We start from the raw sequence: 57,671 nt of genomic DNA, 5'->3' as shown, positions 1-57,671 counted from the left end.
CGCCGCCCGGCACCTCCACGACCTCACCCGCCACCTCGACCTGTCCGCCTTCGTCCTCTTCTCCTCCGTCGCCGGCGTCTTCGGCGCCGCCGGCCAGGCCAACTACGCCGCCGCCAACGCCTACCTGGACGCCCTCGCCCAGCACCGCCGCCGCGCCGGCCTGCCCGCCACCTCCGTGGCCTGGGGCCTGTGGGCCGAGTCCAGCGGCATGACCGGCACCCTCGCCGAGATCGACCGCGGACGCATGACCCGCTCCGGCGTCACCGGCATGTCCACCGCCGAGGGCCTCGGCCTCCTCGACACCGCCGTCGGCCTCGCCCGCCCCGCCCTCGTCTCCATGCACCTGGACATCGCCGGGCTCCGCGCCGACGCCGAAGGCGTCCCCGCCCTCCTGCGCGGCCTCGTCCAGGGCCCCGGCCGCCGCGTCGTCCAGCCCGGCGCCGGATCCGCCGAGGGCCTCGCCCAGCGCCTCGCCGGACTCACCCCCGACGAACAGGCACAGACCCTCCTCGACCTGGTCCGCACCCACGTCGCGGCCGTCCTCGGCCACACCGGCGCCCAGTCCGTCGACGGCGACCGCGCCTTCAAGGAACTCGGCTTCGACTCGCTGACCGCCGTCGAACTCCGCAACCGCCTCAACGGCGCCACGGGCCTGCGCCTCCACGCGACCCTCGTCTTCGACTACCCCAACCCCGCCGCCCTCGTCGCCCACCTCCGCGACGAACTCCTCGGCGCCCAGCCGCAGTTCACGGCCGCCGCACCGGCCAGGGCCACCGCGGCGCCCGCCGACGAGCCCATCGCCATCGTCGGCATGGCCTGCCGCTTCCCCGGCGGCATCACCACCCCCGAAGAGCTCTGGCGCCTCCTCGCCGAAGGCGGCGACGCCATCTCCGGCTTCCCCACCGACCGCGGCTGGGACCTCGACGCCCTCTACGACCCCGACCCCGACCGCCCCGGCACCAGCTACACCAAGGAAGGCGGCTTCCTCCACGACGTCGCCGGCTTCGACCCCGCCTTCTTCGGCATCTCCCCGCGCGAGGCCCTCGCCACCGACCCCCAGCAGCGTCTCCTGCTCGAAGCCGCCTGGGAGGTCTTCGAACGCGCCGGCATCGACCCCGGCACCCTGCGCGGCAGCAAGGCCGGCGTCTTCGCCGGCGTCAGCTACCACGACTACGGCTCCAACACCGCCGCCATGCCCGGAGAAGTCGAGGGCTACCTCGTCACCGGCAACTCCAACAGCATCGCCTCCGGCCGCATCGCCTACACCTTCGGCCTGGAGGGCCCGGCCGTGACGGTGGACACGGCCTGCTCGTCGTCCCTCGTCGCCCTCCACCTCGCCATGCAGGCCCTGCGCAGCGGCGAATGCACCATGGCACTGGCCGGCGGCGTCACCGTCATGGCCAAACCGGACACCTTCGTCGACTTCGCCCGCCAGCGCGGCCTCGCCCCCGACGGCCGCTGCAAGGCCTTCGCCGGCGCCGCCGACGGCACCGCCTGGGCCGAGGGCGTCAGCCTCCTCCTCGTCGAACGGCTCTCCGACGCACGGCGCAACGGCCACCAGGTGCTGGCCGTGGTACGGGGTTCCGCGATCAACCAGGACGGCGCCAGCAACGGCCTGACCGCCCCCAACGGCCCCTCCCAGCAGCGCGTCATCCGCGCCGCACTGGACAGCGCCGGACTCACCCCCGCCGACATCGACGCCGTCGAGGCCCACGGCACCGGCACCCGCCTCGGCGACCCCATCGAGGCCCAGGCGCTCCTGGCCACGTACGGCCAGAACCGTCCCGACGACCGGCCGTTGTGGCTCGGCTCCCTCAAGTCCAACATCGGCCACACCCAGGCCGCCTCCGGCGTCGCCGGCATCATCAAGATGGTCCTCGCCCTGCGCGAAGGACTCCTGCCGCGCACCCTGCACGTGGACGAGCCGACACCGCACGTCGACTGGTCGGCCGGCGCCGTCGAACTCCTCACCGACGCGGTCGAATGGCCCGACGACGAGGACAGGCCGCGCCGCGCCGCCGTGTCGTCCTTCGGCTTCAGCGGCACGAACGCCCACGTGATCATCGAGCAGGCACCGGCCGCCCCCGAGAAGGAGCCGACGCCGAGCACCCCCGACGGCGGCATCGTGCCGTGGCTCATCTCCGCGAAGACGGCGGCGGCTCTGACCCAACAGGGAGAGCGGCTCCGGGAGTTCGTCGCCGAGCACCCCGAGCTGTCGCCGGTGGACGTGGCCTTCACGCTGGCGACCTCGCGCGTGGCGATGGAGCACCGCGCCGTCGTCGTCGGCGGCACCCGCGAGGAGCTGCTGACCGGGCTCACGTCGTCCCTGGTGGGGGACGAGGCCGTGGGCGGGAAGCTGGCGGTGCTGTTCACGGGGCAGGGTGCGCAGCGGGTCGGGATGGGGCGTGAACTGCGTGCTGCCTTCCCGGTGTTCGCCGATGCCTTCGCGGAGGTCTGTGTCGAGTTGGACGGGCACGTGGGGCGTTCGCTGGTCGGGGTGATCGATGAGGACGGGGAGGCGCTGGACCGTACGGAGTTCACGCAGGCTGCCCTGTTCGCGGTCGAGGTGGCGCTCTACCGGTTGGTGGAGTCGTGGGGCGTCCGTCCGGACTTCCTCGCCGGGCATTCCGTGGGTGAGATCGCTGCTGCGCATGTGGCGGGGGTGTTGTCCCTCGCCGATGCCGCTCGTCTGGTGGCGGCGCGGGGGCGTCTGATGCAGGCGTTGCCTGCGGGCGGTGCGATGGTCTCCGTCCAGGCGTCGGAGGAGACGGTCCTTCCGCTCCTGGCCGGGCGGGAGGACGAGGTCGGTATCGCGGCGGTCAACGGCCCGGCGTCCGTGGTGGTTTCGGGTGTCGAGTCGGCCGTCGTGGAGATCGCCGAGGCCCTGGCGGCCGAGGGCGTGAAGACGAAGCGTCTGCGCGTGTCGCACGCGTTCCACTCGCCGTTGATGGACCCGATGCTGGAGGACTTCCGGCACGTCGTCTCCCGGCTCACCTTCTCCTCCCCGGCGATCCCGGTCGTCGTCAACGGCGACGTGACATCCCCCGACTATTGGGTGGACCACGTCCGCGACGCCGTCCGCTTCGCGGACTGCGTCGGCGAGCTGGAGGGCCGTGGCGTCCGTACGTTCCTCGAACTCGGCCCGGACGCCGTCCTGTCGGCGATGGGTCCGGAGTGTGTCACCGACGCCGCGTTCGTCCCGGCCCTGCGCAAGGGGCGCGACGAGCAGCACACGGTCGTGGACGCGCTCGGCCGGCTGCACACGCGCGGGGTGACGGTCGACTGGCCGGCGTTCTTCGCGCCGTACCAGGCCCGCCGCGTCGATCTGCCGACCTACGCCTTCCAGCGCGAGCGCTACTGGCTGCAGCCGAGCGGGTCCCGTCCGGGGGACATGGCGTCGGCGGGCCTGGGGGCGACGGATCACCCGCTGCTGGGTGCTGCCGTGGCGCTGCCCGGCTCGGACGGGTTCCTGTTCTCCGGCCGGCTGTCGCTGAGCACGCACCCGTGGCTCGCGGACCACGCCGTCGGGGGCGCGGTGCTGCTGCCGGGCACGGCCTTCGTCGAACTGGCCCTGCACGCCGGTGACCAGGTGGATTCCGGGCTCCTGGAGGAACTGGCGCTCGAAGTGCCGCTGATCCTCCCCGAGCGCGGCGGTGTGCAGCTGCGCGTCTCCGTGGACGAGGCCGACGCGTCGGGCCGCCGTGCGCTGCACGTGTTCTCGCGCTCCGAGGACGCCCCGTCCGACGAGCCGTGGACCCGCCACGCCTCCGGCCTGCTCGCCCCCGGCCAGGGGCGGGAGCCCGCCGTCGATCTCTCGGTATGGCCGCCGGCCGGTGCCGAGCCGGTCGGGACCGAGGACCTGTACGAAGGACTCGCGGCCGGCGGACTGCACTACGGGCCGGTCTTCCGGGGGCTGCGCAGCGCCTGGCGCCTGGGCGCGGACTTCTACGCCGAGGTCGCCCTGCCCGAGGGGGCCGACGCGACGTCGTTCGGCCTGCACCCGGCGCTGTTCGACGCAGCGTTGCACCTCATCGGTTTGAGCAGGGGAGAGGCCGCCGAGTCCGGCCCGGAGCTGCCGTTCGCGTTCAATGACGTCGTGCTCCACGCCGTGGGCGCCTCCGGCCTGCGGGTGCGGATGACGACCACGGAGTCCGGCGCGGCGTCCCTGGAGTTCGCCGACGCGGCGGGTGAGCCGGTCGCCTCCGTGGGCTCGCTGGCGGCACGGCCGGTGTCCGCCGACGCACTCAAGGCGTCGAGGGGCATGGAGTCGCTGTACCGGGTCGAGTGGCCGGCGGTGCCCGTCGCCGCCGTGGACGGTACCCGGGTGGCGGTCGGGGCGGTGCCCGCCGCCCTGGCGGACCGTCTCGCCGTCCACGCGGACGTGGCGTCCGTGGAGTCGGCGGACGTGGTGTTCGCCTTCCCGTCGGCCGGTTCCGGCGTCCGGGAGGCAGCACACGAAGCGCTCGCTCTCGTGCAGTCGTGGCTGGCGGAGGAGCGGTTCGCGGCCTCGCGCCTGGTCGTCGTGACGCGCGGCGCTGTTGCCGTGGGAGACGGCGACGTGGTCGCCGATCCGGCTCTGGCCGCCGTGTGGGGTCTGGTGCGGTCGGCGCAGTCGGAGAATCCGGGCCGGTTCGTCCTGGTGGACGTCGACGGGACGGATGCCTCGTACGAGCTCCTGACCTCGGAAAGCGCCGTGGACGAGCCGGAGTTCGCGCTTCGCGAGGGCGTCGCGCATGCGCCGCGTCTGACCCGGGCGGCGGCTTCCGGTGACGGGGCCGCCGTGTGGGGCGAGGGTCCGGTGCTGGTCACGGGTGCGACGGGCAGTCTGGGTGGCCTGGTGGCGCGTCACTTGGTGGCTGAGCATGGTGTGCGTCGTCTGGTGCTGACGAGCCGGCGTGGCCTGGACGCTCCGGGTGCTGCTGAACTGCGGGCAGAGCTGGTGGCGTTGGGTGCGGAGGTGGCCGTCGCCGCGTGTGACGTGTCCGACCGTGGGGCGTTGGCGGCGCTGCTGGCCGAGCATCCGGTGACGGGTGTCGTGCACGCGGCCGGTGTGCTGGACGACGGTGTGGTCGAAGCGCTGACTACGGAGCGTCTGGACGCTGTTCTGCGGCCCAAGGCGGTGGCGGCCTGGAACCTGCACGAGCTGACCAAGGACCTGGACCTCACGGCCTTCGTCCTGTTCTCCTCCGCCGCGGGCGTCATCGGTAACGCGGGCCAGGCCAACTACGCCGCAGCCAACGCCTACCTGGACGCCCTCGCCCACCACCGCCGGGCCGCCGGCCTCCCCGCCACGTCCCTCGCCTGGGGCCTGTGGGCCGACGGCGCGGGCATGGCCGGCGCGCTGGGCACGGTGGAGCAGAACCGCCTGGAGCGGGCCGGATCGCGCGGACTGGCGGCCGACGAGGGCCTGCGGCTCTTCGACGCGGCCACCGCCCGCCCGGACGAGGCCCTGTTCGTCCCCGTCCACCTCGACCTCCCCGCAAGCGGCGAGGTGCCCCCGCTGCTGCGCCGCCTCGTACGAGGACCGAAGCGCCGTGCCGTCGCCGCCGCTGCCGACGCGGCCACGGGCTCCTGGAAGGGCCGGTTCGCCGGCCTCGCCGAGGGGGAGCGCGAGCGCGCCCTTGTGGAGCTGGTACGGGAGCAGGTGGCCGGCGCGCTGGGGTACGCGTCGTCTGCGTCGGTCGAACTGGGCAAGGTCTTCGGCGAGTTGGGCTTCGACTCGCTGACCGCGCTGGAACTGCGCAACCGCCTCAGCGGCGAGACGGGCGTACGCCTGCCCGCCACGTTGATCTTCGACTACCCGACCCCCGCCGCACTGCTGGACTTCCTGCGCGGCGAACTCTCGGGCGTCCGGACCGCGCCTAGCACTCCTGCCGAGCGGACCGCCGGTGCGGTGGACGACGAACCGATCGCCATCGTGGGCATGGCCTGCCGCTACCCCGGCGGCATCTCGTCCCCCGAGGACCTGTGGCGCCTCGTCACCGAAGGCGGCGACGCCATTTCCGAGTTCCCCACCGACCGAGGCTGGGACCTGGACGCCCTCTACCACCCGGACCCCGATCACCACGGCACGTCGTACACCCGCCACGGCGGCTTCCTGCACCAGGCGGCCGACTTCGACCCCGAGTTCTTCGGGGTGTCGCCGCGCGAGGCCGTCGCCATGGACCCGCAGCAGCGCCTGCTGCTGGAGACCACCTGGGAGGCGTTCGAACGCGCGGGAATCGACCCGGCCTCGGCTCGCGGCAGCCGAACCGGTGTCTTCGCCGGCGTCATGTACTACGACTACGCCCTGCGTCTGAAGGCCGTCCCCGACGAGCTGGAGGGCTACGTCGGCATGGGCAGCGCGGGCAGCGTCGTCTCCGGCCGGCTGGCGTACTCGTTCGGCCTGGAGGGTCCGACGGTGACCGTCGACACGGCCTGCTCGTCGTCGCTGGTCGCCCTGCACCTCGCCGTCCAGGCGCTGCGCAACGGTGAGTGCGACATGGCTCTCGCCGGTGGCGTCACCATCATGTCGGCCCCCAGCACGTTCGTCGAGTTCAGCCGGCAGCGGGGGCTGTCGGCCGACGGCCGCTGCAAGCCGTTCGCGGCTGCTGCGGACGGGACGGGCTGGTCGGAGGGCGTCGGCATGCTGGTGGTCGAGCGGCTGTCGGACGCGCGGCGCAAGGGGCACCAGGTGCTGGCGGTCGTCCGTGGCAGCGCCGTCAACCAGGACGGTGCGAGCAACGGTCTGACCGCGCCCAATGGTCCGTCCCAGCAGCGTGTCATTCGGGCTGCGCTGGAGAGTGCGGGTCTGGTGGCGGCGGATGTGGACGCGGTGGAGGCGCATGGTACGGGGACGACGCTGGGTGACCCGATCGAGGCGCAGGCGTTGCTGGCCACCTACGGTCAGGACCGGCCGGAGGGGCGGCCGTTGTGGCTCGGTTCGCTCAAGTCGAACATCGGGCATGCGCAGGCTGCTGCTGGTGTCGGTGGTGTCATCAAGATGGTGATGGCGATGCGGGAGGGGTTGCTTCCGCGGACGCTGCACGTGGATGAGCCGACGCCGCATGTGGATTGGTCGGCGGGTGCTGTGGAGCTGCTGACCGAGGCCATGCCGTGGCCGGGGGTGGATGCGCCGCGTCGGGCCGGTGTCTCTTCGTTCGGTTTCAGTGGCACCAATGCGCATGTGATCCTTGAGCAGGCGCCGGTGGCGGTGGAGGGCGAGCCGGAGGGGCGTGAGGCTCCGGGTGTGGTGCCGTGGGTGCTGTCGGCGAAGTCGGTGGGCGCGCTGGAGCAGCAGGCGGTGCGGCTGCGGGAGTTCGTCGCTGGGCGGCCTGAACTGGAGCCGGTGGATGTGGCGTTCTCGTTGGCGTCGTCGCGTGCCGCGCTGGAGCATCGGGCGGTCGTGTCGGGCGCGAGCCGTGAGGAGCTGCTGGCGGGCCTGGGGGCGGTCACCGGGACGGTGGTGGTCGAGGGTCGCTTTGCGGTGCTGTTCACGGGGCAGGGTGTGCAGCGGGTCGGGATGGGGCGTGAACTGCGCGCTGCCTTCCCGGTGTTCGCCGATGCTTTCGCGGAGGTCTGTGCCGAGCTGGACGTCCATCTGGGGCGTTCGCTGGTCGGGGTGATCGATGAGGACGGGGAGGCGCTGGACCGTACCGAGTTCACGCAGGCTGCCCTGTTCGCCGTGGAGGTGGCCCTTTACCGACTGGTCGAGTCCTGGGGTGTCCGTCCCGACTTCCTCGCCGGGCACTCGGTCGGCGAGATAGCCGCAGCGCATGTCGCGGGTGTCCTGTCGCTGGCGGATGCCGCTCGTCTGGTTGCGGCGCGGGGGCGTCTGATGCAGGCGTTGCCTGCGGGCGGTGCGATGGTCTCCGTCCAGGCGTCGGAGGAGACGGTTCTTCCGCTCCTGGCCGGGCGGGAGGACGAGGTCGGTATCGCGGCGGTCAACGGCCCGGCGTCCGTGGTGGTTTCGGGTGTCGAGTCGGCCGTCGTGGAGATCGCCGAGGCCCTGGCGGCCGAGGGCGTGAAGACGAAGCGTCTGCGCGTCTCGCACGCGTTCCACTCGCCGCTGATGGACCCGATGCTGGAGGACTTCCGGCACGTCGTCTCCGGCCTCACCTTCTCCGCCCCGGCGATCCCGGTCGTCGTCCACGGCGACGTCACGTCCCCCGACTACTGGGTGGACCACGTCCGCGACGCCGTCCGCTTCGCCGACACCGTCCGCACGCTGGAGGCCGACGGCGTCCGCACGTTCCTCGAACTCGGCCCCGACGCCGTCCTGTCGGCCATGGGCCCCGACGCCGCGCCCGACTGCGCCTTCGTCCCGGCCCTGCGCAAGAACCGCGACGAACAGCGCACCATCGTTGAAGCCCTCGGCCGACTCCACACCCACGGCGTCACGGTCGACTGGCCGGCGTTCTTCGCGCCGCACCACCCCCGCCGCGTCGACCTGCCCACCTACGCCTTCCAGCACCGGCGCTACTGGCTGGACGAGGCCACCCCGGCGATAGGGGATGTGGTCTCGGCCGGGCTAGGGGCTGCGGACCACCCCCTACTCGGGGCCGCCGTGCCGCTGGCCGACTCGGACGGCCATCTCTTCACGGGCCGCCTCTCGCTCGCCACGCACCCCTGGCTGGTGGATCACGCGGTGTCCGGTACGGTCCTCGTGCCGGGAACGGCGTTCGTCGAGCTGGCGGCCGTGGCCGCCGACCGGGTCGGCTGCGGGCTGCTGGAGGAACTGACGCTGGAGGCGCCGCTGGTCCTGTCCTCGCAGGGCGGCGTCCAGCTCCAGGTCTCGGTAGGGGCCCCCGACGAGGGGGGCCGGCGCACCCTGAGCGTCCACGCCCGGGCCCACGACGCGGGCCCGGACACCCCCTGGGTGCGGCACGCCACCGGTCTGCTGGCCGCGGCCGCTCCGTCCGCGGGCTTCGATCTCGCGGCGTGGCCGCCGGCCGGTGCCGAACGGCTCGACACGGACGGCCTGTACGAGGGTCTCGCCGTCGGTGGGCTGGAGTACGGTCCCGTCTTCCAGGGGCTCACGGGCGCCTGGCGGCTGGGCGAGGACGTCTACGCCGAGGTGTCCCTTCCCGAGGACGTCGCGGCCGAGGGCTTCGGGCTGCACCCGGCTCTCCTGGACGCGGCCCTCCACACCATCGGTCTCGGCGGGTTCGTCGCGGAGACGGGACGTCCGCATCTGCCCTTCGCGTGGTCGGACGTGGCCCTGTACGCGGTGGGCGCCTCGACACTGCGCGTGAAGGTCTCGCCGGCGGGCGGGGCGGCGGTGTCGCTGTGGCTCGCCGACGCGGCGGGTTCCGCGGTGGCGTCGGTCGGTTCGCTGGCGGTCCGTCCGGTGTCGGCCGAGCAACTGGCCCGCGCGGGACAGGCGCAGCACGTCGAGTCGATGTTCGTCGTCGACTGGCGTGTGGTCGCGACGGATCCGGGGTCCTTCGAGGACGGGGCCCGGGCCGTGCTCGACACCGACGGCGGTGTTCTGCACGCGGCCGTGGAGCGTACGGGCGCCAGGGTCCCCGTCGCCCTGGAGATCGCCGCCCTGCTGTCGGAGGACGAGGTGCCGGCGACGGTGTTCGCCGCCGTCCCCTCGGCAGCGGAGCACGGTGCGGACGCGGTCCGTGACGTGGCGCTGCGGGCCCTGGGCCTCGTGCAGTCGTGGCTGGCGGAGGAGCGGTTCGCCGCGTCGACGCTGGTTCTGGTGACGCGGGGTGCCGTTGCGGCAGGAGACGGTGACGTGGTCGCCGATCCGGCTCTGGCTGCCGTGTGGGGTCTGGTGCGGTCGGCGCAGTCGGAGAATCCGGGCCGTTTCGTCCTGGTGGACGTCGACGGGACCGACGCGTCGTACGAGGCGCTGGCCTCCGTCACCGCGCTGGACGAGCCTCAGCTCGCCCTCCGCGAGGGCGTGGCCCACGCACCGCGCCTGGCGAAGGCGGGTCTTGCCACCGACACCGCTCCCGCCTGGGGCGAGGGCCCGGTGCTCGTTACGGGTGCGACGGGCAGTCTGGGTGGCCTGGTGGCGCGTCACTTGGTGGCTGAGCATGGTGTGCGTCGTCTGGTGCTGACGAGCCGGCGTGGCCTGGACGCTCCGGGTGCTGCTGAACTGCGGGCAGAGCTGGTGGCGTTGGGTGCGGAGGTGGCCGTCGCCGCGTGTGACGTGTCCGACCGTGGGGCGTTGGCGGCGCTGCTGGCCGAGCATCCGGTGACGGGTGTCGTGCACGCGGCCGGTGTGCTGGACGACGGTGTGGTGGAAGCGCTGACTGCGGAGCGTCTGGACGCTGTTCTGCGGCCCAAGGCGGTGGCGGCCTGGAACCTGCACGAGCTGACCAAGGACCTGGACCTCACGGCCTTCGTCCTCTTCTCCTCCGCCGCCGGCGTCTTCGGCAACGCGGGCCAGGCCAACTACGCCGCAGCCAACGCCTACGTGGACGCCCTCGCGGAACACCGCCGAGCGGCCGGCCTCCCCGCCACGTCCCTCGCCTGGGGCCTGTGGGCCGACAGCGCCGACGGGACCGGCATGGCCGGTGAGCTGGGCGACCACGACCGGGCCCGCATGTCCCGGTCGGGGGTGGCACCCCTGTCCGCGAAGGAAGGTCTGGGGTTGTTCGACCTGGCGGAGGGCATCGGGCGCGCGGTTATGATGCCGATGCATCTCGACCTCCCGGCACTCGGCGCCGGGGGCGGACAGGTGCCCGCGCTGTTGCGAGGTCTGTTCCGCACACCGGCCCGACGGGCCGTCGTGACGGAGACGGACCCTTCCACCACCCTGCGGCAGCGGTTGTCCGGGCTGTCCCGGGTCGAGCAGGACTCCGTCCTGCTGGACCTGGTGCGGGCCCAGGCTGCGTCCGTGCTGTCCTACTCGGGGCCCGAAGCCATCGGTCCCGACCGGGCGTTCTCCGAGTTCGGATTCGACTCGCTCACCGCGGTCGAGCTCCGCAACCGGCTCAACACGGCGACCGGCCTGCGCCTCCCGGCCACGCTCATGTTCGACTACCCGACCTCGCGCGCTCTCGCCGACCACCTGCGGTCGGAGCTGGCACCTGCGGACGAGCCGGACGGCGACTCCGAAGGCGACCGCATCCGCGGAATCCTCATGTCGATTCCGCTGGCGCGGCTGCGTGATGCCGGACTGATGGAAACCCTGCTGGAACTCGCCGACTTCCGCGGCGAATCCCCCGCGCCGGACGAGACCGAGGAGAAGGACTCGATCGACGCGATGGACGCGGACAGCTTGATCCAGATGGCGCTCGGCGGCGCCGGCTTTGACGACGATGTGACGCGAGAAGGATGAGGCTGAGGCTCTGATGGCTGCTTCCCAGGAGAAGGTCCTTGAAGCCCTCCGTGCTTCGCTCAAGGAGCAGGAACGTCTCCGCGAGCAGAACCGTGCGCTGACCGCCGCGTCGCGCGAACCGATCGCGATCGTCGGCATGGCGTGCCGCTACCCGGGCGGCGTACGGTCTCCGGAGGACCTCTGGCAGCTCGTCGCCGAAGGCAGGGACGCGGTCTCGGAGTTCCCGGCCGACCGCGGCTGGGACATCGAGCGCCTCTACGACCCCGAGGCCCGGACCCCCGGCACGTCGTACACGAAGGAGGGCGGCTTCCTCCACGAGGCCGCCACCGAGTTCGACCCCGCCTTCTTCGGGATCTCGCCGCGGGAGGCCGTGGCGATGGACCCGCAGCAGCGGCTGCTGCTGGAAGCCTCCTGGGAAGCCTTCGAGCGGGCGGGCGTCGACCCGGCCTCCCTGCGCGGGAGCCGGACCGGCGTCTTCGCCGGCGTCATGTACCACGACTACGCGGAGCTGGTCGGCCAGGACGCCGACAACGAGGGCTTCGTGGGCACCGGAACGTCCGGAAGCGTCGCTTCCGGACGGGTCGCCTACACCCTCGGCCTCGAAGGCCCGGCGGTGACCGTCGACACCGCCTGCTCCTCGTCGCTCGTGGCCCTGCACCTCGCGGCACAGGCCCTGCGCAACCGCGAATGCACCCTCGCGCTCGCCGGCGGCGTCACCGTCATGGCGACGCCCGGCACGTTCATCGAGTTCAGCCGCCAGCAGGGCCTCTCGAAGGACGGCCGCTGCAAGGCGTTCTCCGTGGACGCCGACGGCACCGGCTGGTCCGAGGGCGTCGGCATGCTGCTCCTGGAGCGGCTCTCCGACGCCCGCGAGAACGGCCACCGCGTCCTCGCCGTCATCCGTGGCTCGGCCATCAACCAGGACGGCGCGAGCAACGGCCTGACCGCCCCCAACGGCCCCTCCCAGCAGCGCGTCATCCGCCAGGCCCTCGCGAGCGCCCGGCTCTCCGCCGAGCACGTCGACGCGGTCGAGGCGCACGGCACGGGGACACGCCTGGGCGACCCCATCGAGGCCCAGGCCCTGATCGCCGCCTACGGCCAGGACCGGCCGGAGGAACAGCCCCTGTGGCTGGGCTCGTTGAAGTCCAACATCGGCCACACGCAGGCCGCCGCCGGTGTCGGCGGCGTCATCAAGATGGTCATGGCGATCCGCGAGGGCGTCCTGCCGCGCACCCTGCACGTGGACGAGCCGACCCCGCACGTCGACTGGACCGCCGGTGCCGTCCGGCTGCTCGACTCCCCGCTGGAGTGGCCGCAAACCGGCAGGCCGCGCCGCGCGGGCGTCTCCTCCTTCGGCTTCAGCGGCACCAACGCCCACGTCATCGTCGAGCAGGCCCCCGAACCGGCGCTGCCCGACGCCCCCGCCACCGACCCCACCGGACCCGTCCCGTGGGTGCTCTCCGGCCGCGGCGCACGCGCCCTGGCCGCCCAGGCGCGGCAGTTGCTCGACCACCTCGGCCACCACCCGGAGCTCGCCACCGCCGACATCGGCCGCTCCCTGGCCCTCGGCCGCGCCCGCTTCGAACACCGGGCCGTCCTCCTCGCCACCGACCGGACCCGCCACGAGGAACTCCTCACCGCCCTCGCCGAGGAGCGCCCGGCACCCGGGCTCGTCACGGGCGTCACCACCAACCCCGTCGAGAAGACGGTGTTCGTGTTCCCGGGGCAGGGGTCGCAGTGGGCCGGCATGGCCGTGGGGCTGCTGGACGAAAGCCCGGTGTTTGCGCAGCGGTTGGGGGAGTGTGAGGAGGCGCTGTCGCCCTTTGTCGACTGGTCGCTCACCGGTGTCCTTCGTGGTGTGGAGGGTGCGCCGGGGCTGGAGCGGGTGGATGTGGTGCAGCCGGTGTTGTGGGCTGTGATGGTGTCGTTGGCGGAGGTGTGGCGTTCGTACGGGGTGCGGCCGTCGGCGGTGGTCGGGCACTCGCAGGGTGAGATCGCGGCTGCGGTGGTGTCGGGTGCGTTGTCGCTTGAAGACGGTGCGCGGGTGGTGGCGTTGCGGTCGCGGGCGATCGGGGCGCTGGCGGGCAAGGGTGGGATGGTGTCCGTCCCGCTGCCGGTGGCGGAGGTGCGTGAGCTGATCGGCCGGTGGGACGGTCGGGTCTCGGTGGCCGCGGTCAACGGCCCGACGTCGGTCGTGGTCTCCGGTGAAGTGGGCGCTCTGGACGAGCTGATGGCCCACTGTGAAGCGCAGGGGATCCGCGCCCGTCGTATTCCGGTGGATTACGCGTCGCACTCGGCCGCCGTGGAGGAGATCCGCGAGGCCATCCTGGACGTTCTGGCCCCGGTGACGCCTCTTGCTCCTGAGGTGCCGTTCTTCTCGACGGTGACGGGGGAGTGGCTCACCGGCCCGGTCACGGACGCCGATTACTGGTACCGCAACCTCCGCCAGACTGTCGAACTCGCCGACGCCGTAACCGCGTTGTCGTCCCAGGGCTTCGGTGCCTTCGTCGAGGTGAGCGCTCACCCCGTGCTGACCGTCCCGGTGCAGGAGACGCTGGAGGGGACGGACGCGGTGGTGCTGGGCACGCTGCGGCGCGACGAGGGCGGTGTCGAGCGCTTCCTGACCTCCCTCGCCGAGGCCCACGTCCGCGGCGTCGACCTCGACTGGACCGCGCTCGTTCCCTCCTCGCAGGCACCCCAAGTCGACCTGCCCACCTACGTGTTCCAGCGGGAGCGCTACTGGCCCAAGCCGATCGTGGCCACCGGTGACGTCGCCTCGGCGGGCCTCGGTGCCGTGGGTCACCCGCTGCTGGGCGCGGCCGTGCCGCTGCCCGAGTCCGGCGGCTTCCTGTTCACCGGACGCCTCTCCCGCGACAGCCACCCGTGGCTCGCCGAGCACACCGTCTCCGGCACGGTCATCCTCCCCGGCACCGCGTTCCTCGAACTCGCCGTCCGCGCGGGGGACCAGGTGGGCTGCGGCCGTGTCGCCGACCTCACCCTCTCGGCGCCTCTCGTGCTCCTCGAGAGCGGCGGCGTCCAACTCCAGCTGACCGTCGGTGCCGAGGACGGGACCGGGCACCGCCCGCTGAACGTCTTCTCCCGGCCGGAGTCCGCCCCCGACGACGAGCCGTGGACCCGGCACGCCACCGGCACCCTCGCCGCCGGTGCCGCCACCCCCTCCTTCGACCTGTCCGCCTGGCCCCCGGCCGGTGCCGAGCCCGTCGACTCCGTCGAGGCCCTCTACGCGCGTCTCGGCGACGGCGGCCTCGACTACGGTCCGGTCTTCCGCGGCCTGCGCGCCGCGTGGCGGCACGACGGCGCGATCCTCGCCGACGTCGCCCTGCCCGAGGACACGGACACCGACGGCTTCGGCCTCCACCCCGCCCTGCTCGACTCCGCCCTGCACGCCATCGGTCTGGGCGCCTTCACCACCGACGCCGGCCGCACCCATCTGCCCTTCTCCTGGGCCGGGGTCACCCTCCACGCCACCGGCGCCGGCGCCCTCCGGGTGCGGATCACCGCGGCCGGTGCCGACTCCGTGACGATCGAGGCCGCCGACGCGACCGGCGCCCCCGTGGCCTCCGTCGCATCGCTCGCGCTGCGCCCCCTGGCGGCGCAGCAGCTCGACGACGGCACCCGCACCGAGTCCCTCTACCGGCTCGACTGGCCCACGCTGCCGCTCCCCGCAGGCGCCACGCCCGGCGCGTCCTGGGCCGTCGTCGGCCAGGGCCTCGGCGATCTCGCCGGACGGGCGGGCCTGGCCGCCGCCCACCACGCCGACCTAGCGTCACTCGTCGCCGCCGGCCCGGTGCCCGCGCTCGTCGCCGTGGCCGGTGCCACCCCGGGCGACGTCCGGCCCGCCGGCGACCCCGACGCGGCGCGCACCGCAACCCACCGCGCGCTGGACCTCGTTCAGACGTGGCTCGGCGACGAGCGGTGTGCGGATGCCCGGCTCGTCCTGCTGACCCGGGGCGCGGTGGCCGTCGGCGCCGAGGAGACCGCCGACCCGGCACAGGCCGCCGTCTGGGGCCTGGTGCGCTCGGCGCAGTCGGAGAACCCCGACCGGTTCGTGCTCGTGGACCTCGACGACGACCCCGCCTCCTACGAGGCGCTGGCCGCCGCCCTCGCCACCGACGAGCCCCAGCTCGCCCTGCGCGCCGGCGCGTTGCACACCGCCCGGCTGGCCCGCGTGGGCCGCCCGGCCCTGCTGCCGCCGGCCGACGCGACGGCCTGGCACCTGGAGACCTCGGGCCGGGGCACCCTGGAGAACCTCTACTTCGCCCCGGGCGACGAGGCGGACGCCCCGCTGGAGGAGGGCCAGGTCCGCATCGCGGTCCGTGCGGCGGGCCTGAACTTCCGCGACGTCCTCAACGCCCTCGGCATGTACCCCGGCGAATCCCCCCTCGGTCTCGAAGGCGCCGGTGTCGTGCTCGAAACCGGGCCCGGCGTACGGCGGTTCAAGGCCGGAGACCGCGTCTTCGGTCTCTTCGGCAACGCCTTCGGCCCGGTGGCCGTCGCCGACCAGCGCATGATCGGCCCGATGCCCGGTTCCTGGACGTACGCCCAGGCCGCCGCCGTCCCCGTCGTCTACCTCACGGCCTACTACGGCCTGATGGACCTCGGCTCCCTCCGCTCCGGCGAGAAGGTGCTGATCCACGCGGCGGCCGGCGGGGTCGGCATGGCGGCCGTGCAACTGGCGCAGCACCTGGGCGCCGAGGTGTACGGCACGGCGAGCCCCGGCAAGTGGGACACGCTCCGCTCGCTCGGGCTGGACGACGCGCACATCGCCAACTCCCGCACGCTGGACTTCGAGCAGGAGTTCCTGGCCGCCACCGGCGGGCAGGGCATGGACGTCGTCCTCGACTCCCTCGCCCGCGAGTTCGTCGACGCGTCGCTGCGGCTGCTGCCCCACGGCGGACGGTTCCTGGAGATGGGCAAGACCGACATCCGTGACGCGGCCGAGGTCGCCGCCGCCCACCCCGGCGTCGCGTACACCGCCTACGACCTCGTCACCGCCGCCGGCCCGGACCGCATCCAGGACATGCTCCTGGAGATCATCGACCTCTTCGAGTCCGGCGCCTTCCGGCACCTGCCGCTGACCCACTGGGACGTCCGCGACGCCCTGGAGGCGTTCCGCTACCTCGGACAGGCCCGGCACACCGGCAAGTTGGTCCTCCGCATCCCGCAGGGCCGCCACCCCGAGGGGACGGTGCTGGTGACCGGTGCGACCGGGACGCTGGGGGCGCTGGTGGCCCGGCACCTGGTCACCGAGCACGGCGTCCGTCATCTGCTGCTGACGAGCCGTCGCGGGGCGGAGGCGCCGGGTGCGGCCGAACTCCGCGCGGAGCTGGAGGCGTTGGGTGCCGAGGTGACGCTGGCGGCCTGCGATGCCGCCGACCGGGAGGCGCTGGCCGCGCTGCTGGCCGCCGTCCCGGACGGGCACCCGCTCACCGGCGTGTTCCACGTCGCGGGCGTGCTGGACGACGGTGTCGTCGCGTCGCTCACCCCGGAGCGCGTCGACACCGTCCTGCGCCCGAAGGCCGACGCCGCCTGGAACCTCCACGAACTCACCCGGCACCTGGACCTGTCGGCGTTCGTCCTCTTCTCGTCCGCCGCCGGCACCTTCGGCAACCCCGGACAGGCCAACTACGCCGCCGCCAACGCCTACGTGGACGCCCTCGCCCACCACCGCCGGAGCCTGGGCCTGCCCGCCACCTCCCTCGCCTGGGGGCTGTGGGCCGACGCCAGCGGCATGACCGGCGCCCTCGACACGACGGACATCGAGCGCATCGCCCGCAGCGGCGACGCCCTCACCGCCGACGAGGGCATGGCCCTCCTCGACACCGGCACCCGCCTCGCCGACCCCGTCCTCGTCCCCATGCACCTGGACACGGACGCGCTCCGCGCCAACGCCGGCCCCGACGGCGTACCGCCCCTGCTGCGCGGACTCGTCCGCACCCCCGTCCGCCGGGCCGTCGACACCACCGCGGCCGGCTCCGCCGACACCCTCCGCGACCGTCTCGCCGCCCTCGGCACCACCGAGCGCGAGCGGACCCTGCTGGACCTCGTGTGCGCCAACGTGGCCACCGTCCTCGGCCACGCCACCACCGAACTGCTCGACGGGGGCCGGGCGTTCAAGGAGCTGGGCTTCGACTCGCTCACCGCCGTCGAACTCCGCAACCGGCTCAACGCCGCCACCGGACTGCGCCTGCCCGCCACCCTCGTCTTCGACTACCCGACGCCCAAGGCACTCGCCGAGCACCTGCGCGGCGAACTCCTCGGCGACCTGGAAGCGCCCGCCGCGTCCCGCGCCGCCGTCCGCGCCGGATCCCCCGCGCCGGACGACGACCCCATCGCCATCGTCGGCATGGCCTGCCGCTTCCCCGGCGGCGTCGGCTCCCCCGAGGACCTCTGGCGCCTGGTCGCCGCAGGCGGCGACGCCGTCGCCGAGTTCCCCACGGACCGCGGCTGGGACCTCGACCACCTCTACGACCCCGACGCCACCCGCCACGGCACCTCCTACACCAGCCAGGGCGGATTCCTCTACGACGCGGCCCACTTCGACGCCGCCTTCTTCGGCATCTCGCCGCGCGAGGCCGTCGCCATGGACCCGCAGCAGCGCCTGCTGCTGGAGACCACCTGGGAGGCCATCGAACGGGCCGGCATCGACGCCACCGCCCTGCACGGCAGCGACACCGCCGTCTACGCCGGCGTCACCTACCACGACTACGGCTCCCGCCTGACCGGCGTCCCGGAGGAGGTCGAGGGCTTCCTCGGCACCGGCACCTCCCAGGCCGTCCTCTCCGGCCGCATCTCCTACGCCCTCGGCCTGGAGGGCCCGGCGGTGACCGTCGACACGGCGTGCTCGTCGTCGCTCGTCGCCCTGCACCTCGCCGTCCAGGCGCTGCGCAACGGCGAATGCTCGCTCGCCCTCGCGGGCGGCGTCACCGTCCTGGCCACCCCCGGCACCTTCGTCGAGTTCAGCCGGCAGCAGGGCCTGGCCCGCGACGGCCGCTGCAAGGCGTTCGCCGGCGCGGCCGACGGGACGGGCTGGTCGGAGGGCGTCGGCATGCTGGTGGTCGAGCGGCTGTCGGACGCGCGGCGCAAGGGGCACCAGGTGCTGGCGGTCGTCCGTGGCAGCGCCGTCAACCAGGACGGTGCGAGCAACGGTCTGACCGCGCCCAATGGTCCGTCCCAGCAGCGTGTCATTCGGGCTGCGCTGGAGAGTGCGGGTCTGGTGGCGGCGGATGTGGACGCGGTGGAGGCGCATGGTACGGGGACGACGCTGGGTGACCCGATCGAGGCGCAGGCGTTGCTGGCCACCTACGGTCAGGACCGGCCGGAGGGGCGGCCGTTGTGGCTCGGTTCGCTCAAGTCGAACATCGGGCATGCGCAGGCTGCTGCTGGTGTCGGTGGTGTCATCAAGATGGTGATGGCGATGCGGGAGGGGTTGCTTCCGCGGACGCTGCACGTGGATGAGCCGACGCCGCATGTGGACTGGTCGGCGGGTGCTGTGGAGCTGCTGACCGAGGCCATGCCGTGGCCGGGGGCGGATGCGCCGCGTCGGGCCGGTGTCTCTTCGTTCGGTTTCAGTGGCACCAATGCGCATGTGATCCTTGAGCAGGCGCCGGTGGCGGTGGAGGGCGAGCCGGAGGGGCGTGAGGCTCCGGGTGTGGTGCCGTGGGTGCTGTCGGCGAAGTCGGCGGGCGCGCTGGAGCAGCAGGCGGTGCGGCTGCGGGAGTTCGTCGCTGAGCGGCCTGAACTGGAGCCGGTGGATGTGGCGTTCTCGTTGGCGTCGTCGCGTGCCGCGCTGGAGCATCGGGCGGTCGTGTCGGGCGCGAGCCGTGAGGAGCTGCTGGCGGGCCTGGGGACGGTCGCGGGTGAAGCGGCCGTCAAGGGGAAGCTGGCGGTGCTGTTCACGGGGCAGGGTGCGCAGCGGGTCGGGATGGGGCGTGAACTGCGTGCTGCCTTCCCGGTGTTCGCTGACGCCTTCGCGGAGGTCTGTGCCGAGTTGGACGGGCACTTGGGGCGTTCGCTGGTCGGGGTGATCGATGAGGACGGGGAGGCGCTGGGTCGTACGGAGTTCACGCAGGCTGCCCTGTTCGCGGTCGAGGTGGCCCTTTACCGGTTGGTGGAGTCGTGGGGCGTCCGTCCGGACTTCCTCGCCGGGCATTCCGTGGGTGAGATCGCTGCTGCGCATGTGGCGGGGGTGTTGTCCCTCGCCGATGCCGCTCGTCTGGTCGCGGCGCGGGGGCGTCTGATGCAGGCGTTGCCTGAGGGCGGTGCGATGGTCTCCGTCCAGGCGTCGGAGGAGACGGTCCTTCCGCTCCTGGCCGGGCGGGAGGACGAGGTCGGTATCGCGGCGGTCAACGGCCCGGCGTCCGTGGTGGTTTCGGGTGTCGAGTCGGCCGTCGTGGAGATCGCCGAGGCCCTGGCGGCCGATGGTGTGAAGACGAAGCGTCTGCGGGTGTCGCACGCGTTCCACTCGCCGTTGATGGACCCGATGCTGGAGGACTTCCGTCAGGTCGTCTCCGGCCTCACCTTCTCCGCCCCGACCGTCCCGGTGGTCGTCCACGGTGACGTGACGTCCCCCGACTACTGGGTGGACCATGTCCGCGACGCCGTCCGCTTCGCGGACTGCGTCGGCGAGCTGGAGGGCCGTGGCGTCCGTACGTTCCTCGAACTCGGCCCGGACGCCGTCCTGTCGGCGATGGGTCCGGAGTGTGTCACCGACGCCGCGTTCGTCCCGGCCCTGCGCAAGGGGCGCGACGAGCAGCGCACGGTCGTGGACGCGCTCGGCCGGCTGCACACGCGCGGGGTGACGGTCGACTGGTCGGCGTTCTTCGCGCCGTACCAGGCCCGCCGCGTCGATCTGCCGACCTACGCCTTCCAGCGCGAGCGCTACTGGCTGGACGATGTGGCGTCCTCGGTGGGAGATGTCGCATCGGCGGGTCTCGGGGCGACGGATCACCCGCTGCTGGGTGCTGCCGTGGCGCTGCCCGGCTCGGACGGGTTCCTGTTCTCCGGCCGGCTGTCGCTGAGCACGCACCCGTGGCTCGCGGACCACGCCGTTGGTGGCGCGGTGCTGCTGCCCGGGACGGCGTTCGTCGAGCTGGCGATCCGCGCGGGCGACCAGGTCGGCTGTGGCGCGCTGGAGGAGCTGACGCTGGAGGTGCCGCTGGCCCTCGCGGAGCGCGGGGGTGTGCAACTGCGCGTGTCGCTGGGAGAGGCGGCCGAGGACGGGCGCCGTTCGGTGGAGGTGTTCTCGCGGGCCGAGGACGCCTTGCTGGACGAGCCGTGGGCCCGGCACGCCACCGGTGTACTGACCGCCAGTGCCCCGTCCGCCGGCTTCGACTTCTCCGTCTGGCCGCCGGCCGGTGCCGAACCGGTCGCCACGGAGGACCTGTACGACGACCTCGCGGCCGGCGGCATGGCCTACGGCCCGGTCTTCCAAGGGCTGCGCAGGGCGTGGCGGTTGGGCGAGGACGTCTACGCCGACGTGGCGCTGCCGGAGGCGGTGGACGCGGGCGCGTTCGGCCTGCACCCCGCCCTGCTCGACTCGGCACTGCACGCCATCGGCCTGGGGAACTTCCTCGAACGAGCCGAAGAGGTACGTCTTCCCTTCGCCTTCGGCGACGTCGTCCTCCACGCGGCCGGTGCCTCGACGCTGAGGGTCAGGGTCTCGCGTGCCGACGGCGACGGCGTACGTGTCGCCGTGGCCGATGCCGAGGGATCGCCGGTCGCCTCCGTGGGCTCGCTGGTGCTCCGTCCCATGGCGGCCGGGAACCTTTCCGGTGCGCGCGGCTCGCTGTTCCGGGTGGCCTGGACGGCGCTGCCCGCCGTCGCGAAGGCGGCGGAGGGCTCTCCGGCGGCGGTGGGCGCGGTGCCCGCCGACGCGACGGATCGTTTCGTCGCTCACGCGGACGTGACGTCCGTCGAGTCGGCGGATGCGGCGTTCGCCTTCCTGCCGGAACGGTCCGACGTCCGGGAAGCCGCGCGGGAAGCGCTCGTTCTCGTGCAGTCGTGGCTGGCGGAGGAGCGGTTCGCCGCGTCGACGCTGGTTCTGGTGACGCGGGGTGCCGTTGCCGCAGGAGACGGTGACGTGGTTGCCGATCCGGCTCTGGCTGCCGTGTGGGGTCTGGTGCGGTCGGCGCAGTCGGAGAATCCGGGCCGTTTCGTCCTGGTGGACGTCGACGGGACCGACGCGTCGTACGAGGCGCTGGCCTCCGTCACCGCGCTGGACGAGCCTCAGCTCGCCCTCCGCGAGGGCGTGGCCCACGCGGCGCGTCTGACCCGGGCGGCGGCTTCCGGTGACGGGGCCGCCGTGTGGGGCGAGGGTCCGGTGCTGGTCACGGGTGCGACGGGCAGTCTGGGTGGGCTGGTGGCGCGTCACTTGGTGGCTGAGCATGGTGTGCGTCGTCTGGTGCTGACGAGCCGGCGTGGCCTGGACGCTCCGGGTGCTGCTGAACTGCGGGCAGAGCTGGTGGCGTTGGGTGCGGAGGTGGCCGTCGCCGCGTGTGACGTGTCCGACCGTGGGGCGTTGGCGGCGCTGCTGGCCGAGCATCCGGTGACGGGTGTCGTGCACGCGGCCGGTGTGCTGGACGACGGTGTGGTGGAAGCGCTGACTGCGGAGCGTCTGGACGCTGTTCTGCGGCCCAAGGCGGTGGCGGCCTGGAACCTGCACGAGCTGACCAAGGACCTGGACCTCACGGCCTTCGTCCTGTTCTCCTCCGCCGCGGGTGTCTTCGGCAACGCGGGCCAGGCCAACTATGCCGCAGCCAACGCCTACGTGGACGCCCTCGCGGAACACCGCCGAGCGGCCGGCCTCCCCGCCACGTCCCTCGCCTGGGGCCTGTGGGCCGACAGCGCCGACGGGACCGGCATGGCCGGTGCGCTCGCCGACGCGGACCGGACGCGCCTCGACCGCGCCGGGCTCGGCGGGCTGACCGCGGAGGAGGGCCTCGCCCTCCTCGACGCCGGGGTGGCCGACGGCTCGGCGACCCTCGTGCCGATGCGGTTCGACGCGTCCCGGTTCGGCGCGCGTCCCGCGGCCGAGACCGTGCCCGCCCTGCTGCGCGGGCTCCTGCGCACGACGGCCCGGCGCGCCGCCGGTTCGGGTTCGGCCGCCGCCGAGGCGCTGACCCGCCGGCTGGCGGGGCTGGGCGCGGCCGAGCGGGAGCGGGCGCTCCTCGACCTGGTCCGCGGCCATGTGGCCGCGGTGCTCGGGCACGCCGGCGCGGACGCTGTCGAACCGGCCCGCGCGTTCAGCGAGACCGGTTTCGACTCCCTCACGGCCGTCGAACTCCGCAACCGGCTCAACGCGGCCACGGGCCTGCGCCTGCCCGCGACCCTGGTCTTCGACTACCCCAACCCTGCCGCACTGGCCGGCTTCCTGGCGGCGGAACTCCTCGGCGGCGACACGCCGCCCGTAGTGAGCGCCGCGACCAGGCCGGCCGACGACGAGCCGATCGCCATCGTGGGCATGGCCTGCCGCTACCCCGGCGGCGTCTCCTCGCCCGAGGACCTGTGGCGGCTCGTGGTCACCGGCGCCGACGGCATCACCCGCTTCCCGGACAACCGCGGCTGGGACCTGGAGAACCTGTACCACCCGGACCCCGACCACCACGGCACCACCTACACCCGTGAGGGCGGATTCCTGCACGGCGCGGGCGAGTTCGACCCGGCGTTCTTCGACATCTCGCCGCGCGAGGCCGTCGCGATGGACCCGCAGCAGCGCCTGCTTCTCCAGACCACCTGGGAGGCGTTCGAGCGGGCGGGCATCGACCCGCACGCGGTGCGCGGCAGCCGGACGGGCGTGTTCACCGGCGTGATGTACCACGACTACGCCGAGGTCGTCGGCCAGGCCATCGACAGCGCCGAAGGGTTCGTGGGCACGGGAAGCTCGGCGAGCATCGCGTCGGGCCGCGTCGCCTACTCCTTCGGTCTCGAAGGCCCCGCCGTCACCGTCGACACCGCCTGCTCCTCGTCGCTCGTCGCCCTGCACTGGGCGATGCAGGCCCTGCGCGACGGGGAGTGCGAGATGGCGCTGGCCGGCGGTGTGACCGTCATGGCCACCCCGGGCACCTTCGTCGGCTTCAGCCGTCAGCGCGGCCTCGCCCCCGACGGCCGCTGCAAGTCCTTCGCCGACGCGGCGGACGGGACCGGCTGGTCCGAGGGCGTCGGCATGATCCTCGTCGAGCGGCTGTCGGACGCCCGGCGGAACGGGCACCCCGTCCTCGCCGTGGTGCGGGGTTCGGCGATCAACCAGGACGGTGCCTCCAACGGCCTGACCGCGCCGAACGGCCCGTCGCAGCAGCGCGTCATCCGCCAGGCCCTCGCCGGGGCCGGCCTGTCGCCTTCGCAGGTGGACGTGGTCGAGGCGCACGGCACGGGGACGACGCTGGGCGACCCGATCGAGGCGCAGGCGCTGCTGGCCACCTACGGTCAGGACCGGCCGGAGGACCGGCCGTTGTGGCTCGGCTCGATCAAGTCGAACATCGGTCACACGCAGGCCGCCGCCGGTGTCGCGGGCATCATCAAGATGGTCATGGCGATGCGTGAGGGCATCCTCCCGCAGACCCTCCACGTCGGACAGCCGTCCCGGCAGGTCGACTGGGAGGCGGGCGCCGTCTCCCTGCTCACCGAGAACGTGGCCTGGCCGGAGACCGGCGCACCGCGCCGCGCGGGTGTCTCGTCGTTCGGCATCAGCGGCACGAACGCCCATGTGATCCTGGAACAGGCGCCGTCCGCCGACGAGCCCCTGCGCGAGGCCGACCACGACGGCGGTGCGGTGCCGTGGGTCATCTCCGGCCGAACGGCCGCCGCGCTGGCGCAGCAGGCCCAGCGACTGCGGGAGTTCGTGGCCGAGCGGCCCGAACTGTCCCCGGTGGACGTCGCCTTCTCGCTCGCCACGTCCCGGGCGGCGCTGAGCCACCGCGCGGTGGTCACGGGCGCGAGCCGTGAGGAGTTGCTGGCGGGCCTGGGGGCGGTCACCGGGACGGTGGCGGTCGAGGGGCGTCTGGCGGTGCTGTTCACGGGGCAGGGTGCGCAGCGGGTCGGGATGGGGCGTGAACTGCGCGCCGCCTTCCCGGCGTTCGCCGACGCCTTCGCGGAGGTCTGTGCCGAGCTGGACGTCCACCTGGGGCGTTCGCTGGTCGAGGTGATCGATGAGGACGGGGAGGCGCTGGACCGTACGGAGTTCACGCAGGCTGCCCTGTTCGCGGTCGAGGTGGCCCTTTACCGGTTGGTGGAGTCGTGGGGCGTCCGTCCGGACTTCCTCGCCGGGCATTCCGTGGGTGAGATCGCTGCCGCGCATGTGGCGGGGGTGTTGTCCCTCGCCGATGCCGCTCGTCTGGTCGCGGCGCGGGGTCGTCTGATGCAGGCGCTGCCGACGGGCGGTGCGATGGTCTCCGTCCAGGCGTCCGAGGAGACGGTCCTCCCGCTCCTGGCCGGCCGGGAGAACGAGGTCGGCGTCGCGGCCGTCAACGGACCGCTGTCCGTGGTGATTTCGGGTGCCGAGTCGGCCGTCCGGGAGATCGCCGAGGCCCTGGCCGTGGACGGTGTGAAGACCAAGCGTCTGCGGGTGTCGCACGCGTTCCACTCGCCGCTGATGGACCCGATGCTGGAGGACTTCCGGCACGTCGTCTCCCGGCTCACCTTCTCCGCCCCGGCGACCCCGGTCGTCGTCCACGGCGACGTGGCATCCCCCGACTACTGGGTGGACCACGTCCGCGATGCCGTCCGCTTCGCCGACACCGTCCGCACGCTGGAGGCCGACGGCGTCCGTACGTTCCTCGAACTCGGCCCCGACGCCGTCCTGTCGGCCATGGGCCCTGACGCCGCACCCGACGCGGCGTTCGTCCCCGCCCTGCGCAAGAACCGCGACGAACAGCGCACACTCATCGGAGCCCTCGGCCGGCTCCACACCCATGGCGTCACCGTCGACTGGCCGGCGTTCTTCGCGCCGCACCACGCCCGCCGCGTCGACCTGCCCACCTACGCCTTCCAGCAGCGTCACTACTGGCCGCAGGCCGCTCCGGTCGCGGGGGACGCGGCGGGCCTGGGCCTCGTCGCCGCCGACCACCCGCTGCTCGGCGCGGCGGTGCCGCTGCCCGGTTCGGACGGTCTGCTGCTCACCGGGCGGCTGTCCCTGCGCACCCACCCGTGGCTCGCGGACCACTCGTTCTCCGATGTGGTGCTGCTGCCGGGGACGGCGTTCGTCGAGCTGGCGATCCGGGCGGGCGACCAGGTCGGCTGCGGGCTGGTCGAGGAGCTGACGACGGAGGCGCCGCTGGTGCTGCCGGAGTCGGGGGCGGTGCAGGTCCAGGCGGTCGTCGGTGCCCCGGAGGAGTCCGGGCGCCGGACGCTGGAGGTGTACTCCCGCAGGGAGGACGCCGCCGACGACGAACCGTGGATCCGGCACGCGACCGGTGTGCTGGCCGCGGAGGAGCGGGCAGCCGGCTTCGACCTGGCGGCGTGGCCGCCGGCCGGCGCCGAGCCGGTCGTCCTCGACGGCCTGTACGCGGACCTGGCCCGGACGGGGCTCGGCTACGGGCCGGTGTTCCAGGGGCTCAGGGCGGCCTGGCGCCGTGACGGCGAGGTGTTCGCCGAGGTGGCCTTCCCGGACGACCTGACCGACACGGAGAACACCGAGGGCGCCACAGGGGCGTTCGGCCTCCACCCGGCCCTCCTGGACGCCGCCCTGCACACCATCGGCCTCGGCGGCCTGGTGGCGGGCGACGGGCAGGCGGTGCTGCCGTTCTCCTGGAGCGGTGTGTCCCTGCACGCGACCGGCGCCGCGCGGTTGCGCGTGCGGCTGGCCGCCGCCGACGGTGACGCGGTCTCGCTGCGGATCGCGGACGGCACGGGCGCGCCCGTCGCGTCCGTGGACGCCCTGGCCGTACGCCCCGTCTCCGCCGAGCAGTTGAAGGGCGCGCGGCGGGAGTACGAGGACTCGCTGTACCGGATCGACTGGCCCGAACTGCCGCTGCCGGCCGCCGCCGTGCCCGCCGCCTACGCGGCCCTGGGGACGCTGCCGGACGGACTCGGCGCCACCGCTGGGACGTACACCGGCCTGGCGGGGATCGACGAAGTGCCGGACACCGTCGCGGTGTTCGTTCCGTCGGCCGTGGCGGAGCTCGACGCGGTCGACACGGGCGAGGCCGCGCACGCCGTGGCCGCGTGGACGCTCGGCCTGGTGCAGGAGTGGCTGGCCGACGAGCGGTTCGCCGGCTCCCGCCTGGCCCTGCTGACACGGGGCGCGGTCGAGGTCCGGGGCGGCACCGAGGCCGTCGACCCGGCCCAGGCCACCGCCTGGGGCCTGGTCCGGTCCGCCCAGACCGAGAACCCCGGCCGGTTCGTCCTCGTCGACCTCGACGGCGACCCGTCGTCGGCCACGCGCCTCGGCGCGGCCCTGGCCACCGACGAGCCGCAACTCGCCCTGCGGGAAGGCGCCGTGCACGCCGCGCGCCTGGCGCGCGTCCCGGCCGTCACCGGTGCCGCGGACACCGGCGGTGCCTCCGCGGCGTTCGACGCCGAGGGGACCGTGCTGCTCACCGGAGCGACCGGCAGCCTCGGCGCGCTCTTCGCCCGGCACCTGGTGGCGGAGCACGGCGTGCGCCACCTGATCCTGGCCGGCCGGCGCGGGGCGGAGGCGCCCGGGGCCGAGGCGCTGCGCGCCGAACTCACGGCGGCCGGTGCCGAGGTGACGCTGGCGGCCTGTGACGCGGCCGACCGCAAGGCCCTGGCGGAACTCCTGTCGGCGGTGCCGGCCGGGCATCCGCTCACGGGCGTCGTCCACCTCGCCGGCGTCCTGGACGACGGCGTCGTGGAGTCGCTCACGCCCGAGCGCCTGGACGCCGTCCTGCGCCCGAAGGCCGACGCGGCCTGGAACCTGCACGAGCTGACCGGGCACCTGAACCTGTCCGCGTTCGTGCTGTTCTCCTCGGCCGCCGGTGTCCTCGGCAACGCGGGCCAGGCCAACTACGCGGCCGCCAACGGGTTCCTGGACGCCCTCGCCCAGCACCGCCGGGCCGCCGGCCTCCGCGCCACGTCCCTCGCCTGGGGCCTGTGGGCCGAGGAGGGCGGCATGGGCGACACGCTCGGCGCGGCCGGCACCCGGCGCATCGCGCGCTCCGGGATGGGCAGCCTCACCGCCGACCGGGGCCGCGAGCTGTTCGACGCGGCGCTGACCGCCGCGGAACCGCTGCTCGTACCGGTCGCGCTCGACCCGGCCGCCCTCGGGGCCGCGGCCCGCGAGCAGGACCGGCCGGTGCCGGCGCTGCTCCGCGGCCTGGTCCGGGTGCCGGCCCGGCGCGCGGCCGCCGTCACCGCCGACGCCGCCGAGGACCTCGTCCGGCGCCTGCGGGGGCTCGACGAGGACGGGCGGCGGCAGGAACTCCTGGACCTCGTGCGCGGCCAGGTCGCGGCCGTCCTCGGCTACGACAGCCGCGAAGAGGTCGAGGCGACGCGGGCGTTCGGCGAACTCGGCTTCGACTCGCTGACCGCCGTCGAGTTCCGCAACCGCCTCAACGCGGTCACCGGCCTGCGGCTGCCCGCCACCCTGGTCTTCGACCACCCCACGGCCACCGCGCTGGCCACCCACCTCGGGGCCGAACTCCTCGGCTCCGACGACGGCGGGACGACCGTGCTCACGGCGTTCGCCGAGCTGGACCGGCTGGAGACGCTGCTCTCCGGGATCACGGAGGACGACGCCGCGCGCTCCCGCGTCTCGGCCCGTCTGAAGGACTTCCTGGCGAAGCTCAACAGCACACAGGACGCGGCCGACGACGTGTCGGTCGCGGAGAAGATCGACTCTGCGACCGACGACGAAGTCTTCGCGTTCATCGACAACGAACTCGGGATTTCTTGACGTGGCTGACGCAAACGAGCGGCTGCCCCGAGGAGGACGGCTTTACATGGCGACTGAGGACAAGCTCCGCGATTACCTCAAGCGGGTCACGACCGACCTGCACCAGACCCGCGAGCGCCTGCGGGAGGCCGAGGAGAAGGAGCACGAGCCGATAGCCGTCGTCGCGATGAGCTGCCGCTACCCGGGCGGGGTCACCTCGCCCGAGGAGCTGTGGCAGCTCGTCGCCTCGGGAACGGACGGCATCACCGAGTTCCCCCGCGACCGCGGCTGGGACGTCGAGACCCTCTACGACCCGGACCCCGACACCGGCCGCGAGGGCACCAGCTACACCCGCCAGGGCGGATTCCTGCACGACGCCGCCGAGTTCGACCCGACGTTCTTCGGCATCAGCCCGCGCGAGGCACCCGTCATGGACGCCCAGCAGCGCCTGCTGCTGGAGACCTCCTGGGAGGTCTTCGAACGGGCCGGCATCGACCCCGCGACCCTCAAGGGCAGCCGGACCGGTGTCTTCGCCGGCCTGATGTACCACGACTACGCGGGCAACCAGAGCTCCGGAAGCCTCGTCTCCGGCCGCGTCGCCTACACCTTCGGCCTCGAAGGCCCCGCGGTGACGGTCGACACCGCCTGCTCCTCGTCCCTCGTCGCCCTGCACCTGGCCATCCAGGCGCTGCGCAAGGGCGAATGCTCCCTCGCCCTCGCCGGCGGCGTGACCGTGATGGCCACCCCCGGCACCTTCGTGGAGTTCAGCCGCCAGCGCGGGCTGTCCGCCGACGGCCGCTGCAAGTCCTTCGCCGACGCGGCCGACGGCACCGGCTGGGGCGAGGGCGTGGGCGTGCTCCTCGTCGAGCGGCTGTCCGACGCCCTGCGCAACGGCCACCCGGTGCTGGCCGTCGTCCGCGGCTCGGCCGTCAACCAGGACGGCGCCTCCAACGGCCTGACCGCCCCCAACGGCCCCTCCCAGCAGCGCGTCATCCAGCAGGCCCTCGTCGACGCGGGCCTCGCCGCCGACCAGGTCGACGCGGTCGAGGCGCACGGCACGGGGACGACGCTGGGCGACCCGATCGAGGCGCAGGCGCTGCTGGCCACGTATGGCCAGGAGCGGCCGGAGGGCCGGCCGTTGTGGCTCGGCTCGATCAAGTCGAACATCGGTCACACGCAGGCCGCCGCCGGTGTCGCGGGCATCATCAAGATGGTCATGGCGATGCGCGAGGGCGTCCTTCCCCGGACCCTCCACGTCGACCGGCCCTCCACGCACGTCGACTGGTCCGCCGGCGCCGTCGAGCTGCTGACCGAGGCCGTGGCCTGGCCCGAGACCGACCGGCCGCGCCGCGCCGCCGTGTCGTCCTTCGGTATCAGCGGCACCAACGCCCACGTCATCCTGGAACAGGCCCCCCCCGCCGCCGAGGACGAGCCGGCCGCGCGCACCGCCGACGGCGGCGTGGTGCCGTGGGTCCTCTCCGGCCGCACCGAGGCGGCGCTCAAGGCCCAGGCCGAGCGCCTGCTGACCTGGGTCCGCACGGCGCCGTCCGGCGCCCTCGCCGCCGACACGGGCTTCTCGCTGGCCTGCTCCCGCACGGCCTGGGAGCACCGGGCCGTCGTCACGGGCACGGACACCGACGAACTGCTCGCGGGCGTACGGGCCGTCGCACGCGGCGAATCGGCTCCCGGCGTCACCGTGGACGAGACCGCGGGCGGGAAGCTGGCGGTGCTGTTCACGGGGCAGGGCGCGCAGCGGCTCGGGATGGGGCGTGAACTGCGCTCCGCCTTCCCGGTGTTCGCGGACGCGTTCGACGCGGTGTGCGCCGAGCTGGACCGGCATCTGGACCGGCCGTTGCGGGAGGTCGTGGACGGGGACGGGGAGGCGCTGGACCGTACGGGGTTCACGCAGGCCGCGCTGTTCGCCGTGGAGGTCGCGCTCTACCGGCTGGTCGAGTCCTGGGGCGTGCGGCCCGACTTCCTCGCCGGGCACTCCATCGGTGAGGTAACGGCCGCGCACGTGGCGGGGGTTCTGTCGCTGGCGGATGCCTCCCGTCTGGTGGCGGCGCGGGGTCGTCTGATGCAGGCGTTGCCTGCGGGCGGTGTGATGGTCTCCGTCCAGGCGTCGGAGGAGACGGTCCTCCCGCTCCTGGCCGGGCGGGAGGACGAGGTCGGTATCGCGGCGGTCAACGGGCCTGCGTCCGTGGTGGTTTCGGGTGTCGAGTCGGCCGTCCTGGAGATCGCCGAGGCTCTGGCGGCGGACGGTGTGAAGACGAAGCGTCTGCGGGTGTCGCACGCGTTCCACTCGCCGTTGATGGACCCGATGCTGGAGGACTTCCGGCACGTCGTCTCCCAGCTCACCTTCTCCGCCCCGGCGATCCCGGTCGTCGTGCACGGTGACGTCACCTCCGTCGACTACTGGGTGGGCCACGTCCGCGACGCCGTCCGCTTCGCCGACACCGTCCGCACGCTGGAGGCCGACGGCGTCCGTACGTTCCTCGAACTCGGGCCGGACGCCGTCCTGTCGGCCATGGGCCAGGAGACCGCCCGCGACGCGGTGTTCGTGCCGGCCCTGCGCCGGGACCGGGCCGAGCAGCGGACGACGGTCGACGCGCTCGGCCGGCTGCACGCCCGTGGAGTGACGGTCGACTGGCAGGCGTTCTTCGCCCCGCACGTGGCCCGCCGCGTCGATCTGCCCACCTACGCCTTCCAGCACGAGCGTTACTGGCTGGACAGCACCGCCGCGCTCTACGGCACGGCCGCGCCCGACGAGGAGGCCGGGCGCCGATACCGGGTCGTGTGGCGGCCCGTCGCCGACCCGGCGGGTTCCCTGCCCGGCGGGACGTGGCTCGTCGTCGTGCCCGCCGGGGCCGCCCGACACGCCTGGGTGGACGCCGCGGTGACGGCCCTCGACGGCGCCGGTGCGCGGGTGGTGCGCGCCGAGGTGGACGCCGAGTGCGTCGAGCGCGAGGTGCTCGCGGAGCGGCTGGACGCCGCCCTCCTGCGGGCCGGGGTCGAGGCCGGGGCGGTGGACGGCGGGGTGCTGTCGTTCGCCGGCCTGGACGAGACCTCCGGGCTCCTGCTCCAGGCGGCCCTGATCGGTGCCCTGGGCACCGTGGGCGTGGACGCCCGCCTGTGGGCCGCGACGTGCGGTGCCGTGTCGGTGGGCGCGTCGGAGCGCCTGACCAGCCCGGTGCAGGCCCGGATCTGGGGTCTCGGACGGGTGGCCGCGCTGGAGTACCCGCAGGCGTGGGGCGGTCTCGTCGACCTCCCCGCAACCCCCGACGAGCGAACGGCGGCGCGCCTGCTCGCCGTTCTGGCCGCCACCGGCGGCGAGGACCAGGTCGCGCTGCGCCCCTCGGGCGTCCACGCCCGGCGCCTCGTCCGCGCGGCAGGGCCTGCCGCCCTTCCCGAGGGCGGCAGGGCGGCCACGGGCACGTACCTGGTCACCGGTGGCACCGGCGCCCTCGGCGCCCAGGTCGCCCGCCGGCTGGTCGACCGCGGCGTGTCCGGGCTCGTCCTGGTCTCGCGCCGGGGCCCCGAGGCACCGGGCGCCTCCGCACTGCGCGCGGAGCTGGAGAGTTCGGGCGTGGAGGTGACCATCGCCGCCTGCGACGCCGCCGACCGCGACGCCCTCGCCGCGCTCCTCGCACGGCACCCGGTCACCGGAGTGGTGCACGCCGCCGGCGTGCTGGACGACGGGGTCCTCGACGGGCTCACCCCCGAGCGGTTCGCCGCCGTCCTCGGCCCGAAGGCCGACGCGGCCCGCAACCTGGACGAGCTCACCCGCGGCCTGGACCTGGAGGCGTTCGTCCTCTTCTCCTCCGCCGCCGGTGTCCTCGGCAACGCGGGACAGGCCAACTACGCCGCCGCCAACGCCTATTTGGACGCCCTGGCCGAGCAGCGGCGCGCCGACGGCCTCCCCGCGACGGCCATCGCCTGGGGCCCCTGGGCCGGCGACGGCATGGGCGGCGACGCCGAACTCGACGCACGGCTGCGGCAGGCCGGCATGCCGCCCATGGACGCCGCCCTCGCCCTGGACGACCTCGACTCGGCCCTCGCGCAGGACGAGGTGACGCTCACCGTCGCCGACATCGACTGGAAGCGCTACCACCCCGTCTTCACCGCCGCCCGGCCCAGCGCCCTCCTCGGCGAACTGCCCGAGGTCCGCCGTCTGGTGGAGGAGGCGGCCGCGGCCGACGGCACCGACCGCGCGGCCGGACTGCGCCGCCGCCTCTCCGGCATGGCCGCACCCGAACAGGAGCGGACGCTCCTCGACCTGGTCCGCGCGGAGATCGCGCTCGTCCTCGCCTACGCGTCCCCGGACGCGGTGCCGGCGAACCGCGCCTTCAAGGACCTCGGCTTCTCCTCCCTCTCCGCCGTCGAACTCCGCAACCGGCTGGGCGCCGTGACCGGGCTCCGCCTGCCCGCCACCCTGGTCTTCGACTTCCCGAACCCCCTCGCGCTCGTCGGCCACCTGCGGGACGAACTGCTGGGCGGCACCGGTGCCGACGGCTCCGCCCCCGTGGTGGTGACGGCCGCCGACGACGAGCCCATCGCCATCGTCGGCATGGCCTGCCGCTTCCCCGGCGGCGTCGACTCGCCCGCGGCGCTGTGGCGGCTCCTGGCCGACGGCACCGACGCCATCGGCCCGTTCCCCGACGACCGCGGCTGGGACCTGGACGGGCTCCACGACCCCGACCCCGAGCACGCCGGCACCAGCTACGTCCGCGAGGGCGGCTTCGTGGACCGGCTCGCCGACTTCGACGCCGGGTTCTTCGGCATCTCGCCCCGCGAGGCCCTCGCCATGGACCCCCAGCAGCGCCTGGTCATGGAGACCGCCTGGGAGGCCCTGGAGGACGCGGGGATCGACCCCGGAAGCCTGCGCGGCAGCCGCACCGGCGTCTACCTCGGCACCAACAACAACGACTACACCTTCTACTTCACCGACGACGCCGAGGGCTCCGACGGCTTCGTCGGCACCGGCAACGCCTACAGCGTCGTCTCGGGCCGCGTGTCGTACGTGCTGGGCCTGGAGGGCCCGGCCGTCACCGTCGACACCGCCTGCTCCTCCTCCCTGGTGGCCCTCCACCAGGCCGTCCAGGCCCTGCGCCAGGGCGAGTGCTCCCTCGCCCTCACCGGCGGCGTCACCGCGATGGCCACCCCGCGGACCTTCGTGGAGTTCAGCAGGCTGCGCGGCCTCGCGGCCGACGGCCGCTGCAAGGCGTTCGCCGGCGCCGCCGACGGCACCAACTGGGGCGAGGGCGTGGGCGTGCTGCTGGTGGAGCGGCTGTCGGACGCGCGGAGGAACGGGCACCGGGTGCTGGCCGTGGTCCGTGGCTCGGCGATCAACCAGGACGGTGCGAGCAACGGCCTGACCGCCCCCAACGGCCCGTCCCAGCAGCGCGTCATCCGCCAGGCCCTCGCCAACGCCGGCCTCACGACCGGTGACGTCGACGTGGTCGAGGCGCACGGCACCGGCACGACGCTCGGCGACCCCATCGAGGCCCAGGCCCTCCTGGCCACCTACGGCCAGGACCGGCCCGCCGGCCGGCCGCTGCTCCTCGGCTCGGTCAAGTCCAACATCGGTCACACCCAGGCCGCCGCCGGTGTCGCCGGCGTGATGAAGATGGTCCTCGCCCTGCGCGAGAACCGCCTCCCGCAGACCCTGCACGTGGACGAGCCGACGCCGCACGTGGACTGGTCGGCGGGTGCCGTCGAGCTGTTGGCGGAGGCGCGGGAGTGGCCGGCGGGCGGCGAGCCGCGCCGGGCCGGCGTCTCGTCCTTCGGCTTCAGCGGTACGAACGCCCACCTCATCCTGGAGGAGGCGCCGGCCGAGGAGCCCGCCGTCGGTGTCGGGGAGCCGGCGACGGGTGGTGTGGTGCCGTGGGTGCTGTCGGCGCGTGGTGCGCGGGCGTTGCGGGCGCAGGCGGCGCGGCTGGTGGAGTTCGTGGAGGCCCGGCCGTCGCTCGGCCTGGCCGACACCGGCTTCTCGCTCGCCACGACGCGCGGGGCGCTCGATCACCGCGCCGTGGTGGTCGGTGCCGACCGTGGGCGGCTCCTTGAGGGTGTGAGGGCGCTGGCCGAGGGGCGTCCTGCTCCGGGTCTGGTCGAGGGTGTCGCGTCGGGTGACGTGGGCCAGGTGGCGTTCGTGTTCCCGGGGCAGGGGTCGCAGTGGGCCGGCATGGCCGTGGGGCTGCTGGACGAAAGCCCGGTGTTTGCGCAGCGGTTGGGGGAGTGTGAGGAGGCGCTGTCGGCCTTTGTCGACTGGTCGCTCACTGATGTCCTTCGTGGTGTGGAGGGTGCGCCGGGGCTGGAGCGGGTGGATGTGGTGCAGCCGGTGTTGTGGGCTGTGATGGTGTCGTTGGCGGAGGTGTGGCGTTCGTACGGGGTGCGGCCGTCGGCGGTGGTCGGGCACTCGCAGGGTGAGATCGCGGCTGCGGTGGTGTCGGGTGCGTTGTCGCTCGATGACGGTGCGCGGGTGGTGGCGTTGCGGTCGCGGGCGATCGGGGCGCTGGCGGGCAAGGGTGGGATGGTGTCCGTCCCGCTGCCGGTGGCGGAGGTGCGTGAGCTGATCGGCCGGTGGGACGGTCGGGTGTCGGTGGCCGCGGTCAACGGCCCGACGTCCGTGGTGGTTTCGGGTGAGGTCGCTGCCCTGGATGAGCTGATGGCCCACTGCGAAGCCGAAGCGGTCCGCGCCCGCCGCATTCCGGTGGACTACGCGTCGCACTCGGCCGCCGTGGAGGAGATCCGCGAGACGATCCTGGACGTCCTCGCCCCCGTGACGCCGCTCGCTCCCGAGGTGCCGTTCTTCTCGACGGTGACGGGGGAGTGGCTCACCGGCCCGGTCACGGACGCCGGCTACTGGTACCGCAACCTCCGTCAGACCGTCGAACTCGCCGACGCCGTAACCGCGTTGTTGTCCCAGGGCTTCGGAGCCTTCGTCGAGGTGAGCGCTCACCCCGTGCTGACCGTCCCGGTGCAGGAGACGCTGGAGGGGACGGACGCGGTGGTGCTGGGCACGCTGCGGCGCGACGAGGGTGGTGTCGAGCGCTTCCTGACCTCCCTCGCCGAGGCCCACAGTCGCGGTGTCGACCTCGACTGGAACGCGGTGTTCGGTACCGCCCGGCGGGTGGATCTGCCGACGTACGCCTTCCAGCGGGAGCGTTTCTGGCCCAAGACCGTCGCCGGGACCGGTGATGTGACCTCGGCGGGTCTGGGCTCCACCGGTCACCCGCTGCTGGGCGCGGCCGTGACGCTGGCCGACGGTGAGGGTGTGCTTCTGACGGGTCGTCTTTCCCGGGCCACTCATGCCTGGCTGGTGGATCACCAGGTGGCGGGCGCTGTCCTCGTCCCGGGTACGGCGTTCGTCGAGCTCGCCGTCCGGGCGGGTGAAGAGGTCGGCTGCGGCCTGGTCGAGGAACTGACCCTCGAAGCGCCCCTCGTCCTGCCCGAACGCGGTGGAATCCACCTCCAGTTGAAGGTCGGTGCGGACGACGGTACCGGCCGTCGCACGCTCGACGTGTTCTCCCGTGCGGAGGACGCCGCCGAGGACGAGCCGTGGACGCGGCACGCCACCGGTGTCCTCGCCGAGGAGAGCGGCGCCGCCGCTCCCTTCCCGGCGGCCGGTGTCTGGCCGCCCGCCGGCGCGGAGCCCGTCGACCTCGGCGCGTTCTACGACGGGCTCGCCGGCGTCGGCATGAGCTACGGGCCCGCCTTCCAGGGCGTCCGGACGGTCTGGCGCCACGGCGACGAGGTGTTCGCGGAGGTCGCCCTGCCCGACGGCGTGGACGCGGCCGGGTTCGGACTGCACCCGGCGCTGCTGGACTCCGCCCTGCACCCGCTCACCCTCGGGATCGTTCTGCCCGAGGCGCAGCAGGACGGCGGGCGGCCGTGGCTGCCGTTCGCGTGGGAGGGCGTGGCCCTGCGGGCGTCCGGTGCCACCGCGCTGCGGGTGCACCTCGCCCCCGCCGGGACCGGCGCCGTCGCCGTGACGGTCGCCGACCCGACGGGCACGGTCGTCGCCTCGGCGGCGTCGCTCAGCCTGCGGCCGATGGCCGCCGCCGCCCTGGACGCGGCGCGCTCGGCCGGTGCGGACGCCATGTTCCGGCTCCTGTGGAGCGGGATCGCGGCGGACCGGCCGGCGGCCTCCGCCCGGTACGCGCTGCTGGGCGCGGACGAACTCGGCCTGGGTGCCGCCCTGAAGACGTCCGGGGCGCGTGCCGAGACGTACGCGGACCTGGCGGCCCTGGGCGAGGTGGTGGCCTCCGGGACGCCGCTGCCCGACGCGGTGCTGCTGGGCTGCCCGTCCGTCGACGGGCCGGTCGCCGGGCAGCCGGAGGCGGCCCGCGCCGCCGTGGCGCGCGTCCTGGCCGTGGCGCAGGAGTGGATCGCCGACGAGCGGTTCGCCGACGCGCGGCTGGTCGTCGTCACCCGGGGCGCCGTCGGGGTCCTGCCGGGGGAGGACGTCGATCTGACGCACGCCCCCGTCTGGGGTCTGGTCCGCTCGGCCCAGACGGAGAACCCGGGCCGGTTCGCGCTGCTCGACCTCGACGGGGCCGACGGGTCGGCCGCCGCGCTGGCGGGTGCCCTGGCCGCCGCCGGGGAACCGCAGATCGCCCTGCGCGACGGCGCGGCGTACGCGCCGCGGCTGGCGCGGCCGGCGGCCGCCGAGGAGTTGACGCCGCCGGACGGAGTCGCCGCCTGGCGCCTCGACCTGACCGCCCGCGGCACGCTGGAGAACCTGGCGCTCGTCCCCGCGGACGACGCGGTCGCCCCGCTCGCCGAGGGACAGGTGCGGGTCGCGGTCCGCGCGGCCGGCATGAACTTCCGCGACGCGCTCATCGCGCTCGACATGTACCCGGGCACGGGTTCGGTCGGCGGCGAGGGCGCCGGCACGGTCCTCGAAGTCGGCCCCGGCGTCGGCCGGTTCGCGGTCGGCGACAAGGTCATGGGCATCTTCCCGAAGGCCTTCGGCCCGGTCGCCGTGGCCGACCACCGGATGCTGGCCCCCGTCCCGCAGGGCTGGACCTTCGAGGAGGCGGCCGGCGCGTCCGTCGTCTTCTCCACCGCCTACCACGCGCTCGTCGAACTCGCCGACCTGCGGCCGGGGGAGAGGATCCTCGTCCACGCGGCGGCCGGCGGGGTCGGCATGGCGGCCGTGCAACTGGCGCAGCACCTGGGCGCCGAGGTGTACGGCACGGCGAGCCCCGGCAAGTGGGACACGCTCCGCTCGCTCGGGCTGGACGACGCGCACATCGCCAACTCCCGCACGCTGGACTTCGAGCAGGAGTTCCTGGCCGCCACCGGCGGGCAGGGCATGGACGTCGTCCTCGACTCGCTCACCGGCGAGTTCGTCGACGCGTCGCTGCGGCTGCTGCCCCACGGCGGACGGTTCGTGGAGATGGGCAAGGTCGACGTCCGCGACGCCGACGACGTCGCCGGCTGGTATCCGGGCGTCGAATACTGGACGTTCGACCTCAGCGAGGCCGGCCCGCAGGTCACCGGGCAGGTGCTCACCGAGGCCGTGGAGCTCGTGGACACGGCCGGGCTGCGCCCGCTGCCGGTGACCACCTGGGACGTGCGGCGCGCGCCCGAGGCGTTCCGGCACCTGGCCCAGGCGCAGCACGTCGGCAAGGTCGTCCTGACCATGCCCGCCGGCGCGGCCGACCCGTCGGGGACCGTGCTCGTCACCGGCGGCACCGGCACCCTCGGCGGGCTGCTCGCCCGCCACCTGGTCGCCGAGCACGGCGTCCGCCGGCTGCTGCTCACCAGCCGCCGCGGCCCCGACGCCCCCGGCGCCGACGAACTCCGCGCGGAACTCGAGGAGTTGGGTGCCGAGGTGACCGTCGCCGCCTGTGACGCCGCCGACCGGGAGGCGCTGGCCGCGCTGCTGGCCGCCGTCCCGGACGCGCACCCGCTCACCGGCGTCGTCCACACCGCCGGCGTGCTCGACGACGGCGTCCTGGAATCCCTCGACGAGGAGCGGATCGGCACCGTCTTCCGGCCCAAGGCCGACGCCGCCTGGAACCTGCACGAGCTCACCCGCGAACTCGCCCCGGACCTGCGCCACTTCGTGATGTTCTCCGGCGCGGCCGGCATCTTCGGCGGGCCCGGCCAGGGCAACTACGCGGCGGCCAACGTGTTCCTGGACGCCCTCGCCCACCACCGGCGCGCCCTCGGCCTGCCGGCCACCTCGCTGGCCTGGGGCCTGTGGGGGCAGAGCAGCGGCATGACCGGGCAGATGGACGAGGCCGACGTGCTGCGGATGCGCCGCTCCGGCGTCCGCCCGCTCGCCTCGGACACCGGACTCGCCCTGTACGACCTGGCGGCCGCGCTCGACGAGCCGCTGCTCGTCCCCGTCCGCCTGGACCTGGCGGCCTTCCGCCGGGTGCCGTCGGCGGACCTGGTGCCGCCGCTGCTGCGCGGCCTGGTCCGCGGCCCCTCCCGCCGGGCCCTGGAGGCCGGGGCGCAGGCCGCCGAGGGCTTCCAGCAGACGCTGGCGGCCACGCCGGAGGCCGAACGCGAACGGGTCCTGCTGACGTTCGTCCGCACCCAGGCCGCCGCCGTGCTCGGGCACGCGGGAGCCGACGCCGTCGAGGGCGGGCGCGCCTTCAACGAGATCGGCTTCGACTCGCTCACCGCCGTCGAACTCCGCAACCGGCTCAACGCCGCCACCGGACTGCGGCTGCCCGCCACCCTGGTCTTCGACTACCCGACACCCGCCGCCCTCGCCGCCCACCTGCGGCAGGAGCTGGTGCCGCAGGAGCCGGCCGACCCGTCCGCCGCCGTGCTCGGCGAACTCGACCGACTGGCCACCACCCTGTCGTCCACCGGCGCGTCGGACGACCCCGCCGCACACGCGGAGATCACCTCGCGCCTGCAAGCCCTGCTGTCGGAATGGAAGGACCGGCACGCCCCCGCCGGTACCGAGGACGTGAGCACCAGGCTCTCGGCGGCGACCACCGCCGACGAAGTCCTCAGCTTCATCGACAACGAGCTCGGCATCTCCTGACCACCGCCACACGCTCACAGGGAGGGCGACGGAACATGACCACCACCAACGAAGAGAAACTGGTCGACTACCTCAAGAAGGTGGCCGGCGACCTGCACCAGACCCGGCAGCGGCTGCGCGAGGTCGAGGACCGCGGCCGCGAGCCGATCGCGATCGTCGGCATGGCCTGCCGCTACCCCGGCGGCATCACCTCCCCCGAGGAGCTGTGGGACCTCGTCGCCACCGGCACCGACGGCATCTCCGGACTGCCCACCGACCGCGGCTGGGACCTGGAGAAGATGTACGACGTCGGCTCCGGCGGCGGCGCCGCGTACGTCCGCAACGGCGGATTCGTCCACGACGCCACCGAGTTCGACGCCGGGTTCTTCGGCATCTCGCCCCGCGAGGCCCTCGCCATGGACCCGCAGCAGCGCCTGGTGCTGGAAACGTCCTGGCACGCCCTGGAGCACGCCGGCATCGACCCCGCCGCCCTCCGCGGCAGCCGCACCGGCGTCTTCATGGGCGCCAACAGCTCCGACTACGTCACCGTCATCCAGCGCGCCCCCGAGGCCGCCAAGGGCTACCTGATGACCGGCGTCGGCGGCAGCGTCGTCTCGGGCCGCGTGTCGTACGTGCTGGGCCTGGAGGGCCCGGCCGTCACCGTCGACACCGCCTGCTCGTCGTCGCTGGTCGCCCTGCACCTCGCCGTCCAGGCGCTGCGCAACGGCGACTGCACGATGGCCCTCGCCGGCGGCGTCACCGTCGTCTCCACCCCCGGCCAGTTCATGGACTTCGGCAAGCTGCGCGGCCTCGCCCCCGACGGCCGCTGCCGGGCCTTCGCCGAGGCCGCGGACGGCACCGGCTTCGCCGAGGGCGTCGGCGTGCTGCTGGTGGAGCGGCTGTCGGACGCGCGGAGGAACGGGCACCGGGTGCTGGCCGTGGTCCGTGGCTCGGCGATCAACCAGGACGGTGCGAGCAACGGCCTGACCGCCCCCAACGGCCCGTCCCAGCAGCGCGTCATCCGCCAGGCCCTCGCCAACGCCCGGCTCTCCGCCGAACACGTCGACGCCGTCGAGGCGCACGGCACCGCCACCAAGCTCGGCGACCCCATCGAGGCCCAGGCCCTGATCGCCACCTACGGCCAGGACCGGCCCGCCGGCCGGCCGCTGTGGCTGGGCTCGTTGAAGTCCAACATCGGCCACGCCCAGGCCGCCGCCGGTGTCGCCGGCGTCATCAAGATGGTCATGGCGATGCGCGCGGGCGTCCTCCCGCAGACCCTCCACGTCGACGCCCCCACCTCGCACGTCGACTGGTCGGCGGGCGCCGTCGAGCTGTTGACGGAGGCGCGGGAGTGGCCGGCGGGCGGCGAGCCGCGCCGGGCCGGCGTCTCGTCCTTCGGCATCAGCGGTACGAACGCCCACCTCATCCTGGAGGAGGCGCCGGCCGAGGAGCCCGCCGTCGGTGTCGGGGAGCCGGCGACGGGTGGTGTGGTGCCGTGGGTGCTGTCGGCGCGTGGTGCGCGGGCGTTGCGGGCGCAGGCGGCGCGGCTGGTGGAGTTCGTGGAGGCCCGGCCGTCGCTCGGCCTGGCCGACACCGGCTTCTCGCTCGCCACGACGCGCGGGGCGCTCGATCACCGCGCCGTGGTGGTCGGTGCCGACCGTGGGCGGCTCCTTGAGGGTGTGAGGGCGCTGGCCGAGGGGCGTCCTGCTCCGGGTCTGGTCGAGGGTGTCGCGTCGGGTGACGTGGGCCAGGTGGCGTTCGTGTTCCCGGGGCAGGGGTCGCAGTGGGCCGGCATGGCCGTGGGGCTGCTGGACGAGAACCCGGCGTTCGCGGAGCGGATCGCCGCGTGCGAGCGGGCGTTGGCACCGCATGTGGACTGGTCGTTGACCGCAGTGCTGCGGGGCGCGGAGGGTGCGCCGGGGCTGGAGCGGGTGGATGTGGTGCAGCCGGTGTTGTGGGCTGTGATGGTGTCGTTGGCGGAGGTGTGGCGTTCGTACGGGGTGCGGCCGTCGGCGGTGGTCGGGCACTCGCAGGGTGAGATCGCGGCTGCGGTGGTGTCGGGTGCGTTGTCGCTTGAAGACGGTGCGCGGGTGGTGGCGTTGCGGTCGCGGGCGATCGGGGCGCTGGCGGGCAAGGGTGGGATGGTGTCCGTCCCGCTGCCGGTGGCGGAGGTGCGTGAGCTGATCGGCCGGTGGGACGGTCGGGTGTCGGTGGCCGCGGTCAACGGCCCGACGTCCGTGGTGGTTTCGGGTGAGGTCGCTGCCCTGGATGAGCTGATGGCCCACTGCGAAGCCGAAGCGGTCCGCGCCCGTCGCATTCCGGTGGACTACGCGTCGCACTCGGCCGCCGTGGAGGAGATCCGCGAGACGATCCTGGACGTCCTGGCCCCGGTGACGCCTCTTGCTCCTGAGGTGCCGTTCTTCTCGACGGTGACGGGGGAGTGGCTCACCGGCCCGGTCACGGACGCCGATTACTGGTACCGCAACCTCCGTCAGACCGTCGAACTCGCCGACTCCATACGCACCTTGGCGCAGGAAGGCTTCGGTGCCTTCATCGAGGTGAGCGCTCACCCCGTGCTGACCGTCCCGGTGCAGGAGACGCTGGAGGGGACGGACGCGGTGGTGCTGGGCACGCTGCGGCGCGACGAGGGTGGTGTCGAGCGCTTCCTGACCTCCCTCGCCGAGGCCCACGTCCGCGGTGTCGACCTCGACTGGAACGCGGTGTTCGGTACCGCCCGGCGGGTGGATCTGCCGACGTACGCCTTCCAGCGGGAGCGTTTCTGGCCCAAGACCGTCTCCGGGACCGGTGATGTGACCTCGGCGGGCCTGGGCTCCACCGGTCACCCGCTGCTGGGCGCGGCCGTGACGCTGGCCGACGGTGAGGGTGTGCTCCTGACGGGTCGTCTTTCCCGGGCCACTCATGCCTGGCTGGTGGACCACCAGGTGGCGGGCGCTGTCCTCGTCCCGGGTACGGCGTTCGTCGAGCTCGCCGTCCGGGCGGGTGACGAGGTCGGCTGCGGCCTGGTCGAGGAACTGACCCTCGAAGCGCCCCTCGTCCTGCCCGAACGCGGCGGAGTCCACCTCCAGGTGGCGACCGGCGCTCCCGACGCCGCCGGGAACCGTACGTTCACCGTGCACTCCCGTGCCGAGGACGCCCCCGCCGACGAGCCGTGGCTCCGGCACGCCACCGGCGTCCTGGCGCCCGCCGCGCCCAACGCCGCCTTCGAGGACGGTACGTGGCCGCCCGCCGGTGCCGACCCGATCGCCCTGGACTCCTTCTACGACGGGCTCGCCGCCGCCGGCATGACCTACGGGCCCGCCTTCCGGGGGCTGAACCGGGCCTGGCGGCGCGGCGACGAGGTGTTCGCGGAGGTCGCCCTGCCCGACGGCGTGGACGCGGCCGGGTTCGGACTGCACCCGGCGCTGCTGGACTCCGCCCTGCACCCGCTCACCCTCGGGATCGTCCTGCCCGGCACCCGGCAGGGTGCCGGTGACGGGCCCTGGCTGCCGTTCGCGTGGGAGGGCGTGGCCCTGCGGGCCTCGGGCGCGACCGCGCTGCGGGTGCGCCTCACGCCCGCCGGCGGCGACGCCGTCGCCGTGACCGTCGCCGACCCCACGGGCGCCGTCGTCGCCTCCGCCGAGGCGCTGACCCTGCGGCGGACCTCCGCCGACGCCCTCACCGCGGCCCGTACGGTGCACCACGACGCGCTGTTCCGCGTCACCTGGCCCGCCGTCCCCGTCGCCCCCCCGCCCGCCGGGGCGGCCGCCCGCCCCGTGGCCCTCGGGGACGTCCCCGACGGCCTCCGGGCGCTGCTCGACGTGCGGGACGGCGGCCTCGGCGCCCTCGCGTCCGCCGGCGAGGACGTGCTCGTCTTCCCCGAGTCCGGCGCCGGGCTGCGCGACACGGCGCACCGGGGCCTGGACCTGGTGCGGACGTGGCCGGCCGAGGAGCGGTTCGCGTCGTCCCGGCTGGTCGTCGTGACGCGTGGCGCCGTCGCCGTGGACGAGGACGCCGAGCTGACCGATCCGGCGCAGGCCGCCCTGTGGGGCCTGGTGCGTTCGGCGCAGTCGGAGCACCCCGGCCGGTTCGTCCTGCTGGACGTGGACGCCACGGCCGCCTCGTACGACGCCCTGGGCGCGGCCCTGGCGTCCGGCGAGCCCCAACTGGCGCTGCGCGACGGTGAGGTGCGCGTGCCCCGGCTGGACCGGGTGGCCCGCTCCGAGGAGCCGGCCGCCGTCTGGGGCGCAGGTCCCGTGCTGATCACCGGTGCCACCGGCACCCTCGGCGGTCTCGTCGCCCGGCACCTGGTCGCCGAGCACGGTGTCCGCCGGCTGCTGCTCACCAGCCGCCGCGGCGCCGACGCGCCGGGCGCGGCCGAACTTCGCGCCGGGCTTGAGGAGTTGGGTGCCGAAGTGACCCTCGTGGCCTGTGACGCCGCCGACCGGGAGGCGGTCGGCGAGCTGCTGCGCCGCCACCCCGTCACGGGCGTCGTCCACACGGCCGGTGTCCTCGACGACGGCGTCGTCGCATCCCTCACCCCCGAGCGGCTCGACACCGTCCTGCGGCCCAAGGCCGAGGCGGCGCGCGTGCTGCACGAGGTCACCGGTGAACTCGGGCTGGACCTCTCGGCGTTCGTGCTGTTCTCCTCTGCCGCCGGGGTCTTCGGCCCCGCCGGACAGGCCAACTACGCGGCCGCCAACGCCTACGCGGACGCCCTCGTGCGGCACCGCCGCGCGCTGGGCCTGCCCGGCGTCTCCCTCGCCTGGGGCATGTGGGAGGAGCGCAGCGGGCTCACGGGGCGGCTGGACGAGGCCGACGTGGAGCGCATGAACCGGTCCGGGCTGAGCGGCCTGGGCTCGGCGGAGGGCCTCGCGCTGATGGACGCCGCCCTCGCGGACGGTGACGCCCTGCTCGTCCCCGCCAAGCTCGACCTGGCCGGTCACCGGGCCGCCGCCGACGCCGGGACGCTGCCGGTGCTGCTGCGCGGCCTCGTACGGACGCCCGTCCGCCGCCGGGCCGGTACCGGGGCCGCCTCGGCGTCGCTCCTCGAACAGAGCCTGGCGGACGCCTCCGTGGAGGAGCGCGGCCGGATCCTGCTGGATCTGGTGCGCACCCAGGTCGCCGCCGTCCTCGGGCACAGCGGCCCGGCCGCCGTCGAACCGGACCGCGCCTTCGGCGAGATCGGCTTCGACTCGCTGACGGCCGTCGAGTTCCGCAACCGGCTGGCCGCCGCGACCGGCCTGCGGCTGCCCGCGACCCTGGTCTTCGACCACCCCAGCCCGACCGCCGTCGCCGCCCACCTGGACGGCCGGCTCACGGGTACGGGCACGGCGCGGCCCGCGCGCGTCACGTCGGCGGCACCGGCCGACGAGCCGATCGCGATCGTCGCCATGGCCTGCCGCTACCCCGGCGGCGTGAGCTCCCCCGAGGACCTGTGGCGGCTCGTCACCGAGAACGGCGACGCCGTCTCCGCCTTCCCCGAGGACCGCAACTGGCCGCTGGCCGAGCTGCACGCCATGGGCGACGGCTACACGAAGAAGGGCGGATTCCTCTACGAGGCGGCCCAGTTCGACGCCGGCCACTTCGGCATCTCGCCGCGCGAGGCGCTCGCCATGGACCCGCAGCAGCGGCTCTTCCTGGAGGCCGCCTGGGAGGCGTTCGAGCGGGCCGGCATCGACCCGCACGCGGTGCGCGGCAGCCGCACGGGCGTGTTCGGCGGGCTGATGTACCACGACTACGTCTCGCACCTCACCGGGACGCAGGCGGACGTCGGCGGCTTCATCGGCACGGGCACCTCCGGCGGCGTCCTCTCCGGGCGCGTCTCGTACCACTTCGGCCTCGAAGGCCCCGCCGTCACCGTGGACACCGCCTGTTCCTCCTCGCTGGTCGCCCTGCACCTCGCCGTCCAGGCGCTGCGCAACGGCGACTGCACGATGGCGCTGGCCGGCGGTGTGACGGTGCTGGCCACGCCCGGAGCGTTCCTCGACTTCGGGCGGCAGAGCGGGCTGGCCCCCGACGGGCGCTGCAAGTCCTTCGCGGCCGCGGCCGACGGTACCGGCTGGAGCGAGGGGGTCGGTGTGCTCCTCGTCGAACGGCTCTCGGACGCGCGGAGGAACGGCCACCCCGTCCTCGCCCTGGTCCGCGGCTCCGCCGTCAACCAGGACGGCGCCAGCAACGGCATGACCGCCCCCAACGGCCCGGCGCAGCAGCGCCTGATCCGCGAGGCGCTGGCCGGGGCCCGGCTCTCCGCCGACCAGGTGGACGCGGTCGAGGCGCACGGCACGGGCACGACGCTGGGCGACCCCATCGAGGCGCAGGCCCTGCTGGCCACGTATGGCCAGGAGCGGCCGGAGGGCCGGCCGTTGTGGCTCGGCTCGATCAAGTCGAACATCGGTCACACGCAGGCCGCCGCCGGTGTCGCGGGCGTCATCAAGATGGTCATGGCGATGCGCGAGGGCGTCCTTCCCCGGACCCTCCACGTGGACGAGCCGACGCCGCACGTCGACTGGACCGAGGGCGACGTACGGCTGCTGACCGAGGCCCGCACCTGGCCGGAGACCGGACGTCCCCGGCGGGCCGCCGTGTCGTCCTTCGGCATCAGCGGCACCAACGCCCACACCATCCTGGAGCAGGCGCCGGACACCGTCGAGCCCACCGTCCCCGCCCCCGCGGCCGTCGGCGACGTGCCGTGGCTGCTGTCGTCGAGCGGCCGCCGCGGCCTGCGGGCCCAGGCCGAGCGGCTGCGCGCCCACCTCGACGCGCGCCCCGAGGCCGAACCCGCCGCCGTCGCCCGCGCGTTGGCGACCACCCGCGCCGCGCTCAAGCACCGCGTCGCCGTCGTGGGACGGGACCGCGACGAACTCCTCGCCGGCCTGGCGGCCGTCGCCTCCGGGGCCCCGGCCGCCCACGTCGTCCAGGACGAAGCGGCCCGGGGGGCGCTGGCGTTCCTGTTCACCGGGCAGGGCGCCCAGCGCGTCGGCATGGGGAGCGAGCTGTACGGCCGGTACCCCGCTTACGCCGAGGCGTTCGACGCGGTGTGCGCCGAGCTGGACCGGCATCTGGACCGGCCGTTGCGGGAGGTCGTGGACGGGGACGGGGAGGCGCTGGACCGTACGGGGTTCACGCAGGCCGCGCTGTTCGCCGTGGAGGTCGCGCTCTACCGGCTGGTCGAGTCCTGGGGCGTGCGGCCCGACTTCCTCGCCGGGCACTCCATCGGTGAGGTAACCGCCGCGCACGTGGCGGGGGTTCTGTCGCTGGCGGATGCCTCCCGTCTGGTGGCGGCGCGTGGCCGTCTGATGCAGACGCTGCCTGCGGGCGGTGCGATGGTCTCCGCCCAGGCGTCGGAGGAGACGGTCCTCCCGCTCCTGGCCGGGCGGGAGGACGAGGTCGGTATCGCGGCCGTCAACGGGCCTGCGTCCGTGGTGGTTTCGGGTGCCGAGTCGGCCGTCCTGGAGATCGCCGAGGCCCTGGCGGCGGACGGTGTGAAGACGAAGCGTCTGCGGGTGTCGCACGCGTTCCACTCGCCGTTGATGGACCCGATGCTGGAGGACTTCCGTCAGGTCGTCTCCGGCCTCACCTTCTCCGCCCCGGCGATCCCGGTCGTCGTGCACGGTGATGTGACATCCCCCGATTACTGGGTGGGCCACGTCCGCGACGCCGTCCGCTTCGCCGACACCGTCCGCACGCTGGAGGCCGACGGCGTCCGCACGTTCCTCGAACTCGGGCCGGACGCCGTCCTGTCGGCCATGGGCCAGGAGACCGCCCGCGACGCGGTGTTCGTGCCGGCCCTGCGCCGGGACCGGGCCGAGGGGCACGCCCTGGTGACCGCGCTCGCCCGGCTCCACAACCGGGGCGTGCGCGTCGACTGGGCCGCGTTCCACGGGCCCGCCGGTGACGGGCGCGTCGATCTGCCCACCTACGCGTTCCAGCGCCGCCGTTACTGGCCGGACGCCCCGGAGCGGGCCGCCGCCGTGCCCGGCGCGGGGAGCCGTACGTCCGCCGAGGCGGGCTTCTGGGAGGCCGTCGACACCGGCGACCTCGCCGCCCTCGCCAAGGCCCTGGAGGTGGACAGCACGTCCGGTCAGGACTCCCTGGCCGAGGTGCTGCCGCTGCTCGCCGCCTGGCGGCGCCGCGAGCGGGCCGACATCCCCTCCCCGGACGGGGACGAGGCGGCCGGCGGTGCCGACGAGGAGCGGCTGGAGGCCGCCCGCCGGCGGCTCGCCGGGCTGGCCGGCGACGCCTGGACGGCCGCCGCCCTCGACATCGTCCGCACCGAGACGGCCGTCGCCCTCGGGCACGCCTCCGCCGACGAGGTGGAGGCCGGCAGCCAGTTCTTCGACATGGGGATGTCCTCCCTGTCCGCCGTGGAACTGGGCAACCGGCTCGGCGCCGTCTTCGGCACCACGCCGGCCGCCGACGTGATGTACGAGCACCCGAGCCCGGCGGCGCTCGTGGAGCACCTCCGGGAGATCTCCGGCCCCGGCACCGCGGCCTGACCGGCACCCGCCTCCCGCAACAGACCTTTCCCGAAGAAAGTTGAACCACCTGTGTCCATCGCACCCACCACCAAGGGGCACGCGCCGTTCGGTGCCCACCGGACCTGGTACCGGGTCACCGGCGACCTGACGTCCGGCCGGACCCCGCTCGTCCTCGTGCACGGCGGCCCCGGCAGCACCCACGACTACCTGCTGCGCATGGCCGAACTCGCCCGGGACGGGCGGCCCGTCGTCCACTACGACCAGCTCGGCAACGGCGGATCCACCCACCTGCCCGGCCGCGGCGCCGACTTCTGGACCGTCGGGCTGTTCCTCGACGAGCTCGACAACCTGCTGGACCACCTGGGCATCGCCGACGACTACATCCTCTTCGGCCAGTCCTGGGGCGGGGTGCTCGCCGCCGAGCACGCCGCCCGGCGCCCCGCCGGACTGCGCGGCCTGGTCCTGGCCAACTCCCCGGCCTCCTACCCCCTGTGGCTGGAGGAGATGGAGGTCCTGCGGGCCGCCCTGCCCGCGGAGGTGCAGGAGACGCTGCGCCGGCACGAGACGGCCGGCACCACCGACAGCGCCGAGTACTGGCAGGCCACCCTGGAGTTCTACGGCCGGCACGTGTGCCGGCTGGACCCGTGGCCGCGCGAGGTCGCCGCGTCGTTCATGGAGATCTACAACGACCCGACCGTCTACCACACCATGAACGGGCCCAGCGAGTTCCACGTCGTCGGCAGCCTCAAGGACCACTCGGTGATCGACCGGCTGCCGGACGTGGACGTGCCCACCCTGCTGATCTCCGGGCGGCACGACGAGGCCACCGTCCGCTGTGTGCAGCCGTTCTTCGACCACATCCCGGACGTCGTCTGGGAGGTCTTCGAGGAGTCCAGCCACATGCCGCACGTCGAGGAGCCGGAGCGGTTCGACGCCGTCATGCGCGGCTTCCTCGCCGGCCTCGACGCCGCGTAAGGGCAGCCTAGGGGGCCCGCGCGGCCCCCTAGGGGTTCCCCGCCCCCACCACCGGCCTTAGCCTCCACAAGCCGGTCATTCCGTCCAGTGCGCCTTCCCGGGAGAAACGACCCATGGCAAAACCCACCTCGTGGAACATCGTCACCGTCGCCGACAGCGATGAGGTGGTGATCGCCGCCGACTTCCCGGCCACCGGCCGCCCCGAGGCGCAGTTCACCGACCTGGCGCCGCTGTTGGGCGACACCCGCTCCTTCTGGCAGACCGTTCCGCCCGTCGTCTCCCCCGAGGAGGGCGTCAGCGGCGCCGACTACATCAAGCAGTGGGGCGCCGAACTGGCCGACAGCGGCCTCGTCGTCCGCGGCGTGCTGGGCTTCTGCGTCGGCGGCGTGTACGCGGCGGCCCTCGCCGACGAGGCCGCGCGGCGGCAGGAACGGCCCCCGGTGCTCGTGCTGTTCGACCCCGAGCAGGCCACCGTCCCCACCCTGTACTGGCAGTTCGAGAAGCTCCTCGGCAACCTCACGACCGTGCTGTCCGCCGAGGAGGTCACCCGCGTCCGCGACACCTCCCTGGCGCTGATGCAGGAGCACGGCGAGGACGTCGGCGGCTACGCGGCCGGACTCCACCGGGTCTTCCGCTCCGTCGCCGTGGACGCCTTCGGCCGCCTGGGCCTCGACGCCGAGCGCACCGAGGAGATGATCGGGCTGTTCTCCTCGTTCATCTCCTACCTGTCCGTCGCCGCCCGGCTGGACGTGAGCGACACCTGGCGGCGGGCCACCGCCATCAGCTCGTCCAGCCCCCGCAGCGGCCTCAACCCGCACCGCTCCCCGGCCGGCGAGGACTCCCCGCTGGTCGCCCGGGAGATCCGCTTCGACACCGAGCACGCCCAGCTGCTCCGCTCGGACGCCGTCGCGGAGACCGTGCGCGAGCTGCTGCGGCCCTAGCACAGCTCCCCAGCGGAACCAGCTCCACAGCAGAACCAGGAAGGAAGAGCCATGCGGCGCCCCGCCACCCGCAAGGAGGAGGCCCTGTGGCTCCTCGAGAAGTTCGTCCCCGGAACCGGGGTCAACAACCTGTCGGTCGTCTTCCAGGTGGACGGCGAACTGGAGCCGGCAGCCGTCCAGGAGGCACTGGACCACCTGCTCGCCCGGCACGCCGTGCTGCGGACCGTCTTCGACGCCGACGGCGGCGCCCTGTGGGCCCGGACGCTGGAGCCGGGCCGGGCGGGTCTGGTACTGGAGGAGACGGGCCCGCGCGGCGGTTCCGTCGCCGAGGAGCTGCGGCCGTTCATCGCGGAACCCTTCCGCCAGGACGGTTCCCTGCTGGTGCGGGCCCGGCTGCTGGCCCACGCGGACGGCGACGTGCTGTGCGTGGCCGTGCACCACTCCGTCTTCGACGGGATGTCGGCACAGCTGTTCCTCGGTGAATTCACCGCCCTGTACGAGGCGTTCGTCTCCGGCAACCGGGCCCCGGCGGCCCTGCGGGACGAGGTGCCCGCCTGGCGGGAGCCGGAGCCGGGGGAGGCGGCCGCGGCCTACTGGCGTGGGCAACTGGCCGGGTTCCGGGCCGACGCGCTGGGGCTGGCGAACGAGCGGCAGGGCGGCGCCGTCACCACGCTGGACGGTGACGAGGTCACCGTCCGGCTGGCGCCCGGCGTCAAGGAGACCGTGGCCCGGCTGGCGCGCGACCTGCGGGCGCCCGAGGCCGTGGTGCTGCTGGCCGCCTACTACCTGCTGCTGGCCGCGCACGGCGCGGGCCCGGACCTCACCGTCGGCTCGCCGGTGAGCCTGCGCGACCGGGGCGCACAGGGCGCGCTCGGCTACCACATCAACGTGCTGACGCTGCGGCTGGCCGTCGACGCGGCGGAGAGCTTCCGGGACCTGGTCGCGCGGGCCCGCAAGGTGTTCCTCGGCGGCATGACGCACGCCGGGTACCCCGTGGACGAACTCCTGGGCACCGTCGAGCGGCCGGACGCGGCCTGGCGCAACCTGCTGTTCCGGCACGTGTTCAACTACGCCCCGCTGGCCGCCCCGGCCGAATTCACGCTCGACGGGCAGCCCGCCGTCCAGCTCACCGTGGAGAACGGGTCGAGCAAGTTCGACCTGGAGTTCTTCGTCACCGCCCACCCGGACGCGCTGACCGTACGGGCCGCCTACTGCACCGAGGTCTTCGAACGGGCCGACGTGGAGCTGATGGTGGGCCGCTACGAGGAGCTGCTCCTGACCCTGGGGGCGGACCCGGACCGCCCGGTGGGCGGCGTCCCGGTCTGGTGCGAGCGGGACCGGCGGGCCGTCGCCGCCGCCAACGCCACCGAGCGGGCGGTGCCGTGGCCCACCGTGGCCGCCGCCGTGGCCCGCGCGGTGGCGGAGGACCCGGACGCGGTGGCCGTCGAGGACGGCGAACGGCGCGTGACCCGGCGGGAGTTGTGGGCGGCCGCCGAGGCCGGCCGGGCACTGCTGGCCGAGGCGGGCGTCGGCCCCGGCGACGTGGTGGCCCTGGCGGGCCGGCGCGGGGCCGAAACCGCGGCGGCGGTGCTCGGCGTGTGGCTCGCCGGAGCGGCCTACCTGCCCGTCGACCCCGACCACCCCGAGCAGCGGATCGCCTACCAACTGACCGACTCCGACGCCAAGGTGGTGCTCGCCGGGCCCGGCGTCACCGTCCCCGGCGAGGGCCGCAAGGTGCTGGAGATGCCCGGGGTGGCGGCCGGGGCCGGCTCCGGGGCGCTGCCCGACCCGGCGGCCGTGGCGGCCCTGGCCGGGCCGGGCGACCTCGCCTACCTGATCTACACCTCGGGCTCCACCGGGCGCCCCAAGGGCACCCTCGTCGGCCACGGGGCGCTCGCCAACCTCGTGGCGCACTTCGCGGACGAGCTGGCGGCGGGCCCGGACGACACCACCCTGTGGCTGACGACGTTCAGCTTCGACATCTCCGCCCTGGAACTCTGGCTGCCGCTGGTCACCGGCGGCCGGCTGGCCGTCGCCCCGGACGAGGCGCGCACCGGCGGGGCGGTGCTGCGGGACCTGCTGGAGCGGCACCGCGTCACCGTCGTCCAGGCCACGCCCACCACCTGGCGGCTCGTCCTGCCCGAGGTCGCCGGCCGGCTGGCCGGGCTGCGGGTGCTCAGCGGTGGGGAACCCCTGCCCGGCGCCCTCGCCGCCCAACTGGCCGCGACCGGCTGTGAGTTGCGCAACGTGTACGGGCCGACCGAGACGACGGTCTGGTCCACCGCCGGGCGGGTCGGCCCGGGCGACGGCGGGCGGGCCGGGGTCGGCACCCCGATCGCCAACACCCGCGTCTTCGTGGCCGGCCCCGACGGGCGCGACCTGCCGCCCGGCGTGCGCGGCGAGCTGTGCATCGCCGGCGCCGGCGTGGCGGCCGGCTACCACGGCCGGCCCGAACTGACCGCCGAGCGCTTCGGCACCCACCCAGTGCACGGGCGCCACTACCGCACGGGCGACCTGGCCCGCTGGCTCCCGGAGGGGACGCTGGAGATCCTGGGCCGCCTCGACCGGCAGATCAAGCTGCGCGGCAACCGCATCGAACTCGGCGAGGTGGAGGCCGTCCTGCTGGAGCACCCGGACGTCCGCGCCGCGGCCGTCGTCGTCGCCGAGGACCCGGCGGGGGAGCCGCTGCTCGCCGCCTTCGTGGTGGCCTCGGAGCGGCCGGAGGCGGTGGACGAGCTGTGGGCGCACGCCCGCGGCGCCCTGCCGCCGTCCGCCGTGCCGCAGGAGTACGCCGTCGTGGACGCCTTCCCGACGACCGGCAACGACAAGGTGGACTACCCGGCGCTGACCCGCGAGGTGGCGCGGCGCCGCTCCGCGGCCGCCGCGGACACCGCCGGGGCCGACGTCTCCGGCGACCCGGTCGTCGCCCGGCTGACCGGCCTGTGGCGCGAGGCGCTGGGCCGCGAGGACGTGACCGAGGACACCAACTTCTTCGCCGCGGGCGGGCATTCGCTGCTCGGCGCCACCCTGGTGATGAAGCTGGAGGGCGCCTTCGGCGTCAAGCTGAAGCTCACCGACCTGTTCGACAACCCGCGGCCCGCGGCGTTCGCCCGCCGGCTGCGGGACCTGGCCCCCCGAGGGGCGGACGGGGAATCCCCGGCCTCCGAATAGGGGGCGCTTAGGGGTTTGTTCGAGCCCTGACCGGCACAACACTTGGCGATGGATTCCCGGAGGGTGACCGGCGGCGCCGTGGTGGACGCCGCCGCGAACGGCCGGGATCCGGAGTACGGCGGTGCGGCGCGAACGACGCCGCGCACACAGGGGAGTGTGGAGGAAATGGCGGCAAACATGGGGAACGGCAACTGCCGTTCCTGGACCGGAAACGGAAGGCCGGATCTGCTCCTGCGGGACCAGGAGTCCGGCGACGTGTTCATCCGGCAGCACAGCGGTGCGTTCGACGGGCTGAACACCTTCCTGCCCCCGGTGAAGATCGCCGAGAACCTCGGCTGGCCCCGGTTCTTCTTCCTGCGCCCGCTGGACAGCGGCAACGGCCGCGCCGACCTCCTGGCGTTCAGCATCGCCGAGATCAACCCGGGCGAGGGCGAGCACGGCGAGCACGGCCTCTACCTGCTCCGCAACAACGGCCTCAACGGCCTGGAGACCCTGGGCGAGCCGCTGCGGATCTCCGGCAAGCGGGACGACAAGGAGTGGGAGACCCTCGCCGCCGCCGACGTCAGCGGCACCGGCTGCGACGACACCGTCAGCCGCGAGAAGGACGCCGGCCACGTCGACTGGTTCCGCCACGTCGGCCAGGTCCTGCCCAACGACACCTGGGACAAGACCCCCCGCCGGCTGACCACCGTCGACGTGGACGACTTCCCCCTCGCCATGGCCGACGTCACCGGCAACGGCAAGCTCGACCTGGTGGTCCTGCGCAGCAACGGCGACCTGGACGTCTTCGTCTTCGCCGACGACCACGACTTCGCCACCGCCGAGGGCGCCGGCGAGGGCACCTGGTACACCGTGGCCCGGGGCTGGAACGAGTACCGCATCATCGCCAGCACCGACATCGACCTCGACGGCCGCCCCGACCTGCTGACCCTGCGGCACGACGGCACCCTCCTCGCCCACCGGCACAGCGGTTCCTTCGACCCGCGCCGGCCGCTGGAGACCTTCGAGAAGCCGGTGCCCGTGGCCGAGGACTGCTGGCGCTACGACGTGATCAGCTGAATGGCACCCGAGACGGCCGCCCGCCCCCGGGCGGCAGAGGACGCCCCCCGGGAATGGGCGATGGTCTTTCCTGGAATGGGGCCGGTGAAATACGCCGACGTCAGCCGCTTCCTCCTCACCAATCCGCACGCCCGGCGGCTGCGGAAGGCCGCCGAGGAAGTCCTCGGATATTCCCTCGCCGACCGCTACCGGGAATCCGGGGAGGATTACACGGAAGCCGCCCAGGTGGTCTTCCTGGTGAACTGTCTGGCACTCGCCGAATGGGCACGGGAAAGGCACGGAGTGGAACCCGTCGCCTGCGCCGGGCCGAGTTTCGGGCAGAAGGCCGTCACGGCCTTCAGCGGCGCCCTGCCCTTCGCGGACGTCGTCGACCTCACCGCGCGCCTGGCCCGCCACGAGGCCGGCTACTTCGCCCGTGAGCACCGGGACGTGGTGACCCTGTCCTTCGTCCGCGTGCCCGGGGAACAACTCCGGCCCGTGCTGGCCGAGATGGACGACCGGGGTGCCTGGTACGACATCTCCTGCCACTTGGACCACGACTTCTTCATGGTGTCGCTGCGCGAGGCCGAACTCGACGCCTTCCAGGCCCGGTTGCGGTCCCTCGGCGGACTGCCCCTGTACACCATGCGGCCGCCCATGCACTCGGCCGCCTTCGGCCCGCTCCGGCGCTCCGTCGAGGAGGAGATCCTGCCGCGCTACCGCTTCGCCGACCCCCGGCTGCCGGTCGTCGCCGACCAGGACGGGACCGTCGTCGAATCGGCCGAGGGCATGCGCACGCTGCTGCTCGACGGCATCGTCCGGCCCGTGCGCTGGCCCGACGTGGTGCGCACGCTGCGCGGCCTGGGCGTGGGCCGGGTCTGCGTCGCCGGGCCCGACGGCCTCTTCGGCCGCGTCGGCTGCACCGTCAACACCTTCGACGTCCTGGCCGCCGACCCGCGCGCCGCGATGCGGCCCAGGCCTCCCGCGCCGCTGCCGGCCTGACCGCGCCGGGGCCCCGCCCCGCCGCCGGAGGCCCGCCGCACGGCGGCGCGTCCGACATCCGAAGACCGGCACGCCGAGAACCGGCACGCCGACACCGTTACGAAACCGAGGGGTTGTGGACACCATGTGGGACCAGCGATTCGAGGAGATCCTGCGCGGCCGCCTGCCGTTCCTGACGCCCGACGAGGACCTCGTCGCCGACCTGAACCTGCGCGACCACGGACTGGACTCCCTGGGCATCGTCGACCTGGTGGGCGCCCTGGAGGCCGCCTACGAGGTGAGCTTCCGCGACGGGGCGCTGACCGTCGAGAACTTCGAGACGCCCGCCATCCTCTGGAAGACCCTGTCCGGCCTGGCCGACGCCGCCCGGGGCTGACCGGCCCGGCCGAACGAGGAAACGCACGAGCGGAACGATGGACGAGATGACCGACGGCGCGGCGTACGGGCTGCACGGACGATTTCTGCGCGGCCTCGCGCTGGCCGGCGACGGCGAGGCGCTGCGCGCCGACGGCCGTTCCGTCGGCTACCGGGAGCTGCACCGCACCGCACTGGCCTGGGCCGGGGCGCTGCTCGAGGCGGGCGGTGGACGCCCCGGCGTCATCGGCGTCCTGGGCAACAAGACCGTCGGCGCCTACACCGCGACGCTCGCCGCGCTCTACACCGGCTCCGCCGTGGTGCCCCTGCACCCCGGCTTCCCCGAGGCCCGCACCCGGCAGGCGCTGCGGGCCGCCGGGGTGACGGCCCTGGTCGCCGCCGCCGACGCGGCACCGCTGCTGCCCGGACTGCTCGGCCCGGACAGCACCCTGCCGGTGCTGGTGCCCGAGGTCCCCGGCGCCGGCACCGTCGAACTCCGCCCGGACCAGGCCCTGGACGCCCCCCGCGCCGTCGAGCCGGGCGACACCGCGTACATCCTGTTCACCTCCGGCTCCACCGGCCGGCCCAAGGGCGTGCCGGTCAGCCATAGTTCCTGCGCCTTCTACTTCCAACAGGTCGAGAAGCGCTACGACTTCACACCCGACGACGTCTTCTCCCAGACCTTCGACCTCACCTTCGACTGCGCGATGTTCGACCTGTTCACCGCGTGGGGCTCGGGGGGAACGCTGGTGGCCGTGGAGCCCGGGGCGCTGTTCGCCCTGCCGGACTTCCTCGCCGCGCAGCGGGTGACGGTCTGGTTCTCCACCCCCAGCGCCATCCGGCTGGTCCGCCGCACGGGCGGGCTCACGCCCGGCGCCCTGCCGACGCTGCGCTGGAGCCTGTTCGCCGGCGAGGCCCTCAAGGCCGAGGACGCCGCCGACTGGCAGCGGGCCGCCCCCGCCGCCACCGTCGAGAACCTCTACGGCCCCACCGAGCTGACCATCACCATCACCGCCCACCGCTGGGACCCCGCGACCTCGCCCGGCGCCTGCGTGCACGGCGCGGTCCCCATCGGCCGGGTGCACGACGGCCACGACTGGCTGCTGGCCGGCGAGGACGGCACACCGGCCGCCCCGGACGCCGCCGAGGGCGAACTGTGGGTCAGCGGGCCCCAGTCCACCACCGGATACCTCCACCGGGCCGACGACGCCGGCCGCTTCCCCCGGCACGCCGGCCGCATCTGGTACCGCACCGGGGACTGGGTGCGGCGCGCCCCCGACGGTGAACTCACCTACCTGGGCCGCATCGACCACCAGGTCCAGGTGCAGGGCATCCGCGTCGAACTCGCCGAGATCGACCACGCCGTGCGCGGCTGCGCCGGGGTGGAGGACGCCGTCACCGTCGCCACCCGCGACGGCGACGCCCTCGAACTCGTCGTCTTCTACACCGGCGAGGCCCGGCCGCCGGCCCAGTTCGCCCGGCAGCTCCGGCAGACCCTCCCGCCGGGCACCCTGCCCAAGCACTACGAGCACCTGCCGGCGCTCCCCCTCAACGCCAACCGCAAGACCGACCGGACCGGTCTCACGGCCCGCGCCGAGGCCCTGGTGGGCCGGCGGCCGGCCGCGCGCTGAACTCCCGTACGGGCAGCGCCCGTCGCAGGTAACGATCGGAGACAGGACAGTGACGTTGGAAAAGCCGGTGCACGGCTTCCTGGACGAGGCCGCCGCCGCGGCACCGGGCTCCCCGGCGGTCCGCGACGCGCGCGGCGCCTGGACCTACGCCGAACTCGACGGCCTCAGCCGCGCCTTCGAGGGCTGGCTCGCCGACCAGGGCGTCGGCCCCGGCGACCGGGTCCTGGTGCGGCTGCCCAACCTGCGCGAAACGGCGGCCATGCTGTACGGCACCTCGCGCCGCGGCGCCGTCTTCGTCCCCATCAACCCGGGCATGAAGGACTACCACCTGGGCCCGGTCCTCGCCGACAGCGAACCGGCCGTGGTGATCGTCGACGACCGGCAGACCGCCGCGATGGCGGCACTCACCGACGCCCCCGTGCACGGGCTGCGCGAGGTGTGGGAGAAGGTGGAGGCCCGGCTGCCGGAGCCGGCGCGCGAGCCCGCCGCCGTCACCGGCGACGCCCTGGCCGTCCTCATCTACACCTCCGGCTCCACCGCCGCCCCCAAGGCCGTCGCCTGCCCGCACGCGCAGATCTCCTTCGCCGTGCGCGGCATCGGCGACATGCTCGGCCACACCGCCGACGACGTCTTCTACGTCCGCCTGCCCCTGCCGTTCGACTACGGGCTCTTCCAGCTCCTGCTGAGCGCCGACGCCCGCGCCGAACTCGTCCTCTCCGGCTCCGAGCCCGAGTACACCCTCCTGGAACGCATCCGCGAGAGCGGCACCACCGTCCTGCCCGTCGTGCCCGCCCTCGCCCAGCTCCTCGTCGTCCTCGGCGAACGCGACCCGGGCCCCAGCGCCGTGCGCCTCATCACCAACACCGGCGCCGCCCTGCCCCAGGCCACCATCGACGCGCTCCGCACGGTGTTCCCCGGCGCCAAGGTGGCCCGCATGTACGGCATCACCGAGTGCAAGCGCGTCA

General features: G+C 74.2%; 11 protein-coding genes and 1 pseudogene (2 of these 12 cut by a window edge). All 12 read left to right on the top strand.

Annotation, left to right across the window (positions count from 1 at the left end):
• A protein-coding gene (locus AC230_RS19280; RefSeq protein WP_053161266.1) for a type I polyketide synthase crosses the window boundary here: on the top strand, window positions 1–11,278 show its 3' portion. It extends 5,537 nt beyond the left edge of the window; the window shows 11,278 of its 16,815 coding nt (coding positions 5,538–16,815); its start codon lies off the left edge, out of view; its stop codon occupies window positions 11,276–11,278.
• A gap of 10 nt (window positions 11,279–11,288) precedes the next feature.
• Complete coding sequence (locus tag AC230_RS19275; protein WP_422125608.1) at window positions 11,289–28,148, top strand: SDR family NAD(P)-dependent oxidoreductase; 16,860 nt, start codon at window positions 11,289–11,291, stop codon at window positions 28,146–28,148.
• Window positions 28,149–28,194: 46 nt separating this feature from the next.
• The gene (locus AC230_RS19270) at window positions 28,195–39,138 is read left to right on the top strand and encodes a type I polyketide synthase (protein ID WP_049717537.1); all 10,944 of its coding nucleotides are present in this window, start codon (window positions 28,195–28,197) and stop codon (window positions 39,136–39,138) included.
• Window positions 39,139–39,215: 77 nt separating this feature from the next.
• Window positions 39,216–47,567 (top strand): annotated as a pseudogene (locus tag AC230_RS33820) (type I polyketide synthase); the annotation flags it as partial.
• A 96-nt stretch (window positions 47,568–47,663) separates the two neighbouring features.
• Window positions 47,664–48,569 carry a proline iminopeptidase-family hydrolase gene (locus AC230_RS19260; RefSeq protein ID WP_049717536.1) on the top strand — a complete coding sequence of 302 codons (906 nt, stop codon included), beginning with the start codon at window positions 47,664–47,666 and terminating at the stop codon, window positions 48,567–48,569.
• A gap of 113 nt (window positions 48,570–48,682) precedes the next feature.
• Window positions 48,683–49,510 (top strand): hypothetical protein, encoded by an 828-nt coding sequence (locus tag AC230_RS19255; RefSeq protein ID WP_049717535.1) that lies wholly within the window; start codon window positions 48,683–48,685, stop codon window positions 49,508–49,510.
• A gap of 51 nt (window positions 49,511–49,561) precedes the next feature.
• The gene (locus AC230_RS19250; protein ID WP_049717534.1) at window positions 49,562–52,681 is read left to right on the top strand and encodes a non-ribosomal peptide synthetase; all 3,120 of its coding nucleotides are present in this window, start codon (window positions 49,562–49,564) and stop codon (window positions 52,679–52,681) included.
• 177 nt (window positions 52,682–52,858) lie between these two features.
• Window positions 52,859–53,740 carry a VCBS repeat-containing protein gene (locus AC230_RS19245; protein WP_049717533.1) on the top strand — a complete coding sequence of 294 codons (882 nt, stop codon included), beginning with the start codon at window positions 52,859–52,861 and terminating at the stop codon, window positions 53,738–53,740.
• Between the two features lie 75 nt (window positions 53,741–53,815).
• Window positions 53,816–54,721, top strand: a complete 906-nt coding sequence (locus tag AC230_RS19240) for an ACP S-malonyltransferase (protein ID WP_241833288.1) — start codon at window positions 53,816–53,818, stop codon at window positions 54,719–54,721.
• A 124-nt stretch (window positions 54,722–54,845) separates the two neighbouring features.
• Window positions 54,846–55,097 carry an acyl carrier protein gene (locus AC230_RS19235; RefSeq protein ID WP_049717573.1) on the top strand — a complete coding sequence of 84 codons (252 nt, stop codon included), beginning with the start codon at window positions 54,846–54,848 and terminating at the stop codon, window positions 55,095–55,097.
• Window positions 55,098–55,134: 37 nt separating this feature from the next.
• Complete coding sequence (locus AC230_RS19230; RefSeq protein WP_049717531.1) at window positions 55,135–56,706, top strand: AMP-binding protein; 1,572 nt, start codon at window positions 55,135–55,137, stop codon at window positions 56,704–56,706.
• Window positions 56,707–56,755: 49 nt separating this feature from the next.
• Window positions 56,756–57,671 carry the 5' portion of an AMP-binding protein gene (locus AC230_RS19225; protein WP_241833285.1) on the top strand. The gene runs 581 nt beyond the window's last position, so the window shows 916 of its 1,497 coding nt (coding positions 1–916); its start codon is at window positions 56,756–56,758; its stop codon lies beyond the right edge, outside the window.

Source organism: Streptomyces caatingaensis (assembly GCF_001187435.1).
GTDB classification, from domain to species: Bacteria; Actinomycetota; Actinomycetes; order Streptomycetales; family Streptomycetaceae; genus Streptomyces; species Streptomyces caatingaensis.
This window is presented reverse-complemented; position numbering and strand designations above follow the sequence as displayed.

Coding starts and splice junctions, on each gene's coding strand:
- AC230_RS19255 (WP_049717535.1), top strand. CDS start 48,683: ATGGCAAAACCCACCTCGTGGAACATCGTCACCGTCGCCGACAGCGAT.
- AC230_RS19245 (WP_049717533.1), top strand. CDS start 52,859: ATGGGGAACGGCAACTGCCGTTCCTGGACCGGAAACGGAAGGCCGGAT.
- AC230_RS19270 (WP_049717537.1), top strand. CDS start 28,195: ATGGCGACTGAGGACAAGCTCCGCGATTACCTCAAGCGGGTCACGACC.
- AC230_RS19230 (WP_049717531.1), top strand. CDS start 55,135: ATGGACGAGATGACCGACGGCGCGGCGTACGGGCTGCACGGACGATTT.
- AC230_RS19240 (WP_241833288.1), top strand. CDS start 53,816: ATGGGGCCGGTGAAATACGCCGACGTCAGCCGCTTCCTCCTCACCAAT.
- AC230_RS19235 (WP_049717573.1), top strand. CDS start 54,846: ATGTGGGACCAGCGATTCGAGGAGATCCTGCGCGGCCGCCTGCCGTTC.
- AC230_RS19250 (WP_049717534.1), top strand. CDS start 49,562: ATGCGGCGCCCCGCCACCCGCAAGGAGGAGGCCCTGTGGCTCCTCGAG.